Annotated in this window: 53 protein-coding genes and 1 pseudogene (1 of these 54 only partly in view); 27 read left to right on the plus strand and 27 right to left on the minus strand. The window is 72.8% G+C overall.

The window, feature by feature from the left end:
- The 3 genes in view from F1C76_21420 to F1C76_21430 are tightly spaced (at most 29 nt apart) and all read right to left on the minus strand, a layout consistent with a single transcriptional unit that may run on beyond the window.
- Positions 1–383, minus strand: partial view of a response regulator transcription factor gene (locus tag F1C76_21420; GenBank protein QNG38752.1) — the 5' portion only. 307 nt of this gene lie to the left of the window's left edge; the window shows 383 of its 690 coding nt (coding positions 1–383); its start codon is at positions 381–383; the stop codon falls past the left edge of the window.
- Positions 380–1,609 (minus strand): two-component sensor histidine kinase, encoded by a 1,230-nt coding sequence (locus F1C76_21425; protein QNG38753.1) that lies wholly within the window; start codon positions 1,607–1,609, stop codon positions 380–382. Before F1C76_21425 ends, F1C76_21420 begins: the two co-directional genes overlap by 4 nt.
- Before the next feature lie 29 nt (positions 1,610–1,638).
- Complete coding sequence (locus tag F1C76_21430) at positions 1,639–2,253, minus strand: DedA family protein (GenBank protein QNG38754.1); 615 nt, start codon at positions 2,251–2,253, stop codon at positions 1,639–1,641.
- 358 nt (positions 2,254–2,611) lie between these two features.
- Between F1C76_21430 and F1C76_21435 the strand changes: the two genes are divergently transcribed.
- The 4 genes from F1C76_21435 to F1C76_21450 all read left to right on the plus strand — a co-directional run bounded on the left by F1C76_21435 (position 2,612) and on the right by F1C76_21450 (position 7,009).
- Complete coding sequence (locus tag F1C76_21435) at positions 2,612–2,866, plus strand: hypothetical protein (GenBank protein ID QNG38755.1); 255 nt, start codon at positions 2,612–2,614, stop codon at positions 2,864–2,866.
- On the plus strand, positions 2,863–4,224 hold the full coding sequence (locus F1C76_21440) for a ferric reductase (protein ID QNG38756.1): 1,362 nt from the start codon (positions 2,863–2,865) through the stop codon (positions 4,222–4,224). Before F1C76_21435 ends, F1C76_21440 begins: the two co-directional genes overlap by 4 nt.
- Before the next feature lie 305 nt (positions 4,225–4,529).
- Positions 4,530–5,654 carry a DUF3500 domain-containing protein gene (locus F1C76_21445; GenBank protein QNG39460.1) on the plus strand — a complete coding sequence of 375 codons (1,125 nt, stop codon included), beginning with the start codon at positions 4,530–4,532 and terminating at the stop codon, positions 5,652–5,654.
- On the plus strand, positions 5,651–7,009 hold the full coding sequence (locus F1C76_21450) for a HupE/UreJ family protein (GenBank protein ID QNG38757.1): 1,359 nt from the start codon (positions 5,651–5,653) through the stop codon (positions 7,007–7,009). Before F1C76_21445 ends, F1C76_21450 begins: the two co-directional genes overlap by 4 nt.
- Before the next feature lie 304 nt (positions 7,010–7,313).
- Here the strand turns inward: F1C76_21450 and F1C76_21455 are convergent, their stop codons facing one another.
- From F1C76_21455 to F1C76_21480, 6 genes are read right to left on the minus strand one after another with little or no spacing between them, the layout of a single operon-like run.
- A complete protein-coding gene (locus F1C76_21455; protein QNG38758.1) occupies positions 7,314–8,570 on the minus strand; it encodes an alpha/beta fold hydrolase in 1,257 nt (418 codons plus the stop codon).
- Positions 8,129–9,493, minus strand: coding sequence for a prolyl oligopeptidase family serine peptidase (locus F1C76_21460; protein ID QNG38759.1), 1,365 nt, complete (start codon positions 9,491–9,493; stop codon positions 8,129–8,131). Before F1C76_21460 ends, F1C76_21455 begins: the two co-directional genes overlap by 442 nt.
- On the minus strand, positions 9,490–10,611 hold the full coding sequence (locus F1C76_21465) for an alpha/beta hydrolase fold domain-containing protein (GenBank protein ID QNG38760.1): 1,122 nt from the start codon (positions 10,609–10,611) through the stop codon (positions 9,490–9,492). The genes F1C76_21460 and F1C76_21465 overlap by 4 nt, the downstream gene beginning before the upstream one ends.
- A complete protein-coding gene (locus tag F1C76_21470; protein QNG38761.1) occupies positions 10,608–13,514 on the minus strand; it encodes a dipeptide ABC transporter ATP-binding protein in 2,907 nt (968 codons plus the stop codon). Before F1C76_21470 ends, F1C76_21465 begins: the two co-directional genes overlap by 4 nt.
- A complete protein-coding gene (locus tag F1C76_21475) occupies positions 13,511–14,449 on the minus strand; it encodes an ABC transporter permease (GenBank protein QNG39461.1) in 939 nt (312 codons plus the stop codon). Before F1C76_21475 ends, F1C76_21470 begins: the two co-directional genes overlap by 4 nt.
- Before the next feature lie 19 nt (positions 14,450–14,468).
- On the minus strand, positions 14,469–16,172 hold the full coding sequence (locus tag F1C76_21480; GenBank protein ID QNG38762.1) for a hypothetical protein: 1,704 nt from the start codon (positions 16,170–16,172) through the stop codon (positions 14,469–14,471).
- A gap of 99 nt (positions 16,173–16,271) precedes the next feature.
- Between F1C76_21480 and F1C76_21485 the strand changes: the two genes are divergently transcribed.
- The 6 genes from F1C76_21485 to F1C76_21510 all read left to right on the plus strand — a co-directional run bounded on the left by F1C76_21485 (position 16,272) and on the right by F1C76_21510 (position 21,896).
- A complete protein-coding gene (locus F1C76_21485; GenBank protein ID QNG38763.1) occupies positions 16,272–17,309 on the plus strand; it encodes a LacI family transcriptional regulator in 1,038 nt (345 codons plus the stop codon).
- A 505-nt stretch (positions 17,310–17,814) separates the two neighbouring features.
- Positions 17,815–18,630, plus strand: a complete 816-nt coding sequence (locus F1C76_21490; protein ID QNG39462.1) for an alpha/beta hydrolase — start codon at positions 17,815–17,817, stop codon at positions 18,628–18,630.
- A 65-nt stretch (positions 18,631–18,695) separates the two neighbouring features.
- Positions 18,696–19,928 (plus strand): 3-hydroxyacyl-CoA dehydrogenase, encoded by a 1,233-nt coding sequence (locus F1C76_21495; protein QNG38764.1) that lies wholly within the window; start codon positions 18,696–18,698, stop codon positions 19,926–19,928.
- Positions 19,925–20,443, plus strand: a complete 519-nt coding sequence (locus tag F1C76_21500) for a nuclear transport factor 2 family protein (GenBank protein QNG38765.1) — start codon at positions 19,925–19,927, stop codon at positions 20,441–20,443. Before F1C76_21495 ends, F1C76_21500 begins: the two co-directional genes overlap by 4 nt.
- Positions 20,440–21,204, plus strand: coding sequence for an enoyl-CoA hydratase (locus F1C76_21505; GenBank protein QNG38766.1), 765 nt, complete (start codon positions 20,440–20,442; stop codon positions 21,202–21,204). Before F1C76_21500 ends, F1C76_21505 begins: the two co-directional genes overlap by 4 nt.
- Positions 20,820–21,896 carry an alpha/beta fold hydrolase gene (locus F1C76_21510; GenBank protein QNG38767.1) on the plus strand — a complete coding sequence of 359 codons (1,077 nt, stop codon included), beginning with the start codon at positions 20,820–20,822 and terminating at the stop codon, positions 21,894–21,896. The genes F1C76_21505 and F1C76_21510 overlap by 385 nt, the downstream gene beginning before the upstream one ends.
- Before the next feature lie 33 nt (positions 21,897–21,929).
- Here F1C76_21510 and F1C76_21515 read toward each other — a convergent pair whose 3' ends face one another.
- Complete coding sequence (locus F1C76_21515; protein ID QNG38768.1) at positions 21,930–22,889, minus strand: LysR family transcriptional regulator; 960 nt, start codon at positions 22,887–22,889, stop codon at positions 21,930–21,932.
- Positions 22,890–23,012: 123 nt separating this feature from the next.
- Here F1C76_21515 and F1C76_21520 point away from each other — a divergent pair, with 123 nt between their 5' ends.
- The 8 genes from F1C76_21520 (at position 23,013) to F1C76_21555 (ending at position 31,652) form a co-directional block, all read left to right on the plus strand.
- A complete protein-coding gene (locus F1C76_21520; protein ID QNG38769.1) occupies positions 23,013–24,014 on the plus strand; it encodes a C-terminal binding protein in 1,002 nt (333 codons plus the stop codon).
- The gene (locus F1C76_21525; protein QNG38770.1) at positions 24,011–25,000 is read left to right on the plus strand and encodes an aminoglycoside phosphotransferase family protein; all 990 of its coding nucleotides are present in this window, start codon (positions 24,011–24,013) and stop codon (positions 24,998–25,000) included. Before F1C76_21520 ends, F1C76_21525 begins: the two co-directional genes overlap by 4 nt.
- Positions 24,997–26,289 (plus strand): phosphopyruvate hydratase, encoded by a 1,293-nt coding sequence (locus tag F1C76_21530; protein QNG38771.1) that lies wholly within the window; start codon positions 24,997–24,999, stop codon positions 26,287–26,289. Before F1C76_21525 ends, F1C76_21530 begins: the two co-directional genes overlap by 4 nt.
- A 16-nt stretch (positions 26,290–26,305) precedes the next feature.
- Positions 26,306–27,280 (plus strand): fumarylacetoacetate hydrolase family protein, encoded by a 975-nt coding sequence (locus F1C76_21535; GenBank protein ID QNG38772.1) that lies wholly within the window; start codon positions 26,306–26,308, stop codon positions 27,278–27,280.
- The gene (locus tag F1C76_21540; GenBank protein QNG38773.1) at positions 27,277–28,218 is read left to right on the plus strand and encodes an oxidoreductase; all 942 of its coding nucleotides are present in this window, start codon (positions 27,277–27,279) and stop codon (positions 28,216–28,218) included. The genes F1C76_21535 and F1C76_21540 overlap by 4 nt, the downstream gene beginning before the upstream one ends.
- A 112-nt stretch (positions 28,219–28,330) precedes the next feature.
- On the plus strand, positions 28,331–29,260 hold the full coding sequence (locus F1C76_21545; GenBank protein QNG38774.1) for a hypothetical protein: 930 nt from the start codon (positions 28,331–28,333) through the stop codon (positions 29,258–29,260).
- 29 nt (positions 29,261–29,289) lie between these two features.
- Positions 29,290–30,420, plus strand: a complete 1,131-nt coding sequence (locus F1C76_21550; protein ID QNG38775.1) for a 2-polyprenyl-6-methoxyphenol hydroxylase — start codon at positions 29,290–29,292, stop codon at positions 30,418–30,420.
- 83 nt (positions 30,421–30,503) lie between these two features.
- Positions 30,504–31,652, plus strand: coding sequence for an FAD-dependent monooxygenase (locus F1C76_21555; protein QNG38776.1), 1,149 nt, complete (start codon positions 30,504–30,506; stop codon positions 31,650–31,652).
- 37 nt (positions 31,653–31,689) lie between these two features.
- On the opposite strand, the gene F1C76_21560 is transcribed toward F1C76_21555, so the two are convergent.
- The 7 genes from F1C76_21560 to F1C76_21590 all read right to left on the minus strand — a co-directional run bounded on the left by F1C76_21560 (position 31,690) and on the right by F1C76_21590 (position 37,891).
- Positions 31,690–32,364 carry a CoA transferase subunit B gene (locus tag F1C76_21560; GenBank protein QNG38777.1) on the minus strand — a complete coding sequence of 225 codons (675 nt, stop codon included), beginning with the start codon at positions 32,362–32,364 and terminating at the stop codon, positions 31,690–31,692.
- Positions 32,361–33,143: a CoA transferase subunit A gene (locus F1C76_21565; protein ID QNG38778.1), complete on the minus strand. Its 783-nt coding sequence runs from the start codon at positions 33,141–33,143 to the stop codon at positions 32,361–32,363. Before F1C76_21565 ends, F1C76_21560 begins: the two co-directional genes overlap by 4 nt.
- Before the next feature lies 1 nt (position 33,144).
- Entirely contained in the window at positions 33,145–33,930 is a 786-nt protein-coding gene (locus tag F1C76_21570) for an SDR family oxidoreductase (GenBank protein QNG38779.1), read from the minus strand.
- Between the two features lies 1 nt (position 33,931).
- Positions 33,932–34,825, minus strand: a complete 894-nt coding sequence (locus tag F1C76_21575) for a fumarylacetoacetate hydrolase family protein (GenBank protein ID QNG39463.1) — start codon at positions 34,823–34,825, stop codon at positions 33,932–33,934.
- Positions 34,826–34,886: 61 nt separating this feature from the next.
- Entirely contained in the window at positions 34,887–35,870 is a 984-nt protein-coding gene (locus tag F1C76_21580) for a cyclase family protein (GenBank protein QNG39464.1), read from the minus strand.
- A gap of 11 nt (positions 35,871–35,881) precedes the next feature.
- A complete protein-coding gene (locus F1C76_21585; GenBank protein QNG38780.1) occupies positions 35,882–36,904 on the minus strand; it encodes an amidohydrolase in 1,023 nt (340 codons plus the stop codon).
- 48 nt (positions 36,905–36,952) lie between these two features.
- Positions 36,953–37,891, minus strand: a complete 939-nt coding sequence (locus F1C76_21590) for a LysR family transcriptional regulator (protein ID QNG38781.1) — start codon at positions 37,889–37,891, stop codon at positions 36,953–36,955.
- Positions 37,892–37,942: 51 nt separating this feature from the next.
- On the opposite strand from F1C76_21590, the gene F1C76_21595 reads away from it, so the two are divergent.
- The 5 genes and pseudogenes from F1C76_21595 to F1C76_21615 all read left to right on the plus strand — a co-directional run bounded on the left by F1C76_21595 (position 37,943) and on the right by F1C76_21615 (position 42,802).
- Positions 37,943–38,785 (plus strand): ABC transporter ATP-binding protein, encoded by an 843-nt coding sequence (locus tag F1C76_21595; GenBank protein ID QNG38782.1) that lies wholly within the window; start codon positions 37,943–37,945, stop codon positions 38,783–38,785.
- Positions 38,782–39,531: pseudogene (locus tag F1C76_21600) on the plus strand (ABC transporter ATP-binding protein). The gene F1C76_21595 and the pseudogene F1C76_21600 overlap by 4 nt, the downstream one beginning before the upstream one ends.
- Positions 39,528–40,409, plus strand: coding sequence for a branched-chain amino acid ABC transporter permease (locus tag F1C76_21605; protein QNG38783.1), 882 nt, complete (start codon positions 39,528–39,530; stop codon positions 40,407–40,409). Before F1C76_21600 ends, F1C76_21605 begins: the two are co-directional and overlap by 4 nt.
- Positions 40,409–41,485, plus strand: coding sequence for a branched-chain amino acid ABC transporter permease (locus F1C76_21610; protein QNG38784.1), 1,077 nt, complete (start codon positions 40,409–40,411; stop codon positions 41,483–41,485). Before F1C76_21605 ends, F1C76_21610 begins: the two co-directional genes overlap by 1 nt.
- Before the next feature lie 84 nt (positions 41,486–41,569).
- Complete coding sequence (locus F1C76_21615) at positions 41,570–42,802, plus strand: ABC transporter substrate-binding protein (protein ID QNG38785.1); 1,233 nt, start codon at positions 41,570–41,572, stop codon at positions 42,800–42,802.
- Between the two features lie 71 nt (positions 42,803–42,873).
- Here the strand turns inward: F1C76_21615 and F1C76_21620 are convergent, their stop codons facing one another.
- The 7 genes from F1C76_21620 to F1C76_21650 form a co-directional block, all read right to left on the minus strand.
- Entirely contained in the window at positions 42,874–43,806 is a 933-nt protein-coding gene (locus tag F1C76_21620; protein QNG38786.1) for an alpha/beta hydrolase, read from the minus strand.
- 76 nt (positions 43,807–43,882) lie between these two features.
- Positions 43,883–44,428 carry a hypothetical protein gene (locus F1C76_21625; protein QNG38787.1) on the minus strand — a complete coding sequence of 182 codons (546 nt, stop codon included), beginning with the start codon at positions 44,426–44,428 and terminating at the stop codon, positions 43,883–43,885.
- Positions 44,425–46,026 carry a hypothetical protein gene (locus F1C76_21630; protein QNG38788.1) on the minus strand — a complete coding sequence of 534 codons (1,602 nt, stop codon included), beginning with the start codon at positions 46,024–46,026 and terminating at the stop codon, positions 44,425–44,427. Before F1C76_21630 ends, F1C76_21625 begins: the two co-directional genes overlap by 4 nt.
- Before the next feature lie 157 nt (positions 46,027–46,183).
- The gene (locus F1C76_21635; GenBank protein QNG38789.1) at positions 46,184–47,869 is read right to left on the minus strand and encodes an AMP-binding protein; all 1,686 of its coding nucleotides are present in this window, start codon (positions 47,867–47,869) and stop codon (positions 46,184–46,186) included.
- Positions 47,870–48,018: 149 nt separating this feature from the next.
- Complete coding sequence (locus tag F1C76_21640) at positions 48,019–49,002, minus strand: SDR family NAD(P)-dependent oxidoreductase (GenBank protein ID QNG38790.1); 984 nt, start codon at positions 49,000–49,002, stop codon at positions 48,019–48,021.
- 20 nt (positions 49,003–49,022) lie between these two features.
- On the minus strand, positions 49,023–49,682 hold the full coding sequence (locus F1C76_21645; GenBank protein QNG38791.1) for a hypothetical protein: 660 nt from the start codon (positions 49,680–49,682) through the stop codon (positions 49,023–49,025).
- A complete protein-coding gene (locus tag F1C76_21650) occupies positions 49,576–51,054 on the minus strand; it encodes an MFS transporter (protein QNG38792.1) in 1,479 nt (492 codons plus the stop codon). Before F1C76_21650 ends, F1C76_21645 begins: the two co-directional genes overlap by 107 nt.
- A 107-nt stretch (positions 51,055–51,161) precedes the next feature.
- Between F1C76_21650 and F1C76_21655 the strand changes: the two genes are divergently transcribed.
- Complete coding sequence (locus F1C76_21655; protein QNG38793.1) at positions 51,162–51,779, plus strand: TetR/AcrR family transcriptional regulator; 618 nt, start codon at positions 51,162–51,164, stop codon at positions 51,777–51,779.
- A gap of 6 nt (positions 51,780–51,785) precedes the next feature.
- On the opposite strand, the gene F1C76_21660 is transcribed toward F1C76_21655, so the two are convergent.
- The 3 genes from F1C76_21660 to F1C76_21670 form a co-directional block, all read right to left on the minus strand.
- Positions 51,786–52,013, minus strand: a complete 228-nt coding sequence (locus F1C76_21660; protein QNG39465.1) for a helix-turn-helix transcriptional regulator — start codon at positions 52,011–52,013, stop codon at positions 51,786–51,788.
- Positions 52,014–52,159: 146 nt separating this feature from the next.
- Positions 52,160–52,522 (minus strand): helix-turn-helix transcriptional regulator, encoded by a 363-nt coding sequence (locus F1C76_21665; protein QNG38794.1) that lies wholly within the window; start codon positions 52,520–52,522, stop codon positions 52,160–52,162.
- A gap of 82 nt (positions 52,523–52,604) precedes the next feature.
- Positions 52,605–53,231, minus strand: coding sequence for a TetR/AcrR family transcriptional regulator (locus F1C76_21670; protein ID QNG38795.1), 627 nt, complete (start codon positions 53,229–53,231; stop codon positions 52,605–52,607).
- On the opposite strand from F1C76_21670, the gene F1C76_21675 reads away from it, so the two are divergent.
- The 3 genes from F1C76_21675 to F1C76_21685 are packed head-to-tail and all read left to right on the plus strand — an operon-like array spanning position 53,146 to position 56,578.
- Positions 53,146–54,306 carry an alpha/beta hydrolase gene (locus tag F1C76_21675; GenBank protein ID QNG38796.1) on the plus strand — a complete coding sequence of 387 codons (1,161 nt, stop codon included), beginning with the start codon at positions 53,146–53,148 and terminating at the stop codon, positions 54,304–54,306. The genes F1C76_21670 and F1C76_21675 overlap by 86 nt on opposite strands.
- Positions 54,104–55,933, plus strand: coding sequence for an NAD(P)/FAD-dependent oxidoreductase (locus F1C76_21680; protein ID QNG38797.1), 1,830 nt, complete (start codon positions 54,104–54,106; stop codon positions 55,931–55,933). The genes F1C76_21675 and F1C76_21680 overlap by 203 nt, the downstream gene beginning before the upstream one ends.
- A gap of 42 nt (positions 55,934–55,975) precedes the next feature.
- A complete protein-coding gene (locus F1C76_21685; GenBank protein ID QNG38798.1) occupies positions 55,976–56,578 on the plus strand; it encodes a TetR/AcrR family transcriptional regulator in 603 nt (200 codons plus the stop codon).
- The last annotated feature ends 129 nt before the right edge of the window (positions 56,579–56,707 follow it).

Consider the following 56,707-nt stretch of genomic DNA (forward strand, 5'->3'; position numbering starts at 1 on the left):
AGCAGTGCGTCCCCGCCGGCGACCACCCGGACGGCCTCGAGCAGCTCCTCGGGTTCCACGCTCTTGCCCAGGAACCCGCTGGCGCCGGCGCGCAGGGCGTCCAGCACGATCTCGTCGGCCTCGAAGGTGGTCAACACGACCACGCGGACGTCGACCAGGTCGGGGTCGGCGGTGATCTGACGGGTCGCCGACAGACCGTCCGTGCCGGGCATGCGGACGTCCATGAGCACGACGTCGGGCCGCAAGGAGCGGGCGAGGTCGACCGCGGTCGCGCCGTCGCCGGCCTCCCCGACCACCACGAGGTCCTCGGCGCTGCCGATGAGCGCGGCGAACCCGGACCGGATGAGCACCTGGTCGTCAGCCAGCAGCACGCGGATGGTCACACCGTGCCCCGCGGGACCGTGGCTCGCACCCGCCAGCCACCAGCGCCGTCAGGCCCGGCGGCCAGCCCACCGCCGACGGCGTCGACCCGCTCCCGCATGCCGATGAGGCCGTGCCCGCCGCCGACCGGAGCCGGGCGGGGGGAGAAGGTGTTCACGACGTCGATGGTGACCTCCCTCGCCCCGTGGTCGACGAGCAGGGTGGCCTGCCCGTCGCCGTACTTCACCGCGTTGGTCAAGGCCTCCTGCACGACGCGGTAGGCGGTGAGGTCGGCGACCGGGAGCAGGTCGGCCGACTCACCAGTGACCCGCCAGTCCAGGGCGAGCCCGGCCGAGCGCATGTCGTCGACCAGGGCCGGGAGCCTGGCCAGTCCGGGGGCGGGGGCGGCCGGTCCGTCGCCGCCGTCCGTGCGCAGCAGTCCGACGACGGAGGTCAGCTCGGTCAGCACGCTCTTGCTCGCCTCTCGCACCAGGGTCAAGGCGTGCTCGGCCTGCTGCGGGTCGCGGTGCATCAGGTGCTTGGCGACGCCGGCCTGCACGTTCACCACCGCGATGTGGTGGGCGACGACGTCGTGCAGCTCGCGGGCGATCCGCAGCCGCTCGTCGGTGACCCGGCGCTGCGCCTCCTCCTCCCGGGTGCTCTCGGCCTGCGCGGCCCGGGCCCGCGCCGCCGCCAATGCCGACCGCTGCCCGCGCAGCGCCACGCCGGCGGCCGCGGCCGCCCCACCCAGGGCCAGCACGGTCAGGGCCGGGGAGTCCCCGCGCTCGTCCAGGAACACCCCCTGCGCGGCGGCCAGGGCCAGGACGTAACCGAACCCGGCGACGACGACGGTGAGCACGGTGGTCCGCAGGGTCGCCAACCACCCCAGGGTGAACAGTGCGACCAGCAGCGGGGCCGACACCAGGGGGTCGGCGCCACCCATCAGCACCGCACCCACCACCGCTCCGGCCGAAACAACGGCCACCGGGACCGGGTAGGCACGGCGGGCCAGCAGCACCGCCGAGGCGAGCACGAGCAGCACCACCGCACCGGCCGAGAGGGAGCTCCCGGCTCCCCCCACGGCGTCCAGGCCGTCCAGCCCGGTCAGGCCTCCCCCGCCGCGGCCGCGGTCCCGGCCGCCGGTCAACCCGCCCAGGGCCACGGCCAGCGCCAGCGCGGCCAGCACGGCGTCGGCGACGCGGGGGTGCTGGGCCGCCCACCGGTTCGCCCGGGTCAGCAGGGGCCACATGGTGGACCGTTGTACCGCAGCAGCCGAGGTCACCCGAACACTGCGCGGACCCGGGACTGCCGGGCCAGCACGGCGACCAGCCCGAACGCTGCGGCCAGCAGGACCGCCGGGCGCGCGTCGGCGACGGCAGCCAACACGGTCTCCCCGTACCTGCCGAGGGTGGCTCCGGCGCCGATCCAGGCCGCGTTCCACAGAGCCGAACCCACCGCGGTCAGCGCCAGGAACCGCGCCGTCGGCATGCCCAACGAACCGGCGGGCAGGTTGACCAGCACCCGCACGCCGGGTACCAGCCGGCCGAGCAGGACCACCCAGGCTCCCCGGCGGTCGAACCAGCTCTCCAGGTGGTCCCAGCGGCGCGCATCCAGGCCGATGAGCCGGGACACCTGCTGGACCCGCGTGCGGCCTCCTGCCCGGCCGACCAGGAAGACGACCCAGGCCCCCAGGGTCGACCCGAGCGTCGCGGCGAGGACAGCACCCGGGTAGGACAGCTGCCCCGCTGCCACCTGGCTGCCGACCAGGGGCAGCACGACCTCCGAGGGGACGGGAAGCACGGCTTCCACGGCCATGACGAGGGCCAGCCCGGCATCCCCGGCAGCGTCCACGAGTCCGGTCGCCGCGTCGGCGACGGTGCTCAGCGCGCTCATCGGTGGTCTTCTGCCGGTGTCCAGGTCATGCCGATGAGCCTGCTGGGGTTCGTGGTCCTTGTCGTCGTCCCAGCGCAGTCACACCGCCTACCGCGGCAGCAGTAGGTCGTCCCCGGCCAGGCCGGACTACCGCGTCGGCAGCAGGTCGGCGAGCCTGCCGCTGGACGACGCACGGGTCCCCACCGCCGGGCACCGTCGTCGTCATGAACCCGACCGCCGGACGACTGGCCCCCCTGGCGCCCGACCTCCCGACCTCCTCGGCCTGGCTGGCCGGGCTGGCCGGGTACCTGCTGGTGCATCTGCGCCGCCCCCACGACCGGTGCCGGACCGGGACCCCCGGGCAGGGAGGACGGTCGGCATGACCGCCCACCACGCGGTGGCCCGCCCGCTGACCTGGGTCACCGGGATGCTGCTGACCACTGCCACAGCCCTGGGGCTGTGGTTCGGCGTCGGCGCACCTGACGTCTCCCCCGTCGCCGCTCCCGCCGTGCAGGCCGCCCAAGCCGCCCAGGCCGACGCCGGCCAGCAGGCCACCGGCGGGGACGCCCCGCGCGGCGCCGGACCGCAGGGCGGCGGAGCCGGCCAGGGTGGGCGAGGGGGTGGTCGTCGATGACGACCGACCTGGTGCCGGGGGCGGGGACGACACGCCGGCCGCCGAGCGCATCGCCGCGCCGGCGGACGGTGGTCGACCGCGCCACCGCGCTGACCGTCGCGGGCACCGGCGCGCTCGCCGTCGCCACCTGGCCCGTCGCTCTGGCCACGCTCGGCCCCGAGGTGTCCGGGCTGGGCGTCGTCGCCCACGTCAGCGGGATGCTCGCCGGGTTCGGGGTCCTGGTCCTCCTGCTGCTGATGGCCCGCACCCCCGCCCTGGAACTGGGCGTCGGCGCCGACGTGCTGGCCCGATGGCACGGACTCCTCGGTCGCGCGGTCATCGTCCTGGTCGGCGTGCACGGCATCGCTGCCACAGCGGCCTGGGCTGAGGCCACGGACACCGGACCACTCACCGCTGTGGCCACGGTCCTGGCCATGCCGTGGCTCCCCGCCGCCACGATCGGCACCCTCCTGATGGTCGTCGCAGGGATCGCGTCGGCCCGGGCGGCGCGACGACGCATCCGGCACGAGACCTGGCACGCCCTACACCTGCTGATGTACGTGGCCGTCGCGCTGTCGTTCGGGCACATGCTCGCCGGCCCCGACCTGGCCGGCTACCCGGTGCTCCAGGTGGGCTGGGCATTGGCCTACACGCACGTGTTCGCCCTCGTGCTCCGCTACCGGGTCATCGCCCCGATCCAGCAGGCCACCCGGCACCGGCTGCGGGTGGCCGAGGTGCGGCCCGAAGGCCCCGACGTGGTCAGCATCCACGTCACCGGTCGGCACCTGCACGAGCTGGCGGCGGAATCCGGGCAGTTCTTCCGCTGGCGGTTCCTCACCCGCGACCACTGGCGCAACGCACACCCGTTCTCGTTGTCCGCACCACCCACGTCCACCTCCCTGCGGCTCACGGTCAAGGCGCTCGGCGACGGCACCCACCAACTGCAGCAGCTGCCGGTCGGCACCCGCATCGCGGCAGAGGGCCCCTACGGTGCTGTCACCGCCGCCCGCCGGACGCACCGCAACGTGCTGCTGATCGCCGGCGGTGTCGGCATCACCCCGATGCGGGCCCTGTTCGAGTCGCTGCCCGTCGCCCCGGGTGAGGACCTGCTGCTGCTGTATCGGGCCCGCGACATGGCCGGGGTGCTCTTCGCCGACGAGCTCCAGGCCATCGCCGCCCGCCGAGGGGTGCGGCTGGGCTACGTCCTCACCGGCGACCCGTGGCTCAGCGATCCCCGCGCGCTGCTGCACGCCGTGCCCGACCTCGCCCACCGTGACGTGTACATGTGCGGCTCGCTGAGCTTCACCGCTGCCGTCCGTACCTGCCTGCGGGACGCCGGACTGCCGCCCGGGCAGCTGCACGAGGAACGATTCGCCTGAGGCGGATCGAGCAACCGGGAGCACCCCGCCGGGCCACCGTGGGGTCGCCCACCAGGCGCGGTCCGAGCTGGCTGTGGCCCCCGCCCCGCTGCCTGATCCGACAGGCGGACCACGACGCCAGGGCGACGGCGCTGGCCCGAGGTGTCCTCTACTGCCCCTGCAGTAGCCAGGGAGCCTACGCACGGACGATGACAGCGCGTCACGCGGCGGACACCCTGGAGTGCACGTTCCCCCACGATGACGAGGTCCTCCAGCAGATGCGCAAGTACACCCTGATGGCCGGCGGCGCCCTCGTCGCGACAGCGATGACCGTCACCGCCTGCTCCAGTGACTCGTCGACCTCCACGAGCACCGACAGTTCCAGTGCATCCGGCAACCCCGGGGGGCCTGGTGGCGGCGGTCCCGGCGGGGGCGGCGGTGGGGTCGGCCAGACCTTCACCGCCGTCGACCTGGACTCCGACGGGGTCAGCGCCGGCGGCGCCAACACCGCTGCAGTCGTCCCCGTCGTGCAGGCGTTCCTGGCCACCCTGGACGCCGACGACGCCGACACCGTCAGCTACGACTTCGACGACACCCAGGCCCGCACCACCTGGTCCAACTACCCGCAGACCGCCGTTCCCCGGGAGGGGATCAAGCTCAGCGACCTGAGCGAGGACCAGCAGCAGGCAGCTCTGGCCATCCTGACGACCGCGCTGAGCACCGACGGCGCCACCCAGGACGAGGACATCCGGACCGCCGACGACTACCTGATGAGCCTGGGCGGACAGGGCGCCGACGGATTCGGGTCCCTGGTGGACTACTCCATCGCCGTCTACGGCACCCCGTCGACCACCGCGCCCTTCACCGTCCAGTTCGGCGGGCACCACCTGGCCCGCAACCTGACCTACAACGGCGACGCCATCAGCCAGACCCCGCAGTTCGTGGGCACCGAACCGACCACGTTCACCGTCGACGGCACGGCCTACGAGCCGCTGCAGGCCGAGTCGACCGCCCTGTTCGCCCTCTTCGACGGCCTCACCGACGACCAGCGCACCGGCGCCGAGATCACCTCGGGGACCTTCGACGACCTCGTCATGGGCCCCGGCGTCGACAACGGGCAGTTCCCCGAGACCGAGGGCCTCGCGGTCTCCGAGCTCGACGAGTCCCAGCAGCAGCTGGTCATCGACGCCCTGCAGGCCTACGTCGGAGACCTGAGCACCGAGGCGGCGACCGCGACCATGGCGCAGTACACCGCCGAGCTGGACCAGACGACCATCGGGTGGTCGAACAACACCGGCCCGACCGACGAGAACAGCTACCTGCGCATCGACGGTCCCAGCGTGTGGATCGAGTTCGTCAACACCCGCAGCCAGTCCACCCCCGACATCCACTTCCACTCCGTCTACCGCGACAAGAACAACGACTACGGCAGCTCGAACGTCAGCGGATGACGACGACGCGATCAGTCCCCCGGGCCGTCGTCCTCGCCGCCCTGGTCGTGCTGCTCGCGCTGTGGGGGCTGGGCGGGGCCGGCTCGGCGTCCGCCCACCCTCTGAGCACGACGGCGGTCCTGCTCGACGTCGGTGACACGACCGTCACCGGCCAGCTCCAGCTGCCCGTGGACCGCCTGGCCATCGCGCTGGAGGACCCGGACCTGACCCCGGCCGCAGCCGTGGCGCCGGCCGAGCTGGCGACGCTGCGCGACTACGTCGCCGACCACACCGCCGCCAGGGGAGCCGACGGCACGGCCTGGTCGGTGGACGTCACCGGCGGCCGGATCGCGGCCGTCGACGGCGTGGACCACCTGGTCCTCGACCTCACCCTCACTCCCCCGGTGGGCGAGACCGCCCCGACCGGGCTCTTCACGTTCAGCTACGACGCCATCGTCGAGCACCTGCTGTCCCACCAGATCCTGGTCTCCGCCCGCCCCGCCGGTGCGACGGACTACAGCACGGTGGGCCTGATCAACTGGCAGGACCACGACCTGGCCGTCGACGGCTTCGCCCCGGCCGATCCGGCCCCGGCCGGTGTGGCGGCCGGCTTCGCCACCGCCGTCCACCTCGGGATCGAGCACATCTCCGGGGGTGCCGACCACCTGCTGTTCCTGATCACCCTGCTTCTCCCCGCGCCGCTGATGGCCGCGCGCGGCAGGTGGGTCCGGCGACCGGGACTCCGGCGCAGCAGCTGGCGCGTCCTGCACGTGGTGACCGCCTTCGCGGTGGGTCACTCGATCACCCTCGCCCTGGCCGCCCTCGGCTACGTGCACGTGGACAGCCGGGTCGTGGAGTCCCTGATCGCCGTCAGCATCCTGGCCTCCGCCGTGCACGCGATGAAGCCGCTGGTCCCCGGTGGGGAAGCAGCCATCGCGGCCGGGTTCGGCCTCGTGCACGGGCTGGCCTTCGCCGCGGTCATCGACGACCTGGGCCTGGACCGCGGGTCCCTCGTGGTCCAGCTGCTGGGCTTCAACCTGGGCATCGAGCTCACCCAGCTGATCGTCGTCGCCCTCGTGATGCCCTCGCTGCTGCTGCTCAGCCGGACCCGTCTCTACCCCGCCGTCCGGCTGACCGGCGCAGCCATCTCGGCGGCGCTGGCTCTGGGCTGGCTGGCCGAGCGCACCGGATTGCTCTCCTCAAACGTCCTTGACGGCATGGGCGAGCTGCCCGTCGCGCGGGGCCTCGCCATCGCCGGCGGGCTGGCCGCCCTGGCGGTCGTTGCCTTCACGGTGCGCCGGTGGCGGGTCACCGACGCCCCCGTGGCGACCGCCCGGCGGACCGGTTCGACGAGGACTCTCGTGCGCACCCCCTGACGCCGCCCGCGCGACTCCGAGCTGGGAGGACGTCAGGCCAGCGCTCGGACCAGCTGGTCGGCGACGGCATGCATCCCGTCGGCGTTGGGGTGCAGAGAACCCGCCGTCGTCGCCAGGTCCGCCCGGAACCCCGACACCCACGGCTGGTCGATCCAGGGGCGTGGTCGGTGCCGGCCCGAGCTCCTCATCACCACCTGGGCCGTGGCGGTAGCCCGCTTCCGGCCCGTCCGCGACGGCAGCGTCACCACGCCCACCCCGATCGAGGCCGACATCGTGCTCCCTCGGCTCGACGGGAGAGGTCGACTCAGTCGGAACTCGTTGACGCCGTCGTTGCCAAGATCGTGCGCACAACGGCCTCAGGGTCGTCGAAGACCGGCATGTGGGCAGTTCCCGGCAGGACGACCAGCTGTGATCCGCGGGCCAGCTCGTGGGTCGGTCGACCGAACTCCTCCAATGGCACCGCGCCGTCTTGGTCCCCCCAGGCGATGACGGTCGGCACGCTGCCGACGTCGAAGCGCTGCAGCTCGTGGCCGTCGAGAAGCCATGGGACGAGGTGACGACCGACGTCGGCGAACGCACCGTCGGCCATCAGGGTCTCGAACTCGGTGCGTGTCATCCGGTCACCGTGGACCACGCCGCCGGAGAGCATCTTGCCGCGAAGCCACGGCGATCGTGCGCCCAGAGCGATCAGCGCCGGCGACAGTCCAGGGATTCGCCCGAGCCGGGCCGCAGCCATGGTCCGCTCATGGAATGCGGTGAACGACGCCCGCGTACCGCCGGCGGGTCCACAGAAGTTCACCGCGGATCGCGCCCGCCCTCGTCGCACCAGCTCGAGGGCGATGATGCCGCCGAGGGAGTTGCCGGCAATGTGGGCCGTGTCCAGGCCCGCCTCGTCGAGGTACCGCTCCACGGAGTCGACGAACAGGTCGACTCCAGCCGGGCCGGCCAAGGGTGGTCCGCCTCGGTGGCCGGGGAGGGTCGGCGCGAGGACGTCGTGGTGCGGGGTCAGGAGGTCCAGCACCGGCCGCCACACCTGCCAGCTGGTCTCCGCCCCGTGGATGAGGACGAGCGGTTCTCCGGCGCCGGCCCGGTAGGAGGCGGCAGCCGCGACGACTCCGGTCACGATGCCGGTCCAGCGGTGAAGTGCACGTCGGCGGTGTGGACGGTGGTGACAGCACCGACCTGGTGTGCCTGCGTACGGTTCGCGGGGCCGAGGTCCACCTCGAACGTGATGCGGCCCGCCGGGTCGGGCTGCACCTGGGTGGTGACGCCCTCGACGGTGACCGACACCGTGGCGATGCCGGCGAAGTAGGAGGCAGTGGTCACGGTTGTCGCACCGCTTCCGGCCATGCTCAGCCCCCCGCGGCCGGCGCCGGTGAGGTCGAGGAACTCCAGCTCGCGGTCCGCGTCGGCCTCGATGGTCCAGCCCCACACGTCGATGACGGGGTCGATGGAGCGGTGGTCGAACTGCGTCGGTGCCGGGCCCGGGCGGGCGAAGACCGCGGCGATCTGCGGGAGGGCCTGGCGGATCTCGTGCTGGAACAGCGTGACCCCGTGGCATCCCCAGGGGAGGTCGACCCACCGGTGGGCGATGCCGCGGTCGAGCAGCAACTGGTGCAGGCTGACACTCGTGGGTCGGATGACCACGCCCTCCAGGACACACCCGGCGGAGGCCTCGGCCAGCGTTTCGCCGTGGGTCGGGTCGTAGAGGCCGTTGCCGGTGAACAGCTGGAGGTCGACACCGCGCAGGTTGCCGACGAGGTCGGCTGGGTTGCTCCCGCGCCAGCGGACCTCCTGGGTGAGCCGGTCGCCGAAGATCGACCCCGGGGGCTGGCCCTGCAGCGCGGGCATGGCGGTGATGGCGGCGACGGATGCGGGCAGGTTGCTGTCGACGCCGCCGGACAGGCTCGCGGCGGCCGCGAACAGGTCGGGGTGGCGGGCGGCATAGGCCATGACACCGAAGCCGCCCATGGACTCCCCCATCACGGCCCGGTGGGCTCGGTCGGCCTCGGTGCGGAACGTGGCATCGATGAGGGGCACGAGCTGGTCGATGACGAAGGTCTCGTAGTCGTGCGGACCGGTGGCCTGGCTGAACCAGTCGCTCCAGAAGCCCACGTCGCCGCGGGGGGACACCACGATCGAGCCGAACCCGGTGGTCAGGGCCTCGCCGTCGTAGGAGTCGCGGAACGTCGTCTCGTCGTGGTCGGCCCCGTGCAGGTAGTAGGTGACCGGCCAACGGCGCTGCGGGTCGGCGTCGTAGCCGACGGGCAGGGTCACCTCGACCGGGGCGGGTGCGGTGAAGGCATCGGTCGCGATGGTGAGCCGAAGGGTCCGCGGGGTCAGCTGGGTGCGTTCCAGGACGCGCACCGGCGACGATGCGGTCGTCGGGTCCGCCTCCGCCCGGGCGGTGCCCGCGGGGCCCGAGACGGCGAGGCCGGAGGCCAGCAAGAGGGCTGCGGCCAGGGCGCCGATCCCCGCTCTCATGCCTGGCTCCGGCGCGGTGCGGTGGCGGCGAGGATCCGGCGGCCGTGGCTGATGACGTCGTTGACCCAGGCTTCGGAGACCGCGGGGGTGGCGACGCCGTGGGTCATCTCGTAGGTCAGCAGCGTGCACTCGATCCCGCCGGCGGCCAGGGTCTCGGCGTGCAGCACCCCGTCATCGCGCAGTGAGTCCCGAGTGCCGATGACGACGATCGTCGGCGGTAGTCCGGTGACGTCGGTGGCCAGCGCGGGAGACACCTCGGGGTCCTCGACCGGGGTGCCGGGGGCCAGGTACAGGTCACGCAGGAGGTCACCGGCCAGGGCGTCCGGGTCGGCCTGGATCGAGGCTGACGTGAGGCGGAGGTCCAGGACCGGGACCTGGAGGACCGCCAGGCACAGAGCACGGTCGGTGGCCCGGAGCCGATGGGCCAAGGCCGCGGCCAGGTTGCCGCCGGAGGAGATGCCGTACACCCCGAGCCGGTGGGGGTCCACGCCGAGCCGGGCGGCGTTCGCCGTCATCCAGTCGATCGCGGCCTCGGCGTCGTCCAAGCCGGTCGGGAACCGGTGCTCGGGGGCCAGTCGGTAGTCGAAGTTGACCACGACCACGTCGAGCTCGGCCGCCAGGCGGCGGCACAGAATGTCACCGATGGAGAAGGCGGTGGCACCGCCGCCCATCCACCAGCCGCCCCCGTGCAGCAGCAGCAACCCGGGGCGGTCGGTGTCCCCCGCTGGTCGGTAGACCTTGGCGGCCTGCACGCCCTCGCCTTCGACCGGGACGACCACCGAGGTGACCTCGACGTCGGCCGCAGCCGGGTCGGTGCTGGGGGCCACCGGTGGCACCAGTGCGGAGAAGCTGACCGCCATGGCGTCGTGGTGGGCGCGGTGGGCGGCGACTTCGGCCGCCCACTGCTCACTCGACTGGCCCGGTCCCGGGGCGACCGGCGGCCACGCGACGGTGGGATCCAGGGCCCGGGACGCCCGGGCCAGGACCGCAGCCAGCTCCGGCGGCAGGGCCGGGGTGCTGATCGGGTCGACAGCCGGGTCGTCGTTGACGGCCGAGCAGAGCTGACTGGTCACTGCGGGTCCTCCTGGGGAGTCGAGGTGGTCGGGTTGGCTGGTCATCGGTCGGCGGCGGGGATGGTGGCGCCGACGCGCAGGGCCTGGCGCAGTTCGCGTCGTCGGGCCTGGACGGCCGGGTCCGGGGTGGGGGCGCTGGCCATGAGCGTGCGCGTGTAGGGGTCGGTCGAATGGCCGTACACCTGCTCGGCCGGGCCGACCTCGCGCAGTTCCCCGTGTCGGAGGACAGCGATGTCGTCGGCCATGTGTCGGACCACCTCGAGGTCGTGGCTGACGAACAGGTAGCTCAGGCCGAGGTCGGTCTGCAGCTGTTGCAGCAGGTTGAGCACCTGTGCCTGGACGGACAGGTCCAGGGCGCTGACCGCTTCATCGCAGACGATGAGCCGGGGCTGTACGGCGAGCGCGCGGGCGATCGCGATGCGCTGGCGTTGTCCGCCGGAGAACTGGGCGGGGTAGCGGTCGGCTGCCTCGGGTGGCAGTCCCACCTGGGTGAGCAGTTCGGCGGTGCGGGTGCGGGTGGCCGCCGGGGACAGGCCCAGGTTGAGCCGCAGCGGCTCCTCCAGGGTCTGCCGGACGGTGCGGACCGGGTTCAGGCTGTTGAAGGGGTCTTGGAAGACGACCTGCACCTGCCGGGTGAGGGCCCGGCGGTCCCGCGTGTTCAGCCGGGTGATGTCCCGCCCGTCGAAGCGGATGGTGCCGGCGGTGACGGGCACCAGCCCGAGGACGGCGGCCCCGATGGTGGACTTGCCGGCCCCGGACTCCCCTACCAGGCCCAGCGTCCGGCCGGCGTCCAGCTGGAGGGAGACGTCCTGGACTGCCACGTGCGCCGAGCGGCCGGTCCCGTATCGGACCGTGAGTCCCTCGATCTCCAGCAGGGACGCCGTGTCACGAGCCCGGCCGTCCTGCCCGGGACGCGTGTGCCCGGCCGGCACGGCGACGGACTGTCTGGCTGCCAGCTCGGGGATCCGCAGACAGCGGGCGCTGCGGGTCGGGCCGAGCTCCACCAGCGGCACCGCAGCCTCGGCGCACTCGGACGTGGCGAGGGCGCACCGCTCCTGGAAGTGGCAGCCCGCCGGCCAGTCGGCCGGGGCGGGCACCGACCCGGCGATCGCCGGCAGCTGCGAGCCTGCCGGGACGCGGGCGGGGTTGGACTGCAGCAGGGCCGCCGAGTAGGGCATCCGCGGGGCGGCCAACAGGTCGGCGACGGGGGCGGCTTCCACGACCTCGCCGGCGTACATCACCACTGCCCGATCGCAGATGTCTGCCAGCACACCGAAGTCGTGGGTCACCAGCACCACGGCCAGCTCCCGGGAGCGGCGCAGGGAGTCCAGCAGGTCGAGGATCTCGGCCTGGACGGTGACGTCCAGGGCCGTCGTGGGCTCGTCGGCGATGAGCAGCTCCGGGTCCCCGGCCAGGGCGGCGGCGATCCCGATCCGTTGGGCCATGCCGCCGGAGAGCTCGTGCGGGTGCTTGCGGGCCACAGCTGCGGGGTCGGGCAGCTTGACCGACTCCAACAGCTCGAGGACCCGCGTGCGGGCCTGTCGCCGCGATGCCCCGGTGTGCCGGCGGACGACCTCGGTGAGCTGCTGGCCCACGGTGAAGGCGGGGTCCAGGCTGGCGATGGGTTCCTGGGAGATGAAGGCCATCCCCCGCCCTCTCAGGTCCCTGCGGCGCCGGGCCGACATCCCCACCAGCTCCTCGCCGGCGAAGGTGATCGTCCCCGCTGAGACCGACAGGCCCTCCCGCAGCAGGCCGAGCACGGCCATGCTGGTCACCGACTTGCCGCAGCCGGACTCCCCGACGAGGCCGACGATCTCACCGGCCCGGACGTCGAAGGACACGTCCTGCACGACCCGCACCGGACCCAGCGGGCCGGGCGTGGCGACCGAGAGGCCGCGCACGCTGAGCAACGCCGCCGGGTCCGGGGGGATCAGGGGGGTCGCCCAGGCGTCCGTCGGCTGCGTCACCCCGGACGGGTGTGGGCGGTCGGCACCGCGACCGGACCGTCGGGCGGCGGTGAGGTCGCGTGCAGCGTCACCGAGCAGGCCCAGGGCCAGCACCGTGAGGATGATGACTGCGCCGGTGGGCACGAGCAGCCAGGGCTGGGTGTTGATGGCCTGGGAGGCGTTGGCGACCAGGTTGCCCCAGGACGGGGCCGGTGGCGGGGTGCCGAACCCGAGGAAGCCCAGGGCGGTCTCCACCAGGATGGCGCTGCCGGCGAACAGCGACGTCTGCACGGTGATGGGTCCGGCGAGCCGCGGGAGTACGTGCCTGCGGAGGATCTGGGCCTCGGTCAGACCCGAGGTGCGCGCGGCGCGTACGTACAGCTCCTGCTTGATGGCCATGGTGCTGCTGCGCAGCACCCGGATCAGGCCGCCGCTGGCCAGCACCCCCAGCGTGGTCATGGCGATGACCACGCTGTTGCCGAACACGGCCAGCATGACCAGTAGCAGGATGATCCCGGGGATGGCGAAGAGCAGCTCCGAGGCCAGGACGACGATCCGGTCCACGACACCACCGAAGTAGCCGGCCAGGACCCCGGCGGGGATGGCGACAACGAGGAAGACGGCGACTGCGAGCAGCACACCAGCCAGCGTGGGTCGCCCTCCGACCAGCAGTCGGGCGAGCAGGTCGCGCCCCAGCCCGTCGGTGCCCAACCAGTGCTGGCCGGTGGGGCCCGACAGCACGCTGGTGAGGTCCTGGTCCATCGGGCCGTAGGGCAGCAGCGCCGGCCCGGCGGTCACGGCCACCACCACGAGGCCCAGCCAGCTCAAGGCCACCGCGGCCACGGGCTGGTCGCGGAGTCCGCCGGACACCCGTGCCCGCCGGGTGCCGGTGCCTGCCGGCGTCAGCGGGGCCGCCGTGGCGGGCAGCAGCTCCCCGGGAGGCGGCCCCGGGGTGGCTCTGGCCGGTGCGGGGGTGGTGGTGGGGGTGCGGGGCTGGCTCATGCGGCGACCTTCGGGTTGATCCAGGCGTTGACCAGGTCGACGAGCAGGTTCACTGCCACGACCACGACGGCGAAGAGCACGGTGACGCCCTGGATCACCGGGAGGTCGTGGCGCAGGGTGCTGGTCACCGCAAGCCCTCCGAGTCCGGGCAAGCTGAACACCGATTCGACGAGCACGGTGCCCCCGAGCAGGCCGATCAGCAGCACGCCGAGCACCGTGACCACGGGGACGCCGGCGTTGCGCAGAGCGTGCTTGATCTGCACGGTCCACTCCGAGGCGCCGTGGGAGCGCAGCACCAGCACGTAGTCCTTGCCGAGCTCCTCCCGCATGGCGTCCCGGGTCTGCTTGGCCACGATGGCGGTGCCCGCCAGGGCCAGGGTGACGATCGGCAGCACGATGGACAGCGCCCAGGCGACCGGGTCGACGGCCGGGGAGGTGTAGCCCACCACCGGGACCAGTCTCAGTCCCACTGCGAAGACCGCCGAGAGCACCAGACCCAGCCAGAACGGCGGGATGGCCGACCCGACGAGGGAGGCGACGTCGACCACCCGGGCCAGCACTCCGCTGCTGCGGGAGCTGATCACGCCGAGGGCGACCCCGAGCAGGCCGGCAACCAGCACCCCTCCGGTGATGAGGGTGAGGGTGACCCCCAGCCGCTGGGCGATGAGTCCGGTGACCGGTTCACCGGAGAACAGCGAGGCGCCCAGGTCTCCGTGCAGCGCGTCGGACAGCCATGCGCCGTACCGGGTCAACAGCGGCGCGTCCAGGCCCATCTGCAGGCGGAGGGCCTCGTACTGCTCCTGGGTGGCCGACTGACCCAGGATGGTCCGGGCAGGGTCTCCGGGGGTGAGGGAGACCAGGACGAAGGTCAGGGCGGAGACCAGGAGGACCAGCAGGGTCGACCGGACCAGCCACCGCCCCAGCAGCCTGGGCACGAACGTCGTCATCACTGGCTCAGCACTGGGTGCTGAACAGGTTGACCGGGTCCAGCAGGCGGTTCTGCTCGTTGACGGCCAGTCCACCGGTGGTGGCCGAGCCGTAGTAGTAGACCGGGGTGAAGGTCACCGGGGCGAACCAGGCAAGCTCCTGGACCCGCGCCACGATCTGCTGGTTCAGCGCTGCACGGTCAGCCTCCTCAGCCGCTGCTGCCTGGGTGTAGAGCGTCGCGAGCTCGGCGTCCTCGGTCCGGAACGGGTTGAACGGCCCGGTCGGGGCGATGGCGAGGGTGGCGCTGATGTGCACCGGCGGGGAACCCAGTCCTACGGCGGCCGCGGGGTAGGCGGCTGAGAAGAGGTCCGTCACGTAAGAGTTGGGCTCTTCCTGCACCAGGTTCAGCTCGATGCCGACCTGCTCCAGCTGCCCGGCCAGTGCCTGCCCAGCGGTACCGATGTTCGCGAAGTCGGTGGACAGCACGTCCAGGGTGAAGCCATCGGGGTAGCCGGCCTCGGTGAGCAGCTCGCGTGCCCGGTCGGGGTCGTAGGCGTAGAAGTCCGCGGTGTCCTCGTTGTAGTCCTCGCTACCGGGCAGCGCGATCTCCGAGGTGGGGACGCCGTCGCCGGCGTAGAGCGCCTCGGTCACGGTCTCCCGGTCGATCGCGAAGTTGATCGCCTGGCGCACCCGCTGGTCGGCCAGCGGGGCCGACAACGACCCGGCACGGTCGAACAGGCCCAGGCCCTGCCACACGGTGGGCTGCGCGGCGACCTGCAGGCCGGCCCCGCGTGCGGCGGAGGCGGTGGTGAAGTCACCGATGGCAGCGTCGAGCTCGCCGGTCTGCAGGGCGCTGAGCAGGCTGTTGGGGTTGGCGACGACTCGGATCGTCATCTCTCGGTAGTGGACAGCCGAGGGGTCGTAGTAGTCGGGGTTTGCGGTGTAGACGTAGGTGTCACCCGCGACGGTGCGTGAGGTGTCCAGGACGTACTGCCCGGCTCCGGCAGTCGAGGTGCCCAGCGCTGCCGGGTCCTGCAGCGCGATCGGGCTGATCACCATGCCGATGACCCAGTCCTGGGAGAGCAACTCCTCCAGGATCGGGTTGGGTGCGGCCAGGTTCATGGTGAGCTGCAGTGGGCTCTCGACGGTGAACGTCGTGCCGGCCAACAGCGCCGAGGAGGACCCACCCGCCTGCTGGAGGTAGGTGAAGTGCTCCACCACACCCTCAGCGGTCAGCTCACCCCCGTCGGGGAACGTGACCCCTTCGCGCAGTTGGATCTGGAACTGGGTGTTCCCCTCCCCCACGTAGCCCCACTCGACGGCCAGGCCAGGCACGTACTCACCCTGCGGGTCGCGGCGGATCAGCGGCTCGTAGGCAGGCTGGATGTACAGCGAGGCGCTCTGGTCGATCGTGCCCGGGTCCAGCGTGGAGGGACCCGCACCGTTGCCGAAGGTCAGGGAGTCTGCGACCCCGCACGGCGTGGCCGAGGCGTTCGGCGTCCCCTGCTCCTGACCGCCACCGGCCCCACCACTGCATCCGGCGACCAGTGCCGCCACGGCGGTGGCGGCGACGGCCGTGGCCGTCGTTCGCCCACGGTTCTTCAGCGAGCTGGTACGGCGGTTCGTCATCGCGGGACTCCGGTTCTCCGGTGGGTGCGCACCCCGACGTCGTCGGCGGTCAGCGCTGGTGTCGACGGGAACGTACGGTGGCGCGCACCACATGTAAAGCATTTCGGTAAAAGCACTTCTACCACGCAGAAAGAAGGCAGGATGGACTAGCCCCCGGAGCGAGGGCCGACGGATCGACGCGAGGACGAAGGTGAGCTGGGCATGGGACGCAGCAACGTCACGATCTACGACGTGGCCAGCACGGCCGGCGTCAGCATCTCGACGGTCTCCAACGCCCTCAACCGACCCGACCGGGTCCGCGAGGACACCCGACGGCGCGTGCTCGAGGCCGCCGAGTCCCTGGGGTTCACCCCCAAGTCCGAGGCGGTCAACCAGGCCCGACGCGGGGTCGGCCGCATCGGGGTCATCGCCCCCTTCGTCGCCTACCAGTCCTACATGCGGCGCCTGTCCGGCGTGCTCGAGGTCATGAACAAGGCCAACCTGGAGGTCTGCCTCTACGACGAGGAGTCAGCGGCCTCCCGCACGTCCCTGCTGCTGTCCCGCCTCCCGCTGGGCAGCCGACTCGACGGACTCATCGTCATGGGCATCCCTCTCGACGACGAGGCAGCTGAACGCCTGCTGGCTGCGTCGTTCCCCACAGTCCTCGTCGACTCCGAGGACCCGGGCTTCAGCTGCATCAACAGCGACAACGCCCTCAGCGGTCGGCTGCTCGCCCGACACCTCCTCGCCGCCGGACACACCCAGATCGGCTATGTGAACGAGGAACACCAGTTCGCAGCGCGGCCCCAGCAGGGGGTCCAACGGTTTCAGGCCTTCGCAGCCGAACTCGCCACAGCTGGCCACCCGCTCCCCCCACACCGCGTCGTAGAGACCCGGCACTCCCCCGACGACGCACGTGTGGCCGCCACCCGTCTCCTCACCGATCGAGACGTGACAGCCGTGGCCGCCCACGACGACGTCCTCGCCGTCGGCGTCCTGCACGCAGCAGCCGCGCACGGTCTTCGCGTCCCAGCAGATCTCGCGGTCACCGGTTGCGACGATGGTGACGTCGCAGCCGCTGTGGGCCTCACGACGGTCGCGCAGCCCTTCGAGGACTCCGGCCGACTGGCCGCCACGACGCTCCTGGAGCTCATGCACGGCGACCACCCCATCCGCAAGACCGTCCTCGGGCAGGAACTGGTGGTCCGATCCTCGACGGACGACACGAAGCAGACGACCGGGCCACCAGAGGCGAGCTGACCCGCCACCCGCCGGGCCGCGCACCTCGTTCCCAGTCCGCACCAGGAACGTCCGTACCCGTCTGTGCACTGCCAGGACCACGGGCCTCGATGCTCCGCTGGAGGTCTCGGACTGGCTCACGAGCCGTGGTCCGTCGATCCGTCCACGTGGGTTCGTGGTCACCACTGCCGATGACTGAGACGTTTCCTGGGCGCCCTCACAGAAGGTCGACTGGAACTGACCGTGTTCATCGACATCGCCGCCTACCCCGTCGCGCTCTCGGGAACGGAAGCCCCAGCGCCGACGGACTCCTGCCACGCGGTGCGACTTCGGCGCGTCGAGTCGGGGGTGGAAGCCGTGCGCATGTCGGTGCTGTGACCGACGGCATCAACGTCATCCTGACGGGAACCTCAGGGGCTGCGGGTGAGGTGAGCAAGATGAGCCGGTGACCAGCGCAGCCGGCCGTCTCCTGCCCCTCCTGCTGCGGGTGCTGCGCTTCAAGCGCACGTTCGCCACTCGGGAGGGAATGCTCGACCGACTCCGGGAGGTGGCAGTCCGGCCCCAACGATTCGGGCCGCCTGCCCGCCTCCCCGGTGACGTCCGCGTCTCCGTGAGCAGAGTCGACGGCTGGCCCGTCTACGTCGTCGAGCCCCGGGCAACCGCGTCGGGGCAGCACGTCGTGTACGTCCACGGTGGATCCTGGGCCTTCGAGATCAGCCCGTTCCACTGGCGGCTGATCGCCGTCGTCGTGCGGGACAGCGGTGCCACGGTGACAGTGCCGATCTACCCGCTGACCCCGACCGGGACCGCGGCCACGGTGGTGCCGGTGGTCGCCGACCTGGTGTCGGACCTGGTCGACCAGCACGGTGCCGACCACGTCACCGTCATGGGTGACTCGGCCGGGGGGCAGGTCGCGCTGTCCACGGCGTTGCTGCTGCGTGACCGCGGCGTGCCGCCGCTGCGGCGCACGGTCCTCATCTCCCCTGCGCTGGACCTGTCGCTGTCCAACCCCGAGATCGACCGGGTGGAACCCACCGACCCCTGGCTGGCCAGACCGGGCATCCGGGTGTCCATCGACCTGTGGCGCGACAGCCTCGACCTGGACGACCCCCGGGTCAGCCCGCTGGCCGGCGACCCCGCCGGACTGGGACCGATCACGGTCTTCGGGGGCTCCCGGGACATCACCCACCCCGACATCCGCCTGCTCGTCGATCGGGCCCGAGCCGCCGGGGTCGACGTGGACGACCAGGACGGCCCCGGCATGGTGCACGTCTGGCCGCTGCTGCCCATCCCCGAAGGGCGCACCGCCCGAGCCCACATCGTCGACCTGCTGCGCGGCTGAGCCCTCCAGGGGTCGGGGAGGGCGACACCGATCGATGCCGGGCCACCGAGCGATCGGCCCGGCGAATGCCTGCACATGGGCAAGAGTCATTTCCCCCGGGCCAGCACGATCCGCAGACTCCTCGACGGCAGCGGCGCCGGTCGACGGGATGCGGCGCGCGGATCCCCCGGGAGGGCCCAGTGGCTGTGTCCCCACCTCCGTCGCGGCAGGCGTCGGACGTCCTGTCCGGTCTGCTGCGCGACGCGGCACTCCTGGTCGACCGCGGGACGGCATCGGCTGCGGACGTCGACACCGCGATGCGACTGGGCGCGGGCCACCCGGCCGGCCCGTTCGAGGTCATGGCCGCTCTCGGTCCGGGAGACCTCGACCGGCTGGGTCTCCGGGTGCCCGCCGAGCCCGCGCCGACCGGCGCGGCACCGGTGGCGGGGCTGACGTGGGACGGCCCGGTGGGCGTCGTCGGCACCGGGCACATGGCCGGCGGCATCGTCGAGGCCGTCGCGCGCAGCGGTCGGCCGGTGCGCGTGCTCGCCCGCAGCGACGAGTCGGGTGGACGACTCCGCAGCACGCTCACGGCGAGCCTCGACCGCGCGGTGTCCCGCGGGAGGCTCGACGGAGCAGGCAGGACCGACGTGCTCGACCGCGTCTCCGTCGCGACCGACACGGCGTCGCTCGACGGGACCGACGTCGTGGTCGAGGCGGTCGCCGAGTCCCTCGACGTCAAGGCCGAGGTCATCTCCCGCCTCGACGCGGCCCTGGCCCCGTCGCTGCCGCTGGCGACCAACACGTCGTCCTTCCGCGTCGGCGACCTGACTCCCGCGGCGCCCTCCGGGCGACCGGTGATCGCACTGCACTTCTTCAACCCGGCCCAGGTCATGAAGCTCGTCGAGGTCGTCGTGCCGGCAGAGCTCGACGGATCTGCCGAGCTGCGGGCCACGGCCACCGCCTGGGCCCGTGCCCTCGGCAAGACCCCGATCGGCTGCGCGGACGCCAGGGGGTTCGTGGTGAACCGGTTGCTCATCCCCTTCCTCAACGACGCGGTCCGGCTGCACGAGACCGGCATCCCGGTCGAGGAGGTCGACGAGGTGCTGACCAGCGGCGCAGGGCACCCGATGGGGCCGCTGGCGCTCATCGACCTGATCGGCGTGGACGTCACCGTCGCGGCGCTGGAGTCGATGGCCGTGGTCGACGACGACCCCCGGATCCCTCCCGCCCGGACCCTCCGCGACCTGCTCGCCACCGGCCGGCTCGGCCGCAAGACCGGCGCCGGCTTCCACACCTACGGAGAGAGGCACGCATGACCCCCCTGCCCGACCCACGAACCGCGACCGACCCGACCGTCGCCTGGACCGCGCTGGTCAGCCGCTACTACGAGGGCTGCAGCGCCGGCGACGTCGACCTCATGATCACGACCCTGCACCCCGACGTCGTCCACTGGTTCCTCGCGCCCAACACCGGGTCCGCAGCCGTCACCGGGGCCGAGCACCTGGCCCGGTACTGGCGGAAGGTGACCGGCATCCTGCAGGCGCGCTGGGTGGTCGACAGCATCTGCGCGACGCCGGAGCAGGCCGTCATCGAGTGGAGCATGTGGTGGCTGCCGCAGGGTGCCACCGAGCGGGTGGCCACCCGGGGGGCCGAGTGGTTCACCTGCGCCGACGGGCTGATCCACGAGATCCGCAGCTACTACCAGATGCACCCGGCGACCACCGAGCTCGACGGGTTCCCCTACGCCGCGCGGGGCTACTCCGTCCCGGGCAGCGAGCACAGCACCATCCACCCCGGTGCCGACTCCTACGGCCCGGGGGTGGCCGCGTGAGCGCCGTCCAGGTGACCCGGCACGGCGCGGTCGCCACCGTCACGCTGGACCGACCGGACAGGCTGAATGCCCTCGACAGGTCGACCCGCTGGGAGCTGATCGGGGCCCTGCGCGAGGTCGCTGCCGACGACGCCGTCCGGGCGGTCGTCCTGACCGGCACCGGGCGCGCGTTCTGCGTCGGCCAGGACCTCGCGGCGGTGGAGGAGCTCGAGCACGCCGACGAGACCGTGGCCGGTTCCTACAACCCGATCGCCCAGACCATCACGGCCATGCCCAAGCCGGTGGTCGCCGCCGTGAACGGAGCCGCCGTCGGTGCGGGCTTGGGCCTCGTCCTGGCCTGCGACCTCCGCCTGGCGGCCGAGGAGGCGTCCTTCTCGTGCGCGTTCGGCAAGGTGGGCCTGGTGCCGGACACCGGCGTGTCCTGGCACCTCGTCCGCGAACTCGGGTACGCCCGCGCGTTCGCCCTCGCCACGTTGGGGCGCACGTTCTCCGCCGAGCAGGCCAAGGAGTACGGGCTGGTGAACCGCGTGCTCCCCGCCGACCAGCTCGCCGCCACCGCCCGCGAGCTGGCGGAGCTGCTGGCGGCAGGTCCGGCCCGCGCGTTCGCGCTGACCAAGCAGCAGTTCCGCGCGGTCGGCGACGTGACGTTCGAAGGCATGCTCGCGATGGAGGCACGCCACCAGGGCGAGGCTGCCGCCCACCCCGACCACGCGGAGGGGCGGACGGCGTTCGCCGAGAAGCGCCCGCCGGCCTGGGGGTGACGAGCCCCCCGGGTGCGCTGCTCGTCCACGGCCTCTGGCACGGCGCCTGGTGCTGGGACGACGTGCGCGCTGCGCTGGCCGACCGCGGCGTCGACAGCGCGGCGGTGGAACTGCCGCTCGGGGACCTCGACGGCGACGTCCGCGCCACCCGGGACGCACTGGAGGCCTTCGGCAGACCGGCGGTCCTGGTCGGGCACTCCTACGGCGGCGCCGTGGTCACCGCCGCCGGGGTGCACCCGCTGGTGCGCGAGCTCGTCTACCTCGCAGCCCACCAGCTGGACGTCGGTGAGTCGGTGAGCCGGCCGGGGACGATCGGCGAGCTGCCCGACACCCGGCTGGGCGAGGCGCTGCGCGTCGTCGGCGACGAGGTGGAGCTCGACGCCGACCTGGGGGTTCAGCTGCTGTACGGGGACGCCCTCCCCGAGGTCGCCGCCTCGTGCGCAGCGCGGTTGCGGCCGGCGGGGCGCCTGGTCTTCCGCGGTGCACCCGAGCAGGTCGCCTGGCGCACCGTGCCGTCGACCTACGTGGTCTGCGCGGGCGACCAGGTCGTGCACCCCGACCGGCAACGGGCGATGGCCCGGCGCGCCACCCGCACCCTGGAGTGGTCCTGTGGGCACAGCCCGGCCGCGACCCGCCCGGCGGCGGTGGCCCAGCTGATCGCGGACCGGGTCCGGGCGATCACGACGGGCTGACCGGGCCAGTCACAGGCATGCCCCGGCGCCGGTTCACGCAGGAGGGGCCGCTGCCCCCCGGGCCTGGTCCTCCGCACCCGGAAACACCTCTGCCGCCACGATGAGCAACTGCTCTCGCAGCCACACGTGGCCCGGGTCACGGTCTCGGCGGGCGTGCCAGAACGCCGACTGCTCCAGCGGCTGCAACTCCATCTCCGGTTCCAGCAGCCGGATGTCTGCTGCCCCGGCCACCCGCAGCGCCAGCCGCTCAGGCAGCACGGCCACCAGCTCGGTGCCGGCCAGCATGAACGGCAGCGGCACGAAGCCGCCCGCCGTGGCGCCGACCCGACGTGTGCAGCCGGCAGCGTCCAGCTCCTCCTCGACGATGGACCGCCGGCCCTCGATCACGTACTCCAGGTAGGGCGAGCCGGCCAGCAGGTCCGCGGTGAGTCGATCACCCGCGTGCGGGTGCTGGCTCCACACCGCGCCGACGAAGCGGTCGGTGATGAGCGGTATCCGCGAGCAGTCAGGCAGGGAGCGCTCCGCGACGATGCGGTCGGGCAGGATCGCCAGGTCGATCTCGTCCCGCTGCAGCGCGTCGAGGTAGCGCGCACCGACCGGGGCGGCATCCAGCCGCAGGCCCGTGGCGAGGCCGCTGAGGCGTGCGAGCAGCGGCCGCAGCAGCGTGACCCCGATGTAGTCGCTCCCGACGACAGAGAACCGACGGGTGTCCGCCGTCGGGTCGAACGTCGGCGGGCGGACGATCGACTGCTCGATGGTCGCCAGCACCTCGCGGACCGGCACGATCAACGACTCGGCCCGCGGCGTCAGCTCCAGGTGCCGCCCCTTCTTGACGAGCAGCTCGTCGCCCAGGACCCGGCGCAACCGGGCCAGCGCGGTGCTGGCCGCCGGCTGCGACATGTACAGGCTCTCGGCCGCCCGGGTCACGTTCTGCTCCCGCAGCAACGCATCGAGGACGACCAGGAGGTTCAGGTCGACCTGGCCCAGCTTCACGGGTTCCTCCTGGCGGGTTCGTCGTGACGGCCATCACGATCGTGGATCGCAGCCAACCATGCTGTGCATTTCCGGACGTCCGGCCACCTCCCTAGCGTCGTGGGCACTCGACGAGGAGGTGCGATGGACGACGTCCGCACGACGGTGCTGGTCACCGAGGTTGCCTGGCCCACGACGGATGCCGAGCGCGCCGTGCTCGCGGCGGCCGGTGCCGACCTGGTGCTCGCACCCAGCGACGATCCCGCCGAGCTGGTGCGGCTCGCCGCCGACGCCGACGCGATCCTCACCTGCTTCGCGACGGTCTCGGCCCAGGTGCTGGACGCCGCCCCGCGGTGTCGCACGGTCGCCAGGTACGGCGTGGGCGTGGACAACATCGACGTCGCGCACGCGACCGCGCTTGGCATGGTCGTCAGCAACGTCCCGGTGTACTGCGTCGACGAGGTCGCGGACTCCGCACTGCTGGGCATCCTGGCCCTGGCCCGGCGCCTGCTTCCCCTCACCCGGGACGTCGCGGCGGGGCGCTGGGGCAGCGATGTCCCGGGGTCCGGGACACGGCTGCGCGGGAAGGTGCTGGGTCTGGTCGGTCTGGGCACGATCGGCTCGGCCCTCGCCGAGCGCGCCCGGGTCCTCGGCCTCGACGTCATCGCCTACGACCTCTCCGGTCGTCCCGCCCCCGGCGTGCGCGTCGTGGACACCCTCGACGCGCTGCTCGCCGAGGCCGACGCGGTCTCCCTCCACGTGCCGCTCACCGCCGGGACCCACCACCTCATCGGCCCCGCGCAGCTGGCGGCGATGAAGCCCACCTCCTGGCTGGTCAACACCGCCCGCGGCGGCCTGGTCGACACCGAAGCGCTGCTGGCCGCCCTGGACGCCGGCGAGATCGCCGGCGCGGCCCTCGACGTCACCGACCCCGAACCGCTGCCGGCCGACCACCCCCTCCGCACCCGCGACGACGTCGTGCTCACCCCGCACACGGCGTTCTCCTCCGACGGGTCCCTGGTGGAGCTGGCGACCAGGGCCGCCACGAACGTCGTGGACGTGCTGCAGGGCCGGGTCCCGGCGACCGTGGTCAACCGCGACGTGCTCACCAGCCCCGCCCTGCGAGCTCCGCTGGAACCCCGATGACCACCGCGGCGCCCGACACCGACGCCCTGGCCGCCCACCTGGTGGCGCGCGGGCTGACCCCCTCCGCGGCCGGCGTGCAGGTGTCGCCGCTGGCGGGCGGGGTGTCCAACGACGTCGTGGCCGTGCGCGCACCAGGGCTGGACGCGGTGGTCAAGAGGGCCCTGGGCAGGCTGCGGGTGGCCGAGGAGTGGCTGGCAGACCCGGCCCGCATCGACACCGAGGGTCGCGCGCTGGCCCTGGCCGGCAGACTCGCACCGGGTTCGGCGCCGGAGGTCTACGACCTCGACGACGGCTACCTGGTCATCGAGCGCGCACCCGACAGCTGGGGCACCTGGAAGGACCAGCTCCTGGCCGGGGAGGTCGACGTCGCCGTCGCCGCACGGCTGGGCCACCTGCTCGGCACCTGGCAGCGCGCAACCGTGTCCGACACCCAGGTGCACCGCGACTTCGCCGACGTCCTGGCGTTCGGCCAGCTGCGGGTCGACCCCTTCCACCGGACCGTCGCCGCGCGCCACCCGGACCTGGCCGGGGTGATCGACCGGACCGTGGACGTCATGGCCGCGGCCCGCACGTGCCTGGTGCACGGCGACTACACACCGAAGAACGTCCTGGTCGAACCAGGCGGGACCGGCCTGTGGGTGATCGACTGGGAGGTCGCCCACATCGGCGACCCGACGTTCGACCCGGCGTGGACCCTCGGCCACCTGCTGCTCAAGACCGTCCACCGGCCGGCTGCGGCCGAGGGCTACGCCGCGGCCGGGCGCGCGTTCCTGGCCGCGCTCACCGACGAGCTCGACGGCGACCTGGCGCTGGACGGGGAGCAGCTGGTCCGCCAGACCGGGTGCCTCCTGCTGGCCCGCGTCGACGGCAAGAGCCCGGCCGACTACCTCGACGACGAGGCCCGGCACCGCACCCGCGAGCTGGCCCGCCGACTGCTCACCCACCCCCCCACCACGGTCACCGACGCCTGGGAGCTGCTCGCATGAGCGACACGACCATCACCGGACTGCTCGCCTGGGAGGCCCTGGACTCCCGGGGCAAGCCCACCGTGGGGTGCGAGGTGACGCTCGACGGGGGCGCCACCGGACGCGCCACGGTCCCCTCGGGCGCCTCGACCGGGCGGCACGAGGCCCGGGAGCTGCGCGACGGGGAGGCCCGCTACGGCGGCGCCGGCGTCCGGCGGGCCGTGGCGGGGGTGACCGGGGAGATCGCCGACGCCGTGCGAGGTCTCGACGCGACCGACCAGGCCGGCGTGGACCGGGTGATGCGCGAGGTCGACGGGACCGCCGACCTCGGCCGGCTCGGCGCCAACGCCGTGCTCGCGGTGTCGATCGCCACCGCCCTCGCCGCAGCGAGCGCGCGGCGCCTCCCCCTGCACGCGGCGGTGGCCGACGACGGCGCTGCTCCCCTGCTGCCGCTGCCGATGGTCAACATCATCTCGGGTGGCGCGCACTCGGGTCGCTCCATCGACGTGCAGGACTTCCTCGCCGTGCCGGTGGGGGCGACCTCCTTCGCCGACGCGATCGAGTGGGCAGCCCGGGTGCGGGCCGGCGCCGCGGACGAGCTCGTCTCCCGTGGCCTGCCCGTCGCCCTCGTCGCCGACGAGGGCGGTCTCGGCCCCCTGCTGCCGACGAACCGGTCGGCCCTGGACGTGCTGGTCGCCGGCATCGAGCGCGCCGGCCTGCGCCCCGGGGAGGACGTCGGCATCGCGATCGACGTCGCCGCCACCCAGTTCCTCCGGGCCGACGGTCGCTACGTCCTGGCCGCCGAGGACCGCCACCTGTCCTCCGCGGAGCTCGTGGCGGAGCTCGCGGACTGGTGCTCCGCGTACCCCGTGGTGTCCCTGGAGGACGCCCTCGGCGAGGACGACTGGGCAGGGTGGCGACTGGGCACCCAGCGCTTGACCGGCCGGCAGCTCCTGGGCGACGACCTCTTCGTCACCAACCCCGAGCGGCTGCAGCGCGGCATCGACGAGGGCGTGGCCAACGCCGTCCTCGTCAAGCCGAACCAGATCGGCACGCTGGACACCGCCCGCTCGGTCGTCCGTCGGGCCCACGCCGCCGGGTACGCGACGGTGCTGTCCGCCCGGTCGGGCGAGACCGAGGACGACTGGCTGGCCGACCTCGCCGTCGGCTGGCGGACCGGCCAGATCAAGGTCGGCTCCACGACCCGCTCCGAGCGCACCGCCAAGTGGAACCGGCTCCTGCGGCTGGAGGCCGAGCTCGGCGACCACGCCGAGTACGCCGGGCGCGCCGCGCTCACCCACAGCTCCTGACCTGGAAGAGGACGACATGACGCGATCAGTCGACGGGCACGCCCTGGGCCGTTTCGACGACGGCTCCGGCCCCTTCACCGGGCTGGTGGTCGGCGACCGGGTGCTCCGGCTGCTGGACGACGGCCTCGTGCGGGGCCCCGCCACCTACCAGGCCCTGCTCGGCGAGTGGTCCGCCGTCGCACCGCGGTTGCGCGAGCTCGCCGCGGAGCTGACCGCCGCCGACGGCCTGGCCCTCGCCGACCTCGCGGTGCTGGCGCCGGTGGAGCCGAGGCAGGTGTTCCAGGCCGGGGCCAACTACCGCTCGCACGTCGCCCAGATCATCGTGTCCAGCGCGGGACCGGACGACCCGCGGTCGGCCGACGAGCTGCGCCGGCACGCCGACGAGGTGATGGACGAGACCGCGCGCAGCGGCAGCCCCTTCGTCTTCGTCACCTTGCCCAGCGCCATCTGCGGACCGGACGACGACGTGCTGCTGCCGCCGGGGTCCGCGCAGGTCGACTGGGAGGCCGAGCTGGCGGTCGTCATCGGCACCCGGACGCACAAGGTGCCCCGGGAACGCGCGATGGAGCACGTGGCCGGCTACACGGTCTGCAACGACGTGAGCGCCCGCGACCTGCAGTTCCCGCCCCAGCACAAGGCCCTGGGCGGGGACTGGCTGCGGGCCAAGAGCCGGCCGACGTTCCTGCCGACCGGACCCTTCCTCGTCCCGGCCGACCAGGTGGCCGACCACCGGCAGCTGCGCATCACCTTCGACCTCAACGGCGAGCGCAAGCAGGACGACGTCCCGGCGAACATGCTCTTCGACGTCCCCGGGCTGATCGCCTCGGTGTCCGCGGCCGCCGTCCTCCTCCCCGGGGACCTCCTGCTCACCGGGAGCCCGGCCGGCAACGGCGGGCACTGGAAGCGGTGGTTGCGACCCGACGACGTGATGGAGACGGCCATCGAGGGGCTGGGCGCGCAGCACAACCGGTGCGTGGCCGAAGAGGGATGACCCCCGCTCCGGCCGACCGGGGCCGGACGGTGACCGTGTCGGCGGTGCGACCGGTCGCCGACCGGCTGGTGGAGGTGCTCCTGGTCGCCGGGGACGGCACCCCGCTGCCACGCTGGACGCCCGGCGCGCACGTCGACCTGGTGCTGCCCACCGGTCTCACCCGGCCGTACTCGCTGGCCGGCGATCCCGGCGACGGCCGGTCGTGGCGCCTGCTCGTGGCCCGGTCCGCCGACCAGGACGGGGCGGGCGCCTACGTCCACGACGTGTTGCGTCCGGGGCACGTGCTCCGGGTGCGCGGCCCCCGCCAGCTGTTCGCGGTGGGCGGGGCGCCTCGCTACCTGTTCGCGTCCGCGGGGGCGGGGATCGCGCCGCTGCTCCCCATGGCCCGGCTGGTCCGCAGTGCGCGCGTCTACCCCTGGTCGCTGGTGCACGTGGACCGGTCGGGCCCGGGTACCCCGCTGGGCCAGGAGGTGGCCGACCTGGGTCCGGCGGCCCGCACGGTTGCCGACCGCGCGTCGCTGCTGGAGGTGGTCGCCGCCGCCCAGCCCGGTACCTCCGTGTACGCCTGCGGCAGCAGCCGTCTCGTCCAGGCGGTGGCCGAGGCCGCGGCACCCGGGGTGCAGGTGCACGTGCAGCGCTTCGACGCCCCCACCCGGACCACCGGCGCAGACCGGGCCTACGAGGTCGTCCTGGCCCGCCGGGGTGAACGGATGCAGGTGGCCGCCGGCACGAACCTGCTCACCACCCTGCACGCGGCGGGTGCCGAGGTCGCGGTCTCCTGCGGCGTCGGGATCTGCGGCGCCTGCGTCGTCGGCATCGTCGAGGGCGCGGTGGAGCACCGCGACTCGGTGCTGACCGGCCAGGAGCGCGCTGCCGGGCGCCTGATCGTGACCTGCGTGTCGACGGCCGCAGAGGCCCGACTCGTCCTCGACCTGTGACCCGGGTCATGCGCCCGGTGGATCCGAGGGATAGCAAGCACGCATTTCCGCACCCCTCCGCGCGCTCCTAGCGTCGATCGGGACAGAGCCGCACGTCACACCGGAGGGCGCCATGAGCAGCCACATCGCCAAGCTCGGATACGTCGGGGTGCAGACCCCCCGCTACGAGGAGTTCCGCACCTGGGGTCCCGAGGTCCTGGGCTGCATGATCGGTCCCGACGGCGCGGACGGCGCCGTGCGTCTCAAGATCGACGACGCGGACTACCGGCTCTCGTTCCACCCCGGCGACGAGTACCGCTTCCTGTACGCGGGCTGGGAGGTGCTGAACCACCGCGACCTGGACGCCGCCGTCGCGCGCCTCGAGGACGCCGGTGCCAAGCCCCGCTTCGCCGACCAGGCGCTCGCCGACCAGCGCGGTGTCGACAAGCTGGTCCAGTTCGAGGACCCGTTCGGGCAGCCCCTCGAGCTGTTCTGCTACCAGGAGTCCAACTACTCGTTCTGGCACCCGCCGCGTCCGCACGCCGGCTTCGTCACCAAGGAGCAGGGACTCGGCCACGTCGTCTTCGCGGTGCCCGACGCCCGCAAGGCGGTCGACTTCTACATCGACGCCATGGGCTTCATCCCCAGCGAGATCCTGAAGATGAACGCGCCGCTCGGCGAGATGTGGTTCCTCCGGGTGAACCCCCGCCACCACAGCGTCGCCTTCCTCGAGGTGCCCAACTCGGTCGGCCTGCACCACGTCTACCTCGAGTCGGTCGACATCGACGACGTCGGCTACTCCTACTACGACGTGCTGGGCGGCGACGCCAACCCCGACCTGCAGATGGCCTTCGGCCGGCACATCGGGGACCAGGTCATCTCCTACTACATCCACACCGCCGGCGGCTTCATGATCGAGTACGGCTGGGGCGGCCTCGCCATCGACGACATGAGCAAGCGCTCGCCCAACAACCTCAACTTCCGCAACGGCAAGCGGCAGGAGATGTGGGGCCACAAGTTCCGCTTCCAGCCCAACGAGGCCGTCCACCCCTACGAGGCCTGACCGGCCACGACGGAGCTGAGGGACACACCATGCCTGCAGTGAGCAACGTCCTGGTCGTCGGCAGCGGTGCCGCCGGGGCCACCACCAGCATCCTGCTGTCCGACGCCGGGGTCGCCGTCGACCTCGTGGAGATCAAGCCCGAGGTGAGTGCCCTCGGTTCCGGGATCACGCTGCAGGGCAACGCGCTCCGGGTCCTCCGCCAGCTCGGCGTCCTCGAGGAGTGCCTGGAGCACGGGTTCCCGTTCTCCCAACTGGTCATCCGGGTGCCGGACCCGGCGGCGACGATCGTGGCCCGCGTGGACGACATCCCCTTCGGGGGCGCTGACCTGCCCTCGACCATGGGCATGTACCGACCCGAGCTGGCCCGGATCCTCATGGACCGCGCGGAGCGCGCCGGCGTGAAGACGCGGTACTCCACGACGATCGAGTCCCTCACGCAGGACGAGGACGGCGTCGACGTCACCTTCTCCGACGGCTCGTCGGGTCGGTACGACGTCGTCATCGGCGCCGACGGGCTGCGGTCCTGGACACGACGCATGCTCGAGATCCCCTTGGAGACCCATTCGGTCGGCATGGGTGCCTTCCGGATGTTCGGACCGAAACCCGCCGACATCACCGAGTTCCACGCGATCTTCGGCGGTCCCTCCTACATGGCGCTGGTCTGCCCCACCTCGGACACGACGGCCTACTGGTCCCTCGTCGAGACGGCGCGGGACCGGACCACGCAGACCCCCGAGGAACGGCTGGCCGACTTCATCGAGCTCAGCCGGCCCTACCACGGGCCCTGGGACGAGGTCCGGGCGTCCTTCGTCGACCCGGCGGACCTGAACTACACCTGGTTCGAGCACCACCTGCTCGACGCACCGTGGAACCGCGGTCGCGTGGTGCTGATCGGTGACGCGGTGCACACCTGTCCGCCCACCATCGCCCAGGGCGCGGCCATGGGGTTCGAGGACGCCGTCGTCCTGGCCGAGCTGCTGACCACCCGCTCCCGGGTCGACGACGACCTCTGGTCGGCCTTCACCGCCCGCCGCTTCGACCGGGTGCGGACCGTCGTCGAGGCCTCCATGGAGATGGCTCAGTGGAACCTCGACCACGTCCAGGGAGACGTCCCCGGGGTGACCCGCCGCGTCGCCGCCGCGGTCAGCACCCCCGCATGACCACCGAAGGAGAGACGACGATGTCCTGAGCAACTCCAGGCCCGCGCGGCCGGGTCGCCGTGCTCGGAGGCGGGCCGGCCGGCATGGCCACCGCCCTCTCCGTGCACCAGGCCGGCCACGACGTGGTCGTCTTCGAGCGCTACCCGGAAGCCCGACCCGCCGGCAACGTGCTCAACCTGTGGCCACCGCCGCTCAAGGCCCTGCGTCTGCTGGGCGTGGACACCCACGACCTCGGAGCGCCGTGCCAGACGGAGTTCCGCAGCAGCACCGGCAAGGTGCGGGCCGTCGTGAGGTCGTCGCCCGAGTTGGAGCAGGAGTACGGCCGTGGGGGAGGCTTCATCGGTCTGCTCCGACCCGAGCTCTACGAGCGCATGCTCGCTGCACTCCCCCCGGGCGTGCTGCGCACCAACCAGGTGGTCGAGCGGATCGAGCAAGACGACCGGGCGGTGACCCTCCACTTCGCCGACGGGACGACCCACGAGGCGGACGTGCTGATCGGCGCCGACGGGATCCACTCGCTGGTCAGGACGGCGCTGTGGGGTGAGACCCCGATCCGGGAGCACCGGCTGCACGCCATCGCGGGATTCACCTTCGCCGACGACATCGGCGGGGAGACGGGCATGTGCGTCATCAGCCACGACCGCCAGGTGCAGGGGAGCTGGACCTCGATCCGCAACAAGGGCCGGGACGGCTACCAGTGGTGGGTGCTGGAGGCCACCGACCCCGAAGCTCCCGCGCCCCCGGACCTGCTCGCCCGGGCCGCGGAGCTCGGCCGCAGGTTCCCGGCACCGCTCCCCCAGCTCATCGCCCGCACCGCGCCCCAGGACGTGCAGCGCTGGGTGCTCCGCGACCGCGGCTACCTCGACCAGTGGTCGAAGGGGCGGATCACGCTGGCCGGCGACGCGGCCCACGCCACGTCACCCTATGCGGCCTACGGGGCAGGCATGTCCATCGAGGACGGGTACTTCGTCGGCCGAGCGCTGCGCGGGGTCGACCTGACCGACCTCGCGGCGGTTCGACGGACCCTCCAGGCCTACGAGGACCCCCGCAAGCCGCACGTGAACTTCCAGGTCAAGATGGCCTGGGAGAACGGCCAGCGGTTCCACCATGCACCCAGGCTCGTACGCCCCATCCGGGACTTCGTGTTCGACCACACGCCCTTCCTGCAGAAGATCGTCGGTGACACGAACCCGAAGGAGATCAACACCCAGCTCGCCCTCATCACGGACTGACCGACGCGCCGATCTCGTCGGAGGTCCCGCCGGCCGATCACCGGTCGGCGGGACCACCCACCGGGATCTGCTGCAGATCATCAGCCACCTGCAGCGGTGCACCGGTCGCTGCCTGCACCTGCTCGACGGTGGTGCCCGGTGCCACTTCGCGCAGCACCAGACCGGTCGGTCCGACGTCGAGGACCGCCAGGTCCGTGACGACGCGGTGGACCACCCCGGCACCGGTCAAGGGCAGGCTGCAGCGCTGGACGAGCTTGGGTTCACCCCGCCTGGTGAGGTGCTCCATGGCGACCACGACCCGGCGGGCACCGTGCACCAGGTCCATCGCACCCCCCATGCCCTTGAGCGCCTGACCCGGGACGGTCCAGCTGGCGAGGTCCCCGCCCGCCGATACCTGCATGGCCCCGAGGACGGCGACGTCGAGGTGACCTCCGCGGATCATCGCGAACGACACCGAGGAGTCGAAGAACGCCGCCCCGGGCAGCACCGTCACGGTCTGCTTCCCCGCGTCGATGAGATCGGGGTCCTCGTCCCCGGGCACGGGGAAGCCGCCGACACCGAGGACCCCGTTCTCGCTGTGGAAGACGACGTCGACCCCCGGCGGCAGGAAGCCCGGCACCAGGGTGGGCAGCCCGATGCCGAGGTTGACGTAGCCGCCGTCGGGCAGCTCCAGCGCCACCCGGGCGGCCACCTGCTGCCGGGTCAGCGTCACCGGTCCACTCCCCACTCGTCGGGTCGGCCCTGCACGGTCAACCGGTCGATCCGCTTGGTGGTCCCGGCCGGGACCACCACGACCCGTTGAACGAAGACGCCGGGCAGGTGGACGTCGTCGGGGCCGATGTCACCCACCTCGACCAGCTCCTCCACCTCGGCGATCGTGACCCGGCCGGCCATGGCCGCGAGCGGGTTGAAGTTGCGGGCCGCCGCGTGGAAGACCAGGTTGCCGGCGCGGTCGCCCCGGGCGGCGTGCACCAGCGCGACGTCCGTGCGGGTGGCGTGCTCGAGCACGTGCGGGACGCCGTCGAAGACCTCGACCCGGCGGGGTGGGCTGGCCACCGCGACGGAGCCGTCGGGGGCGTACCGCCAGGGCAGTCCGCCCTCGGAGATCGGGGTGGCCACCCCGGCCCGGGTGAAGAAGGCGGCGATCCCCGACCCGCCGGCTCGCAGCCGCTCGGCCAGCGTGCCCTGGGGCACGAGCTCGAGCTCGACCTCCCCGGCCTGCCACCTCGCGGCCAGCACGGCGTTGTCGCCGACGTAGGAGGCGGTCACCCGGCGCAACCGCCCGGCGGCCAGCAGCGTGCCCAGCCCGTGGGCGGCGGTGCCGCAGTTGTTGCTCACCACCGACAGGTCGGTGGTGCCGGCCTCCAGGAGGGCCTGGATGAGGGTCGTGGGCAGTCCGCACGTGCCGAAGCCGCCGACGGCCAGGCTCGCCCCGTCCGGGATGTCGGCCACCGCGGACGCGGCGTCGGGCAGGACCTTGTCGACCGCCACGTCAGGTGCCCACCCGTTCGGTGAGCCGGCGGACCCCGGTCAACCAACGCTCTGGATCGGTCGCCTTCTGCACCCAGTAGTCGCCGACCTCGGGGTGCGGGAGGACGAGGAACCGGTCCTCGGCGAGCCCGTCGACCACCGACTGCGCGACGTCCTCCGGGGTGAGCACCGACCCCGAGGCCGCGACGACGGCCGCCGCGGCACTGCCCCCCTCCAGGGGGTCCAGCAGCAGCGGGGTGGCCACCCCGAGGGGGCAGACCACGCTGACGCCGATGCCCCGGCCGCCGTAGGTGACGGCCAGCCACTCGGCGAACGCCACCGCGCCGTGCTTGGTCACGGTGTAGGGCGCATCGCCCGGGGTGGTCAGCAAGCCGGCGGCCGAGGCCACGGAGAGCAGGTGCCCGCTGCCGCGCGCCAGCATGGACGGGAGCACCGCGCGTGCGGCGTGCACGTGGGCGAGCACGTTGACGGCGAAGACCTGCTCCCAGACCTCGGTGGGGGTCTCGACGCCGCCGCCGGAGAAGACCCCCGCGTTGGAGCAGAACAGGTCGACCCGGCCGTGCTCGGCCAGCGTCCGCTCGACGAGGGCGGCGACCGCGCCCTCGTCGGTCACGTCGGTCGTGTCCGCCGTCCCGCCGATCTCCTCGGCCACCCGCCGGGCGGCGGCGCCGTCCCGGTCGCTGACCACCACCTCTGCGGCGCCCTCGGCGGCGAACCGGCGTGCCAGCGCCGCACCGATCCCGCTGCCCGCCCCGGTGACCACCGCGACGGCGTCCTGCAGACGCACCTCAGCCCGCCCGGTGGAGACGTCGACGCCCGCGCGGCACCGGCTGCGGCTCGGGCCCGGCGACGACCCGGTTCTCGATGGCGCCCAGCTCCTCGACCTCGATCCGGACGACGTCGCCGGCGCGGAGCCAGTCCGGTGCGGTGTCGGGGTCGCTGCGCTTGAGCTCGGCCAGGCACCCGGTGCCGCAGGTGCCCGACCCCAGCACGTCCCCGGGCCGGACGACCGTGCCGAGGGAGGCATGGGCGACGAGCTCGGCGAAGGACCAGGCCATGTTCGAGGTGGTGTCCCCGCCGACCCGCTCGCCGTTGAGCCGCACCTCGGTCCGCAGCGCCAGCCGACCGTCCACCACCCGGTCGGCGAGCTCGTCCGCCGTGACCAGCCACGGCCCCAGGGTGATCGCTGCGTCCTTGGACTTCGACGGGCCCATCGGGAAGCGGAACTCGTGCACCTGCAGGTCACGCGCGGACCAGTCGTTGAACAGCGTGTAGCCCACGATGTGGTCGGCGGCCTGCTCCGGGGTCAGGTCCGAGCCGGCGACGCCGACGACCGCGGCCACCTCGAGCTCGTAGTCGTACTGCGTGACCGACGGCGGCAGCCGGACGTCGGCGTGGGGTGCCAGGACCGAGGCCGGGTTGGCGAAGTAGAACAGCGGCATCTCGTACCACTCGTCGGGCGGTGGGGCGCCGGTGAGCTCGGCCAGGTGGGCCTCGTAGGTGAGGAAGTCCCGCACGCTCGGCGGGTCCAGCAGGGCGCCGAAGGAGGCCTGGGCCACCTCGACGGCGTCGGCCGAGCGCGCTGCCCGGGTCGCCGCGTCGGCCAGCGCGGCCGGCCCACCCCGCACCACGTCGAGCAGGGTCGGCCCCGCCTCGAGCAGTCGCACCAGCCCGTCGGTCATCGACCCGTCCAGGACCCCGACCCGCGGTCCCCCGGCGCTGGTCAGCGTGGTCAGCCGCACGTCACTTCACCGCCACCGGGTTGACCGGCGAGCCGACGGCACCGGTGAAGGGCAGCGGCTGGGCGGCCAGCAGGAACTCGTAGACCCCGTCGGCGGCGCAGTCCGCAGCCAGGGCGTCGAGGTCCCACATCTCCCCCAGCAGCAGCCCGATGTGCGGGAGGGCGACCTGGTGCAGCGGCTGCATGGCCTCGGGCCACTCGTTGGGCCGGACCTCGACGCCCCAGGTGTCGGTGGCGATGGCGGCGATCTGGCTGCCGTGCAGCCAGCCCGCGGTCTGGAACGACAGGCCCGGCGCCGGCCCGCCGGCGTAGGCGCCCCACCCCTCCCCCGCCGCCAGCCGCCGGCGGACCCGGGTCAGCTGGCCGGTGCGGACGAGCACGATGTCGCCCCGGCGGACGGTGGCGGACTCCCCCTGCCGGCGGGCCGTCTCGTCGAGGTCGGCGCTGGTGATCGGGCAGCCGTCGGGGAGTTCGCCGTCCTCGCCCAGGGCCCGGCCCACGTCGAGCAGCACCCCGCGGCCGACCACCGGGGCGGCCAGCCGCTCGATGCCGGTGGCGACGTCGCCCTCGCTCGTCACGACCTCGCGGCCCAGCCGGCCGTTCCAGCCGATCCCGTGGTCGAAGACGTGACCGAGACCGTCCCACTGGGTGGAGCACTGCAGCGGCATGAAGACCGCGTCGTCAGCGACGGAGAGCCCGTGCGGGAGCCCCATCTGCTCGGGGGTGTCCATCCCCGTGCTCATCATGGTGTGCACCGGGTTGACGCGGCGCTTCCACCCGAACTGGGGGCCGTTCTCGTCGAAGGGCAGCGACAGGCTGAACGACGCACCGCGCCGTACGAGTGCGGCGGCCGCTGCCCGGATCGACTCGTCGAGGTGGTTGACGGTGCCGATGCCGTCCTCGGCCCCCCACCGGTCCCAGTTGCTGAAGAGCTTCGCCGAGCCGGCGATCGCCGCCTCGGGGTCGGTGCCGAACTCGGTGGTGATGTCGTAGCCGTTCACGAGGTCAGTCCCAGCAGTCGGGCAGCGTTGGCGCCGCGGATGGCATCGGTGGTGGAGGCGTCGAACCCGGCGGCCTCGAGGCGGTCGACGGGGTCCTCGACCCCCATGTCGAACGGGTAGTCGCTGCCGAGGGTGACCTGGCCGGGCCCCATGACCGCGACCAGGTGACGGAGCTGCTCGGGGGTGTAGACCAGCGAGTCGACCCAGGTCCGGCGCAGCAGCGCGGAGGGTGCCTCGGTGGTCGTGTGCGCATCGGCGCGGGCCGCCCAGGCGTGGTCGGCGCGCACGATCGACGATGCCAGGTACCCACCGCCGTGGGCCGACCAGACGCGCAGCCCGGGATGCCGTTCCAGCAGCCCGGAGAAGACCACCCGGGACAGCGCGAGGGCGGTCTCGGTCGGGTTGCCCACGCTGTTGAAGAGGTAGTAGTCGTCCAGCCGCGCTCCGAGGGTGCAGCCCCAGGGGTGGATGAGGACGGCCGTGCCGAGCTCGTCGGCGGTCGCCCAGAAGTCGGCCAGCGACGGGTCGTCCAGCTCCCGGCCGGGTCCAGCGGACGTCGAGATCTGGACACCGCGCACCCCGTGGTCGGCGACCGCCGCCCGCAGCTGGTCCACGGCCAGGTCGGGGTGTTGCAGGGACACCGTGCCGATGGGCAGCAGCCGCTCCGGCGCCCGGGCGCAGAACGCGGCCACCTCGGCGTTGCTCGCCGCTGTGTAGCGGGCCGCCAGCTCCCGGTCCGCCCACAGGTGCGGGACCGGGGACGCGCTGACCGCCTGCACGTCGACCCGGGCAGCATCCATCGCGGCCAGCCGCAGGTCCAGGTCCACCAGCTTCGGGCCGATCTCGGCGATCTGCCGCAGGTTCAGCTGGAGGGACGCCGAGCCCAGGGACTCGGCGTCGACCTGACGCTGCCGGGTCAGCCCGGGGCCCTCCAGCAAGGCGTCGGCAGCAGGGACGGCCAGGTGGGCGTGGACGTCGATGACGGGGGTCCGTGACGGAGCTGACACGTCGCCCAGCATCGATCGACGGGCGCCGGAACGGAACTACTCATCCGGTATGCCCGACATTCACGGGACGGATGGCACGCGGATCTCCGGGGTAGCTCGGTCCGCGAGCAGCAGACGCCGCAGCCACCGGTGCGCCGGGTCCCGATGGGCCGAGCGGTGCCAGTAGAGGCACTCCACGAGCGGTTCGACGAGGAACGGCACCGGGAGCACCTTCAGCCTGTAGCCCGGGCCGAGGCGGACCGCCAGACCGGCCGGCAGGAACCCGATCCGGTCGGTGCCCTCCACCAGCGCAGGTACCACCGAGAACGACTCGGCGTTGACCGAGCCGGTGGCGGCGATCCCGCGGACGGTGAGGAGCCGCTCGATGTGCGCCCCCGAACCGAGGTCGTGGAACAGCCCCACCAGCGAGCGGCCGACCAGGTCGGCCTCGGTCACCGTGGTCAGCGGGTCCTCCTCGCGCACGACCGCCACCCACGGCTCGGCGGAGAGTCCCTCGCTGGGGTAGCCGGTCAGGAATGCCTGCGGCGCCAGGAGCAGGTCCACCCGCCGCATCACGCTCTCGCTGTCCCGCACGAAGCCGTGGTCGATCTGGACCAGGTCGACCGTCACCCCCGGGGCGACGGTGCCCAGGTCGCGCAGCCGGGCACCGACCAGCGTCATCCCGTAATCGCTGGCCGCGATCCGGAAGGTCTGGACCGCGGTGCCGGGGTCGAAGGACGCCTGGATCCGCAGGGCGCGCTCCACCATCGTCAGCGCGGGCTCGACGGCGTGCTGCAGCTCCCTCGCCGTCGGCGTGAGGACCAGGCCGCGCCCCTCCCGGACCAGGAGCTCGTCGCCGAACTGCCGGCGGAGCCGGGCGAGGGCATTGCTCATCGCCGGCTGGCTCAGCCCGACGGTCTGCGCGGCGCGCGTCACGTTGCGCTCCTGCAGCAGGGCACGCAGCGAGACGAGCAGGTTGAGGTCGGCCCCGGCGAGGTTCACCGGCGCACCTTTTCGCATTCACCGAACAGATGGCCATCATCAGGAGGAACCATTTCTGTGTGACGTGGCATACGCCCTAGCTTGCCCGCTGTGACCCAGGCCATCGTCGAGGACGACTCCGTGCCCGACCCACCGCTCGGCCGTCCCCCCGCCCTGCGGGCCCGCGGGGTCGGTCTCTCCTTCGCCGGGCTCCGTGCGCTGGACGGGGTGGACTTCGAGCTGCCGGCAGGCGGGACGTCCGCCGTGATCGGCCCCAACGGCGCGGGCAAGACCACGCTGTTCAACTGCGTCAGCGGGCTCTACCGCTACGAGGGCGAGCTCAGCCTGTACGGCGAGGATCTCGGCCGGTCGCGCCCGCACCGCCGCGCCCAGCGGGGTGTCGCCCGGACGTTCCAGACCCCGGCGCTCCTGGACGCGGAATCGGCGCTGCACAACGTCGCCCTCGGCGCCGTGGCCCACAGCCGCGTGGGCGTCTGGGACTCGATCCTGGTGACACCCCGCCGGCGGCGGGAGGAGGCGGCCACCCTCGACGAGGCCTACGAACTGCTGGGCCGGCTCGGCATGTCCGCGGCGGCCGGCCGGCCGGTCGCCGGCCTCCCGCACGGCGACCGACGCCGGGTGGAGGTGGCCCGGGCGCTGATGGGCGCACCCCGACTGCTGCTGCTCGACGAGCCGGCTGCCGGTCTCGGCGCCGAGGAGTCCCGGGACCTGCTGCAGGAGGTCGAGGCCCACGTCGGCGGGGAGGGCACCGTGCTGCTGGTCGAGCACGACGTCGCCCTCGTCATGTCGGTGGCCCGACGGGTGGTGGTGCTCGAGTCGGGACGGGTGCTCACCGTCGGCACGCCGGACGAGGTCCGGGGCGACCCCCGCGTCGTCGAGGCCTACCTGGGCGCGTCCGAGGACCCGGCGTGAACGCCCTGCTCGAGGTGACGGGGCTGACCGCTGCCTACGGACGGGTCCCCGTGCTGCACGGTCTGGACCTCACCGTCGGCGAGGACGAGATCGTCGCCGTCCTCGGGGCGAACGGCGCAGGGAAGACCACCCTGCTGCGGGCCCTCTCCGGCGCGGTCCGCGCCCGGGGCGGGATCACCTTCGCCGGCGTCGACCTGACCCGGCTCCCGGCCCACCGGGTCGCCCGCGCCGGCATCGGGCACGTCCCGCAGGGCCGGGGCACGTTCACCGGGCTGACCGTGGAGGAGAACATCCGCCTGGGGTCGCTGTCCCGACCGCGCGCCGCCCGTGGCGCCGCCGCGGACGACCTCGCCCGCATCTACGAGACCTTCCCGGTGCTGGCCGACATGCGTCGGCGACCGGCCGGGGCCCTGTCCGGTGGCCAGCAGCAGATGCTGGCGCTGGGCCGTGCCCTGCTGGCCCGCCCCCGGCTGCTGCTGATCGACGAGCCGTCCCTGGGGCTGGCGCCGCTGACCTCCGCCGACGTGTTCGCGGTGCTGGCCCGGTTGCGCGAATAGTGGTCGCTGTCGGTGCTGCTCGCCGAGCAGAACGCCCGCGCGTCGCTGCGCGTGGCCGACCGCGGCATCGTGCTCGCCCGCGGCCGGGTGGTGGCTGCTGCCCCGGCCGCGGAGCTCGCCGCCGACCCCAGCCTGCACGCCGCCTACCTGGGCACCGCAGCCGACGACCCGGAAGGGGTCCACCCGTGACCGAGTTCCTCCAGCAGACCGCATCCGGTCTGACCACCGGCCTGGTCTACGCCGCCCTCGCCCTCGCCGTCGCCCTGGTCTTCCAGGGCACCGGCACCCTCAACTTCGCGCAGGGCGAGTTCGCCACCCTCGCGGCGTTCGTCGCCTTCGCGCTGAGCACGGCAGGGCTGTCCTGGTGGCTCGTGGTGCCGCTCGTCGTCGTCGCCGCCTTCGTGTTCGGCGCCGGCGTCGAGCGCGTGCTGGTCCGACCGGTCGAGAAGAGCGGCCCATTGGCCCTCCTCACCGTGACCGCCGCACTGCTGCTGGGCACCAACGCCGTGGTGGCCCTCGTCTGGGGCACCGACGTGCGCTCCGCCCCGTCCCCGTTCGGCGACGGGGCCCTGCAGCTCGGCCCGCTGACCTTCACGGCCCAGGCCCTGGGTGGCGGTGCGCTCGTGCTGGTGGCCATGGTGACCTGCGGGCTGGTCTTCCGGTTCACCCCGCTGGGGCTCCGGCTGCGAGCCGTGGCGGACAACCCCGAGTCGGCCAAGCTGCTCGGCATCTCGACCGGGCTGATGCTGGCCGTGGGTTGGGGCATCGCCGCCTCGGTCGGGGCGGTGGCCGGGCTCGTCGCCGCCCCCACGCTCGGGCTCTCCCCCGAGCTCATGACCAACGCACTGCTGCTCGCCCTGGCCGCAACCACCCTCGGCGGGTTCTCCAGCCGGCTGGGTGCTGTCGTGGGCGGGCTGCTCGTGGGCCTGCTCTCCAACTGGGCGAGCAGGTACGTCCCCGGCATCGGAGGAGACCTCCAACTCGTGGTCCCGTTCGCAGTGATCTTCCTCGTCCTGCTCGTCCGCCCCCAGGGTCTCCTCGGCCGTGCGACGACGGTGCGCGCCTGATGGCCGCCGTCGTCTCCGAGCCGCGCGGGGAGCACACCGACCGCGTGGACGTGGTCGCCACCGTCGGTCCCCGGCCCCGACCGGTGCCGCTGCTGCGCCGTCCGGTGACCTGGGCGTGGACGGCGTTGCTCGTCGTCGGCCTGGTCGTGCCCTTCCAGGTCAGCGACTACGACCTGTTCAAGGCCTCCCGGGTGCTGACCATCGCCATCGCCGTCGCCGGCCTCAACCTGCTCATCGGGAGAGCCGGCCAGATCAGCGCCGGCCACGGAGCCCTCTACGGTCTCGGCGCCTACACCGCGATGATCGCCGTCCGTGAGCTGGGGTGGTCCTGGCCCCTCGCCGTCGTGGCCGCGGTCGTGGTCTCCGGGGCGGTCGGGTGGCTCATCGGCCTCCCCGCACTCCGGGTCCGCGGGCTGAACCTGGGGCTGCTGACCATCGCCATCGCCGCCATCTTCCCGTTGCTGCTGGCCCGGTTCTCCGACCTCACCGGCGGGACGATCGGCCTGCAGCTGGCCGGCTCGCCGATCACCCCGCCGGCGGCCACCGGCCTCTCCGACGAGCAGTTCCAGTTCCTGCTGCTGGTCGTGGTGCTCGCCGTCGTGCTGGTGCTGCTGCGCAACCTGAGCACCGGTCCCTTCGGCCGGTCCATCGACGCACTCCGGGTGAACCCGCTGATGGCCAGGTCCGAGGGCGTGGACGTCAACCGCCTCACGCTGACGGTGTTCGGTGTCAGCTCGGCGGTGGCGGGGCTCGGCGGCGCCCTCGGCGGGCTGGTCCTGGCCTCGACGGTGCCCGACAGCTACTCGCTGTTCTTCTCCCTGGCCCTGCTGTCCGCGTGCGTGGTGGGCGGGTCCCGGACCTGGGCCGGCGCGCTCCTGGGCGCCGCGTTCATCGTCTACCTGCCCGACCTGATCAGCCAGCAGATCGGCTCCACCACCGGGGGTCAGTGGTCCCAGCTGGCCTACGCCGCAGCCCTCCTGCTGACGCTGTTCTTCCTGCCCGCAGGGGTGGCCGGCGGGATCGGGCGGCTCTTCGGCCGCCTGGCCGGCGGTGTCCAGCGCCGTCGACGCCCCTGATCCGTACCACCCCACACCGGGGCCGGCGACCGCCGTCCCTCCCGTCGCGCACTGCACCGTTGCAGTGGAGAGCGAGGTACCCCCATGCCCACCATCCCCGTCACCCGGCGCGCCTGGCCCCGGCGAGCAGTCGTCGCCCTGGCCGCAGGCAGCCTCCTGCTGACCGCCGCATGCAGCGGCCGCGGCGACGACTCGGCCGACGCCGGCGGGGCCGACTCGGACGCCCCCATCGTGATCGGCCTGAGCTTCCCGCTCAGCGGGCCACTGGCCGGCGCTGCCGCCGTGGCCGACGGGGCGGTCGCCTACTTCGAGCACGTCAACGCCGACGGCGGCGTCGACGGACGGCAGATCGACTACCAGCTCCTCGACGACGGGTACGACCCGGCCCGGCAGGCCGACAACGCGCGGCAGCTGGTGGACCAGGACGGAGCCGACGTCGTCCTCACCTTCGGCGGGATCTCCAGTGCCACCGCGCCGTACTTGAACGGCGCCGAGGTCGCCCAGGTCGCCTTCGGGACCCAGGAGGCCCTGTCCGACACCGATGCCACGCCGTTCACCCGCGCCTGGTTCCCGGACGGCCGCTGGGAGGGCCAGGTCGTCGCCCAGGACATCCAGGCCGACAACCCCGACGCGGTCGTGGGCGTGCTGGGCGTCAGCAACGACCTGACCACCAGCCAGGTGGACGGGCTGACCGACGGCGGGGTCACCCCCGACCAGGTGCTCACCGTCGCCCCCGGGGTGGTGGACCTGACCAGTCAGCTCAACCAGCTGCGCGCCGCAGGTGTGGACACCCTGCTCCTCGCCACGGTGGGTCCGGCCCAGTCGGCGACCTTGCGCACGATGGCCGACATCGGCTACCGGCCCACCACCTACCTCTACAGCGCAGCGGCGGACTTCGCGACCACGATCGGTCCGGCCGGTGCGGACACCGTGACCGGCGCCCGCACCGCGCAGTACTTCAAGGACCCGGCCGACCCGCGGTGGGCGGACGACGAGGGCGTGCAGGCCTTCCGGGCCGACGTCGCCGAGTACGGCGACGAGGCCAACGTCGACTCCTACCTCGCCATGGAGGGGTACGGCGCCGCAGCGGCGACGGTCGCAGCGCTCGAGGGTTCCGACGGCGAGGGCGGCGCGGCCTTCACCGCCGCGTGGGACGCGGTCGACGGGTTGGACAACCCGGCGCTGCTGCCGGACGTCCAGCTGTCCGCCGGTCCCGGCGACCGTCTGGTCCACGTCTACCGGATGCTCGAGTTCGACGGCACGAGCTGGCAGGACGCCGGCGAGCCGGTCGACGCCGACGACCTCGAGCAGGGCTGAGCACGACCCACGAGGGCTCCCCGCCCGGCTCCGGCCGGGCGGGGAGCCCCTCGAGGGTCAGGCCGTGAGGGTCAGACCCGGCGGTGGGCGGTGACGAACGTCCGGACGGCGGCGTTCAGGTCGGCGTCCTCGGGGGACGAGCCGCCGAACCCACCGTGCGGCATGGCCTCGAACACGTGCAGCTCGGTGGGGACGCCGGCCGCCAGCAGTGCACGGTGGAAGCGCACCGTGTTGGACAGGAAGAGGTCCCGGGTGCCCGACTGGAGGAACGTGGGCGGGAAGCCGGTGAGGTCGGCGAACAACGGCGACAGGTAGGGGTGCGCGAGGTCGTGCCCGTCGGCGTACATCACGTTCACCTCGGCCAGGCTGGCCAGGACGTTGTCCACGCCGTCCAGCACGGCGAAGGTGTCCCCGGACTCGGTCAGGTCGACCTCCGGGGTGGTCAACACGGCTGCCGCCGGCATGGGCAGACCCTCGTCCTTGGCCCGGACCAGCAGTGCGGCCGCGATGTTCGCCCCGGCGGAACCGCCGCTGATGAACAGGTCGGCGGGGTCGCGGACCTCCAGCATCGCCCGGTAGACCGCCACCGCGTCGTCCAGACCGGCCGGGTACGGGTGCTGCGGAGGCATCCGGTAGTCCAGCGCCCAGGTCGTCATCCCCACGGTGAGCGCCTGGACCGCGCCAGTGAGCGCACAGGCACGCCCACCGCCGGACATGAGACCGCCGCCGTGGACGTTCAGCATCAACGGCCCGGAGTCCCCTTCCGGCAGACCCTCCGGCTGCAGCACGTAGACGCGGGCCCCTCCTACCTCGGTCTCGGTCTCGGCGACCGGCAACGGGTGGCCGGCGAACATCGACACGATGTAGCCCTCGATGCCCGCGGCGAACGCCGCCCAGCCCTCGAGGTCCCCCGGGTCGGGGAAGGCGGACGCCGGCCGCGGGTTGGCCAGGAAGGCCTGGGCCTGCTCGCTGAGGTGGGCAGGCACGGGAACGGGGGTGGTCATGACGCCTCCGAGGGTGAGTCGACAGATGGTGGACGGACGGTGGATCGCAGTTCCCCTCCTCCCCGGTTGCGCCGGGTCAGTGGGTGAGGACCAACTTGAGGACGATGGCCAGCAGGGCTACCAGTGCCGCGACCACCCCGATCGAGAGCGCCCGGCCGAGCGCGACGTCGGCCTGCAGCCGGCGGTAGACCAGACCCACGCCGGCCACGCGGACGAGCCCGACGCCGGCGGCGACAGCCTGCCCCGCGACCTCGGGCAGCCAGCCCAACGCCGTCCCCAGCAGCACGGTCGCCGGCAGCACCCCCGAGCTCACGATCGGGACGGCGTCGCGCAGCACCTGTCGCGTCCGCGTCTGGTCACCGCCGCCGAACAGCACCCCGACGGAGTGCGCCAGCACGTGCGCCACGTACGTGGACAGCACCGTGCCGACCACCAGGACGACTGCGGTCCCCGAGTCGACGGCCAGCGGGGAGGCCCCGACCACGGCGGCCAGCACCAGGACGTTCCCGTAGACGTAGGCCGCGACCCGGCTCTCGGCCCGGTGCGGGTCGACGTCGTCGCGGCGCTTCGTCAACAGGCGCAGCACCGCCGCCTCGTCCAGGTGTCCGCCCGCGGCGCTCACCCCACGACCTCACGGGCGCGAGCGGTGTCTGCCTCGGTCCACCCGTCCGGCGGGGCGATCAGCAGCCAGGCGTCGAGCATCAGGTTCCCGTAGTTGTGCCCGTAGCCGTCGGGTGGCGACTGGGCGTTGGTCATGTCCACGGTCACCTGCCAGAACGTGACCACCGGGTACCAACTCATGGCTGGTGACACACCGTCGCCCCGCGGCTCGACCAGCCAGTCGGGCCGGGAGAACAACAGGTCGGGTGCCCACCAGACGATGGGGTCGGACGGGTGCATGAGGTAGACGACCCGGGGTTCCAGCCACGGGCTCGCCGGCTGCGCCAGGTCATCCGCATCCGACCCGAACCGAACGGCGAGACCGCTCGCGTAGACGGGTTCCACCTCGGGCTCGCCCGGGTCGCGACGGTCCACGAACGCCGACCACAGCTCGTTGCTGTTGGGCGGCCCGACCCACAGCACCCCGTCCGCTCGCTCCCGGATGTCGGCCAGCCCGTCGAAGGCGGCCTCCGACCCGGCCGAGCCCAGGCTCTCCCCGTAGACCAGCAACTGCGGCCGTCCACCCTCGGGGATCTCCTGCACCCGGTCGTAGACCGCGTCGAACAAGGTGCGCCCCGCCGCGGCAGCCCGGGAGCGGTCGACGATGAAGGACAGCCAGCTCGGCAGGTAGGAGTACTGCGTGGCCACGGTCGCGGTGTCCCCGCCGTAGACCAGCTCCAGCGCCTCCGGGGAGGCGCTGTTGACCCAGCCCGTACCGGTCGTCGTCACCACCGCGAGCACCTCGCGGTCGAACGCGCCGGTGCGCTCCAGTTCGTCGACAGCCAGGTCGGCCCGCGCCTCGGGTGAGTCGGCGGATTCGAGACCGACGTAGGCGCGGATGGGGACGGCCACGTCGTCCTCCGTGATGCCGGCGGCCTCGGCGATCCGTGCGCGCGCGGGACCACCGGTGACGAACGCCTGCCCCTCCGAGCCCAGCGAGTCCCACGGGGCCAGGGACCCAGGTGACCCGGAGCGCTCGGACGCCTGCGGGCGGGTCACCCCGTCCGGGGTCTGGTCGTTGGTCACGGAGAAGCTGGCATCGGCTGCCGACAACGCCCATCGCAGCACCACGCCTTCGAGGACACCTGCGACCAGCAGCGCCGCCAGGACGGCACCGGCCACCTGGGCCGCGAACCGGGGCACGCGGACCCTGCCGTGGAGGAACCCGCGGATGGCTCGCGCGATCCACCGGATGCCGCGCCCGGCGAGCACGAGGACGGCCGCGACGACGACGATCATCGGAGCTGCTCGGAGCCACCCCGCTGCCGAGTCGGCGGGCATCCCGATCAGCTCGCGGACCTCCCCCTGCCAGTCGGAGGCGATGGTCAGCACGACCAGCAGGGACACCGGCACGACGACCAGCAACGCCGCCCACCCGATCCGGTGGAGAACGCGTGGGACCGTGGCGTACACCCGGTCGGCAGCACGTCGGTACGGGCCCCAGTGCCGGAGGGCCCAGAGCACGAGACAGCTGAGCCCGTAGCCGATCGCGGCGGAGATGCCGCTCACCAGCCCCTGGAAGAACCAGGTGCGCGGCAACAGGGACGGCGTCATGGCCATGAGCGCGAACGCAGTCCCCACGATGAGGGCGACCGGGTCGACCCACCACCACGGCCGCCGCGCACCAGTCAGTTCGACCGTGCCACTGGTGCCTGCCACCGTCACGTGGCCGTCTCCCCGACCTGGGCGTGGGGTCCACCGCACGAGTGGCTGGGGTTCATCGTCGCAGGTCGGGGAAGTCGGTGTCGCTGTACTCCGTGGACCCGCCGTCGCCGGCCTCCTCGCGCCGGCGCAGCTCGACCCGGCGGATCTTGCCGCTGATGGTCTTGGGCAGCTCGTAGAACTCGATCTTGCGGACCCGCAGGAACGGGGCCAGGTTCGCCCGGGCGTGGGCCAGGATGGACCGGGCGGTCTCCGCGGTGGGCTCGTGGCCGGCGGCCAGGGCGATGTAGGCCTTGGGGACGGCGGCGCGCACCGGGTCCGGGGCGGGGACGACGGCGGCCTCGGCGACGGCGGGGTGCTCGATGAGCACGCTCTCCAGCTCGAACGGGCTGATCTTGTAGTCGCTGGCCTTGAAGACGTCGTCGGTGCGCCCGACGTAGGTGATGTAGCCCTCGGCGTCCTGGGTCGCGACGTCCCCGGTGTGGTAGTACCCGCCGGCCATGGCGTCGGCGTTGCGCTGCGGGTCGCCGGCGTACCCGGTCATCAGCGGCAGCGGGTGGGCCGACAGGTCCAGGCAGATCTCGCCCTCGTCACCGACCTCGCCGGTGACCGGGTCGACCAGCACCACCGGGCAGCCCGGCAGTGGCCGGCCCATCGAGCCGGGCTTGACCGGGGAGCCGGGGGTGTTGCCGACCACGGCGGTCATCTCGGTCTGCCCGAACCCGTCGCGCAGGGTCAGTCCCCAGGCCTTCTCCACCTGGGAGATCACCTCGGGGTTGAGCGGTTCACCGGCCGCGATGACCTCGCGCAGGGAGCCCGGGCCGCCGGAGAGGTCGGCCTGGATCAGCATCCGCCACACCGTCGGCGGGGCGCAGAACGTGGTGATCCCGGCCGAGCGGATCCGCTCCAGCAGTGCCGGGGCGTCGAAGCGGGCGTAGTTGTAGAGGTAGATCGTGGCGCCGGTGATCCACGGGGCGAAGAAGCAGGACCAGGCGTGCTTGGCCCAGCCCGGCGAGCTGATGTTCAGGTGGACGTCGCCGGGCTGCAGGCCCAGCCAGTACACCGTCGACAGGTGCCCGAGGGGGTAGCTGACCTGGGTGTGCTCGACCAGCTTGGGGCGCGAGGTGGTGCCGGAGGTGAAGTACAGCAGCAGCGGGTCGCCGGGGGCGGTGCCCGGGTGCTCCACGGGGGCGTCGTCGGCGTCGGCCGCGTCGGCGTAGGACAGCCAGCCCTCGACCGGGCCGCCCACGGCGATGCGGGTGTACTCCCCGGGCACGTCGGCGAACTTGCCCGTGTCGGCGGCGTTGGCGACGACGTGGGCCGCGCCGCCGCGCTCGATCCGGTCGACCAGGTCGGTCGGGCCCAGCGCGGTGGTGGTCGGCATGATGACCGCGCCGAGCTTCATCACCGCCAGCATCGACTCCCACAGCTGCACCTGGTTGCCCAGCATCAGCACCACCCGGTCACCGCGGCCGATGCCGACCGAGGCGAACCAGCGGGCCACCTGGTCCGAGCGCCGCACCATCTCGGCGAAGGTGTACTTCGCCTCGGTGCCGTCGGCCTCGGCGATCCACAGCGCGGTGCCCTGGTCGTCGCGGGCGTAGGCGTCGAACCAGTCGTGCGCCCAGTTGAACCGCTCGCCCAGGTCGGGCCAGCTGAACTCCGCGACGGCGCGCGCGTGCTCACCCCGCAGCGCCAGCAGCTGGTCCCGGGCGGCGCGGTAGGCCTCGGTCGCGGACATCGGTGGGTTCCTCCTGGGGGTGGACGGAGCTCGATGGTCAGGTGCGGATCGGTGCGCCGCCACCCCCAGACGTGTCACGACACAAGGGGACGTGGAAGGACGCCCGCCGACCGGTCCTGGCCACCGGGTCCGGCGGCCAGGACGCGACGTCAGGACGGAGTGCCGGTCCCGGACATCAACCCGGGGACGACGGCGTCGAGCTCGTCGAGGGTCCACAGCGCCCGCGGGTCGCCGTCCTTGACGATGGACGCACCGTCGGCGACCTCGGTCCAGCGGGTGACCTCCGACCCACGGACGCCGAACACCTGGCCGGTCACGTCCGCGGCGGCGTCGGTGCACAACCAGCTGATCATCGGGGCGATGCGGTCGGCCGGCGGGAGGTAGAAGCTGCCGAACTCGTCCTCCGGCACACCCTGGGCGCGCAACGACTCGTCCATCTGGTCCTTGTAGAGGTCGAACGTGCGGGTGGCCGCACCGGGTGCGTAGCAGTTGAACGTGACGCCGGACCCCCGGTACTGGGCGGCCATGTCGCGGGACATGCCGATCCCGCCGCCGAGCACGGCCGCACCCAGCGGGTTGGCCTGGGTGCCGCGCGCGATCTCGGACGTCGCGAAGAGCACCCGGCCCCAGCCGCGCTCGAGCATGGCCGGCACCGCGGCTCGAGAGAGCCAGAACTTCTGCCCCAGGTACAGGTCGTTGAGCATGCGCCAGGAGGCGTCGTCGGCCGTGATACCGGCCAGCGAGCCCTTGACGAGCGCACCGGCGTTGGCGATGACGATGTCGCAGGCACCGAACGCGTCGACGGCCGTGCCGACGGCGTTGACGCACCCCTCGGGCTCGGCGATGGAGTCGTAGTTGGCGACGGCCTTGCCGCCGGCGGCGACGATGTCGGCGACCGTGCGGTCGGCGGCCTCGGAGCTGCGGCCCTCGCCACCGACGTCGGTCCCCAGGTCGTTCACCACGACTGCGGCACCCTCAGCGGCCAGCACCAGCGCGATCTCCCGGCCGATGCCGTTGCCGCTGCCGGTCACCAGCGCGGTACGTCCTTCGAGGCGGTTTCCCATGTCTCGTCCTCTCGTCTCGCACCCTGGCCGGCAGGACGTGGTCGTCCGGTCCGGCGCGCGGTGCTGCATTTTTCCCCGTACGTGAGAAATTACCCTGCTTCGGTGCTCCCGGCAACGGTCGACCCGGTCATGGCCCGCCGCAGGACCACGAAGCGCACGAGTCCGGTGCCGGCGGCGAGGGCCATGCTCACCGCCATGCTCGTCAGGCGGGACGGGTCGACGACGACGAGGTGGAGCACGGCCAACGCGACCGCCGTCACCGTCAGGCCGGCCAGTGCAGCCGCGATGCCAGCGGTCTGCGCCCGGAACCACCGCACCCGCTGGTCGGCGGTGAACGTGTACCGACGGTGCAGCTCGTTGGCGAGCGCCGCGGAGAGCAGGCTCCCGATGGCGTTGGCCGTCTGGACCTCGCCGCCGACCTGGGACGAGGCCAGGAAGACCGCGACGAAGACGACGTTCGCCACCCCACCGACGACCGCGAACCTCGAGCAGGTGGCCAGGGTGGTGCCCCCGGACCACCACTGCCGGACCGGGCCCGGTGCCGCGCCCGCGGGGCGCGGCACAACCACACCGCCGCTGTCGTCCACGACCGGGCACACCGCGGTCGCCGTCGGCGACCGCGGTGCGAGGTCCACGGTGGGCTCAGCCCTGGAGGGCGACCGGCTCGGCGGCCGGCACGTCCCGTGCAGGGTGCTTGATCGAGGGCAGCGCCAGCGCAGCCACGATGGCCAGGGCGGCCACCCCGGCACACACCCAGAACCCGGTCGTGAACACCTGGTCGCCGGGCAGACCCTGCGCAGTGGTGGACGAGGCGAGGATCCCGGCGATCGCCGCGGTGCCCAGGCTCCCGCCGATCGTGCGCGAGATGGTGTTGACGCCGGTGGCCTCGCCCGTCTGCGCGGCGGGCACGCTGGCGATCAGCGCAGTCGCCATGCCGGCGAACGCCAGTCCGATGCCGGCTCCGACCAGGGCCCCGGATGCGATCACCTGCCAGACCTCGGCGTGGGAGACCGCCGGCAGCACGAACCCTGCAGTGACGAACGTGGCGCCCAGGGTGATAGGGAGCTTGGGCCCGAAACGGCGGTCCAGGAGTCCGGACAGCGGCCCGAAGACGATCATCATGCCCACGGTGGGCAGCAGGAAGAGCCCGGCCGCGGAGGCGGACTCACCGAATCCGTAGCCGGTGGCCTCGGGCAGCTGGAGCAGCGTCGGCACCATCAGGAACGTGCCGAACATGGCGAAGCCCAGGATCAGGGCCACCATGTCGGCTGCCCACACGCCGCGGATCCGCATCAGCTTCAGGTCGATCAGCGGCTCAGCCGACCGGCTCTCCACCCGGAGGAACGCAACGGCGGCCACGACGCCCAGGACGAGCAGCCCGATGGTCTTGCCGTCGCTCCAGCCCCACTCCTGCCCCTTGCTCACCGCAAGCAGGATCGACACCAGCGCGACCGCCAGGATGCCGGCGCCCAGGAAGTCCAACCGACCGGGCGTCCGGACCGGGGACTCCTTCATGCCGAAGACCGCACCGAGCAGCGCGACGACCACGAGCACCAGGGGCAGCCAGAACAGCCAGTGCCAGGACAGGTGCTCGACGATCGGGCCCGCTCCTACGATCCCGACGCCGGCGCCCACGCCGAAGATCGCGGAGAGGAGCCCGACGACGACGCTGACCCGCTCACGGGGCAATTCGTCGCGGACGATGGCGATCGACAGCGGGAGGATCGCACCGCCGGCGCCCTGGATCACCCGGGCGATGATCAGGACGGTGAGGTTCGGTGCCAAGGCAGCGAGCAGCGTGCCGCCGGCCAGCAGCGAGAGCACCCCGATGAGGACCTTCCGCTTGCCGGCGATGTCACCGAGCCGGCTCAGCACCGGGGTCAGCACCGAGGCGGCGAGCAGGTAGGCCGTGACCACCCAGCTGACGTCGCTGGTGGACGCGTCGAGCTCGCGAGCCAGCGTCGACAGCGCGGGGGCCACCAGAGACTGCAGGACGGCGAACGCAAGCCCGCCGAGGGACAGGTAGAGGACGATGAGCCCACCGGAGGACGAGCGCGCCTCATCGGGGGCGGAGGTCGTGTCCCGGCTCTCGCCGGGGGTCGTGACCGTGCTGTGGGACATGGACCCTCGTTAAAGTAAACAGACGTTGACTTGGCCTAGTATGAGCCCGTCGGTGCACAAGTCAACGATCGTTTACGTCACACTCGAGGTCGGACAGGAGCAGGACGATGACCGCACCAGAGACGACCGGGGGGTCGGACCCGGCCACCGCCCGCCGCCGGGATGCCGCGGGCACCCGGCGTCTGCTCCTCGACGTTGCTCGGCGTCGTTTCGCGACGAACGGCTACACCGCCACCACCGTCCGGGACGTCACCGACGAGGCGGGCGTGAACGTCGCGCTGGTGAGCCGTTACTTCACCTCCAAGGAGGGGCTCTTCGAGGCCTGCCTGACCAGCACCGTCGCCGAGTTCGGCCCTCAGGCGAGCGACGCCGGTGCCGCTGACGAGGACCTCGCCGGGGTCCTCGCCGCCCAGCTGGCCGGCCCCGGGGGCCAGGAGCAGTCCTACAAGTTGCTGCTGTTGCTCCGGACGTCGGGGGACGAGCGGGCCGAGCAGATCCGCCTCGACATCCTCGACAGGTTCACCGATGCTCTGGCGGCAGCCGCGGGACACGACCCGGGCGACCTCCGGCCGGACACCCGGCTGCGCGCCGAGATGCTGCTGTGCACCCTCCTCGGGGTGGCCCTGTTGCGCGCCACGACCACCTTGGCACCCCTCGCCGGCGCCGGCGAGGCCGCGTTGCGGGACCCCCTCGACGACGTCGTTCGAGCCCTGCTGCGGACCTGATCCGGATCAGGGCAGGGCGTTCGCTTCGCGCGCCAACTGCACGGCCGATCCGCGTGAGGACGCCCCCAGCTTGACCATGGCGCTGGACAGGTAGCTCTTCACCGTCGCGGGGCCGATGCCCAGCCGGTGCGCGATGGCCTTGTTGGGTTCGCCGACCGCCACGCCGGCGAGGACGTCGACCTCCCGGGCCGTCAACGGCGCCGCCGGGGTCTGGCCGACCCTGTCGTCGAGCATCAGAGGCCGGGTCGCCTCCAGCAGGGCTCCGGCGAGTCGCGCGAGGTCGTCGTACACCTCGTCGGCCTCGGGACCGGAGCGGGCCGCACGCAGGACGGCGAAGGTCCGGCGGACCTCCTCCAGCCGTGCCGGCGCAAGAGCCGCTCTCACACCACCAGCCCAGCACTGCGGGCGGCATTCACCACGGCCTGACGGGTGTGCACCCCGAAGGCGCGCATGGCCACACGCAACTGGCCCTTCACCGCGTCCACGGTGATGCCGAGCTCTCCGGCGATCTCGGCGTTCGTCGAACCGGCCGACACCCCCGCGACCACGGTTCGCGCCCGCGGGCTCAGCTCCACGACCGCGGGACCGTCGCCGGCCTCGTGGAACCTCCGTCGGCACCGGGTGAGCTCGGACCGCAGCACCGGGTCCAGGATCCGGCCCAGGACCTCGTCGAGCTCTTCGAAGAGCCGCGCCAGGTCATCGGCGGGCCCACCAGCGGGGGTCTCGGCGAGGCGACTGTCCATCGGCACGGCATCTCCTTCGATCGTGACGCCCCTCACGATACGAGTTCACTGACACTGCGTCAACGAGTGGACGCCGTGTCGGTCAGCCGGTCTCGCGTGGCTCGGAGAGACCGTGCTGCCACGACCGGACGAGTTCGTCCAACACGGCGGACCGCGGCAACGGCCAGCGGCCCCCGAGCCAGAGCAGTCCGACGTCCGCCAGACCCAGGACCAGCACCTCCAGACGCATCCGCACGACCGCTCGCCGGTCGGGTGGCCACCGGTCCAAGAAGTGCGGTGCGGCCTGGGCGCAACGGTCCAGCACACCGGTGGCCGACAGCCGGGCGAGCGCCGCGTCGAGCACCGCCGCCTCTCGGGCCACCTCGAGGACCGCGCGGTGCCGCTCGAAGTACCCCAGTGCACCGTCCAGCCACGAACGCAGTGCATGCACATCGGCGGGGTCCAGTGCCTCCAAGAGCGCGTAGACGCGCAGCGACTCGGGGTCCAGCACGTCCGCGCAGTAGTCCGAGACCACCTCGGCCTTGCTCGTGAAGTGGAAGTAGAAGGTGGCCCGGCTGCTGCCGGCCGCGGCGGCGATCTCGTCCACCGTCGCAGCGGCGAACCCCCGGTCCAGGAACACCTCCATGGCGGATGCGCGGAGCAGCTCCCGGGTGGCCGCCTTCTGGCGGTCGCGCAACGAACCGGACGAGGGGGGATCGGCAGCCGTCATGGGCGCAGGTTACGAGTTCCCGGTGTCCCGCGGTGTCGGCACTTCTGGCGGTACCGGGGCGGCGTCCCGGCTGCCTCACTGTGGAGACCGATACCCGTTGGAGGAGCCGACCGTGCCGCTGGACGACCCGACCACTGCCCTGCTGGCGCAGTTGGCCCAGCTGGGGGCTCCGCCCCTGGCCAGCCAGACACCCGAACAGATGCGGGCTGCAGCCCAGGGCGCTGGCCTCTCCCCCACCGCCCCGCCGATGCACCGGGTGCACGACCTGCAGGTGCCGACGGACGACGGTGCGACCGTCCCGGTTCGGCTGCTGGTCCCCGTCGAGCACCCCGACGGACTGCTCGTCTACCTGCACGGTGGCGGCTGGGTCTTCGGCGGCATCGAGGGGTTCGAGCAGGTCGGCCGAGAGCTCGCCGCCCGGACCGGTCTCGCAGTGGCCGTCGTGGCGTACCGGCTCGCGCCGGAGTTCCCGCACCCGACCCCCCTGGCCGATGCCTGGTCGGCCGTCTCCTGGCTCTCCGAGCAGGCAGCGGGCCTGCTGGGGGTCGACGGCCCCCTGGTCGTGGCTGGAGATTCGGCCGGCGCCACCCTGGCCACGGTGGTCGCCCGTCGAGCCGCAGCCACCGACGGTCCCAGGATCGCCGCCCAGGTGCTGGTCTACCCCGCGGTGGACCACGCGATGGACACCAACAGCTATCTCGACCCGCAGAACCAGCTCCTGGTCGACGCCGCGGCCATGGCCGTGCTCTGGGACCACTACGTGCCCGACCACGTCGAGCGCAGTCACCCCGATGTCTCGCCGCTGCGTGCGGACGACCTGGGCGGGCTGCCGCCCACCATCCTGGCCACCGCCGAGTTCGACGTCCTGCGCGATGAGGGCGAGGCCTACGCCGACCGACTGGCCGAGGCAGGTGTCACCGTCCTCCGTCGCCGCTTCGAGGGCCAGATGCACGGCTTCTTCACCCTGGTGGACCTCCTACCGGCCAGCCCACAGGCCCTGGACTGGATCGCCACCGGCCTGCGCGACCTGCTCGACCTCCCACCCGTCGCACCGATCGGAGACCCCCGTGACTGAGACCCCCACCCCTGACGTCGACGCGGTCGTCGTCGGAGCCGGCTTCGCCGGGCTCTACCAGCTGCACCTGCTCCGTCAGCAGGGGTTCACCACCCGCGTGTTCGAGACCGGCGCCGGCGTGGGCGGCACCTGGTACTGGAACCGCTACCCCGGCGCCCGCTGCGACGTCGAGAGCATCTACTACTCCTACTCCTTCTCCCCGGAGTTGGACCAGGAGTGGACCTGGAGCGAGCGGTACGCCGCACAACCGGAGATCCTCCGCTACCTGCAGCACGTCGCCGAGCGCTTCGACCTGGAGAAGGACATCACGTTCTCCACCCGGGTCACCGCGGCCGTCTGGGACGACGCCGCCCGCTTCTGGCAGGTGACCACCGACGGCGGAGAGACCGTCACCGCTCGCTTCGTGGTCATGGCCAGCGGCGTGCTGTCCAAGGCCAAGGCGCCCGAGGTGCCCGGGCTGGACTCCTTCTCCGGTCGGGTCCTGCACACCAGCGCCTGGCCGCACGAGGGGGTGGACCTCTCCGGGTTGCGGGTCGCGGTGATCGGGACGGGCTCCTCGGGCATCCAGGCGATCCCGCGGATTGCGGAGGAGGCCGGCAGCCTGACCGTCTTCCAGCGCACCCCGAGCTACGCCATGCCCGCCTGGAACCGTCCGATGGAGCCCGACGAGGTCGCCCAGATCAAGTCCGGCCTCGTCGAGCAGCGGGCGGCCCAGCGCTACACCGTCGCCGGGATGATCAACACCTCGCCGGAGCACGCGGCGCTCGACCTCGACCCGGAAGAGGTGGAGGCCACCTTCCAGCGGGCCTGGGACGCCGGCGGGCTGGGCTCGATGCTCTCCACCTTCACCGACGTGGCCGTGAACCCGGCTGCCAACGAGCTGGTCTCGGACTTCGTGCGCCGCAAGATCGCCGAGATCGTCGACGACCCGGAGACGGCTGAGGCCCTCACGCCCCGGGCACACGGACTGGGCACCAAGCGCCCGTGCCTGGACACCGGCTTCTACGCCGCGTTCAACCGTCCTAACGTCGACCTGGTCGATCTGGCCCGGCACCCGCTGGAGAGCATCACCCCGGCCGGCATCCGCACCGCTGACGGCGAACGCGAGTTCGACGTCATCGTGTTGGCGACCGGGTTCGACGCGGTGACCGGCTCCCTGCTGGCCGTGGACTTCCAGGGCCGGGACGGGCTGCGTCTGTCGGAGGCCTGGTCCGAGGCGCCGTACAGCCTACTGGGGCTCGCGGTAGCCGGCTTCCCCAACCTGTTCACGATCACCGGCCCGCTGAGCCCGGGGATCTTGACCAACATCGTGACGACGATCGAGCACGACGTGGAGTGGGTGACCGAGACCATGCTACACCTCCGCGAGCACGGCATCGAGACGATCGAGGCCACCGAGCAGGCGCAGCGGGAGTGGGCCGAGCACGTCACGATGCTCAGCGGATACACCCTCTACCCGACGGCCAACTCCTGGTACCTCGGTGCCAACGTGCCGGGCAAGCCCCGGGTCTTCCTGGCCTACGTGGCAGGCCTGGCGTCCTACCGTCGGCACGTCGAGGAGGTCGTGGCCGACGGGTACCGCGGCTTCACCCTGGGCGAGCGGGCTCTGTCCTCCGCCACCGCCTGATCCGGTCACCCCCCCGTCCCCCAGAGGGCCGGGGGGTGACCCATGTTATTTCCCGGATGGTCAAAACCCTTGGACACTGAGAGGGTGCCCCTCTCCCCCGGCCACGTCCTGGACCGAGCCACCGTGATCGACACCGCCGCCGCCCTCATCGCCCGACACGGTCTCGACCAGACGACCCTGACATCGATAGCAGACGCGAGCGGGGTCTCGACAGCGGCCGTCCAGCGCTGCTTCGGGAGCAAGCAGGGCCTGTACGCAGCGGCCATCGCGGCCTGCCGGGCCGCTGCCGACGACGTCCACCTCGCGGCCATGCGACACCCGGCCGGTCAGACCCGGGACGTCGAGGCACTGGCCTCGATCCTGGACTTCGCCGCCTCGCACCCGGGGTCGGCCGCACTGATGCTCACCTCGGCCAGCGCGCTGGCCACGGGCGAGCGACCGCCGGTCCGCGGGACGGAGCGGGCCCTGTTGCAGACCTTCGGCATCGACGTGGAGTCCCCGGACCCCGAGCGGCTGACCCGGGTGGTGGCGGCCCTGACCTCGCTGAGCGTGCTCGTGCTGGTCACCCCCCACCTCGAAGTCGGCACTCCGTGGCGCGAGCTCATCCTGGCCACCTGCACGGACTGCCTGGGCCATCGCAGCTGACCCGCACAGCGGCACCGGCCGACCACCGCGCCCCGTGACGCAGATCAACCTGGTCAGGGAGTCTGTTTTTCCCCAACGGGGATAATCTGTCTCCGGGTTCGACCGAACCCCCGCGCCAGCCCGACGACG

The organism is Geodermatophilaceae bacterium NBWT11, from assembly GCA_014218215.1.
Taxonomy (GTDB): domain Bacteria; phylum Actinomycetota; class Actinomycetes; order Mycobacteriales; family Geodermatophilaceae; genus Klenkia.

Bases quoted from the DNA above. Each gene is read 5' to 3' on its own strand.
- F1C76_21550 (QNG38775.1), top strand. From the start codon at position 29,290: ATGCCTGCAGTGAGCAACGTCCTGGTCGTCGGCAGCGGTGCCGCCGGG.
- F1C76_21430 (QNG38754.1), bottom strand. From the start codon at position 2,253: ATGAGCGCGCTGAGCACCGTCGCCGACGCGGCGACCGGACTCGTGGAC.
- F1C76_21670 (QNG38795.1), bottom strand. From the start codon at position 53,231: ATGACGGCTGCCGATCCCCCCTCGTCCGGTTCGTTGCGCGACCGCCAG.
- F1C76_21480 (QNG38762.1), bottom strand. From the start codon at position 16,172: ATGCTTTACATGTGGTGCGCGCCACCGTACGTTCCCGTCGACACCAGC.
- F1C76_21675 (QNG38796.1), top strand. From the start codon at position 53,146: ATGGCGGATGCGCGGAGCAGCTCCCGGGTGGCCGCCTTCTGGCGGTCG.
- F1C76_21680 (QNG38797.1), top strand. From the start codon at position 54,104: ATGAGGGCGAGGCCTACGCCGACCGACTGGCCGAGGCAGGTGTCACCG.
- F1C76_21425 (QNG38753.1), bottom strand. From the start codon at position 1,609: ATGTGGCCCCTGCTGACCCGGGCGAACCGGTGGGCGGCCCAGCACCCC.
- F1C76_21660 (QNG39465.1), bottom strand. From the start codon at position 52,013: ATGCTCGACGACAGGGTCGGCCAGACCCCGGCGGCGCCGTTGACGGCC.
- F1C76_21665 (QNG38794.1), bottom strand. From the start codon at position 52,522: ATGGACAGTCGCCTCGCCGAGACCCCCGCTGGTGGGCCCGCCGATGAC.
- F1C76_21520 (QNG38769.1), top strand. From the start codon at position 23,013: ATGGACGACGTCCGCACGACGGTGCTGGTCACCGAGGTTGCCTGGCCC.
- F1C76_21640 (QNG38790.1), bottom strand. From the start codon at position 49,002: ATGCAGCACCGCGCGCCGGACCGGACGACCACGTCCTGCCGGCCAGGG.
- F1C76_21540 (QNG38773.1), top strand. From the start codon at position 27,277: ATGACCCCCGCTCCGGCCGACCGGGGCCGGACGGTGACCGTGTCGGCG.
- F1C76_21620 (QNG38786.1), bottom strand. From the start codon at position 43,806: ATGACCACCCCCGTTCCCGTGCCTGCCCACCTCAGCGAGCAGGCCCAG.
- F1C76_21545 (QNG38774.1), top strand. From the start codon at position 28,331: ATGAGCAGCCACATCGCCAAGCTCGGATACGTCGGGGTGCAGACCCCC.
- F1C76_21635 (QNG38789.1), bottom strand. From the start codon at position 47,869: ATGTCCGCGACCGAGGCCTACCGCGCCGCCCGGGACCAGCTGCTGGCG.
- F1C76_21485 (QNG38763.1), top strand. From the start codon at position 16,272: ATGGGACGCAGCAACGTCACGATCTACGACGTGGCCAGCACGGCCGGC.
- F1C76_21470 (QNG38761.1), bottom strand. From the start codon at position 13,514: ATGAGCCAGCCCCGCACCCCCACCACCACCCCCGCACCGGCCAGAGCC.
- F1C76_21445 (QNG39460.1), top strand. From the start codon at position 4,530: ATGACCGTCACCGCCTGCTCCAGTGACTCGTCGACCTCCACGAGCACC.
- F1C76_21530 (QNG38771.1), top strand. From the start codon at position 24,997: ATGAGCGACACGACCATCACCGGACTGCTCGCCTGGGAGGCCCTGGAC.
- F1C76_21630 (QNG38788.1), bottom strand. From the start codon at position 46,026: ATGGCCATGACGCCGTCCCTGTTGCCGCGCACCTGGTTCTTCCAGGGG.
- F1C76_21525 (QNG38770.1), top strand. From the start codon at position 24,011: ATGACCACCGCGGCGCCCGACACCGACGCCCTGGCCGCCCACCTGGTG.
- F1C76_21460 (QNG38759.1), bottom strand. From the start codon at position 9,493: ATGAGAGCGGGGATCGGCGCCCTGGCCGCAGCCCTCTTGCTGGCCTCC.
- F1C76_21615 (QNG38785.1), top strand. From the start codon at position 41,570: ATGCCCACCATCCCCGTCACCCGGCGCGCCTGGCCCCGGCGAGCAGTC.
- F1C76_21555 (QNG38776.1), top strand. From the start codon at position 30,504: ATGGCCACCGCCCTCTCCGTGCACCAGGCCGGCCACGACGTGGTCGTC.
- F1C76_21655 (QNG38793.1), top strand. From the start codon at position 51,162: ATGACCGCACCAGAGACGACCGGGGGGTCGGACCCGGCCACCGCCCGC.
- F1C76_21455 (QNG38758.1), bottom strand. From the start codon at position 8,570: ATGCCACGGGGTCACGCTGTTCCAGCACGAGATCCGCCAGGCCCTCCC.
- F1C76_21435 (QNG38755.1), top strand. From the start codon at position 2,612: ATGACCGCCCACCACGCGGTGGCCCGCCCGCTGACCTGGGTCACCGGG.
- F1C76_21585 (QNG38780.1), bottom strand. From the start codon at position 36,904: ATGCTGGGCGACGTGTCAGCTCCGTCACGGACCCCCGTCATCGACGTC.
- F1C76_21685 (QNG38798.1), top strand. From the start codon at position 55,976: ATGTTATTTCCCGGATGGTCAAAACCCTTGGACACTGAGAGGGTGCCC.
- F1C76_21535 (QNG38772.1), top strand. From the start codon at position 26,306: ATGACGCGATCAGTCGACGGGCACGCCCTGGGCCGTTTCGACGACGGC.
- F1C76_21590 (QNG38781.1), bottom strand. From the start codon at position 37,891: ATGCGAAAAGGTGCGCCGGTGAACCTCGCCGGGGCCGACCTCAACCTG.
- F1C76_21465 (QNG38760.1), bottom strand. From the start codon at position 10,611: ATGACCAGCCAACCCGACCACCTCGACTCCCCAGGAGGACCCGCAGTG.
- F1C76_21610 (QNG38784.1), top strand. From the start codon at position 40,409: ATGGCCGCCGTCGTCTCCGAGCCGCGCGGGGAGCACACCGACCGCGTG.
- F1C76_21490 (QNG39462.1), top strand. From the start codon at position 17,815: ATGCTCGACCGACTCCGGGAGGTGGCAGTCCGGCCCCAACGATTCGGG.
- F1C76_21650 (QNG38792.1), bottom strand. From the start codon at position 51,054: ATGTCCCACAGCACGGTCACGACCCCCGGCGAGAGCCGGGACACGACC.
- F1C76_21450 (QNG38757.1), top strand. From the start codon at position 5,651: ATGACGACGACGCGATCAGTCCCCCGGGCCGTCGTCCTCGCCGCCCTG.
- F1C76_21440 (QNG38756.1), top strand. From the start codon at position 2,863: ATGACGACCGACCTGGTGCCGGGGGCGGGGACGACACGCCGGCCGCCG.
- F1C76_21575 (QNG39463.1), bottom strand. From the start codon at position 34,825: ATGACCGACGGGCTGGTGCGACTGCTCGAGGCGGGGCCGACCCTGCTC.
- F1C76_21495 (QNG38764.1), top strand. From the start codon at position 18,696: ATGCCTGCACATGGGCAAGAGTCATTTCCCCCGGGCCAGCACGATCCG.
- F1C76_21500 (QNG38765.1), top strand. From the start codon at position 19,925: ATGACCCCCCTGCCCGACCCACGAACCGCGACCGACCCGACCGTCGCC.